This window comes from Deinococcus sp. NW-56 (assembly GCF_002953415.1).
Lineage (GTDB): Bacteria > Deinococcota > Deinococci > Deinococcales > Deinococcaceae > Deinococcus.
The window spans coordinates 1,175,720-1,232,119 of the sequence record NZ_CP026516.1; the positions used below are offsets into that span (position 1 = coordinate 1,175,720).

Consider the following 56,400-nt stretch of genomic DNA (forward strand, 5'->3'; position numbering starts at 1 on the left):
GAGTTGCGCCTCCACCTCGGACAGCAGGTAGCTCTGGAACTCGTTGGCCTTGAGGGTGTTCGTGAGGGTCTGCCAGGTGTCGAGCTGCCCGGCGACCTCTCCCGCCTGCCGCTCGATCTCGGCCTTGCGCTCCAGCCGCTCGCGGGCCACCCGCTCCTGCTCGGCGAGGCTCCCGGCCCGCTCGCGGGCGGTGGTGAGTGCGGCGTCCGTCGCGGTGAGGTCGCGCTCGGCCTGGCGCAGGTTCGCCGGGTCGAAGGGTTCCAGCCCGAGCTGCCGCTCCAGCTCCGCGAGCTGTGCCCGCAGGTGCCCGACCTGCGCGGTGTGGGTCCGCGCGGCCTCCTCCAGCGCGGTGATCTCGGCTTCGGGGAGGGCGGCGGCGCGGGCCTGGGCCGCGTCCAGCCGCAGTTCTGCCAGGGCCGAGGTCAGCGCCGCGCTTGCGTCCGCCGCTTCATGGGTGCGGCCCGCCGCCGCTGCCGCCGCCGAGCGCAGGGTTGCCGCCGCCGCCGCGTGGGTACTCTCGGCGCGGGCGAGCGTGGCCTGCGCCTCGGTCAGGCGTGCCCGTACCGTCTTGATCTCCGCCAGCAGCCGTTGCCGCTCGCGGGCGGGGTCAGCCCCGGCAGAGCGCACCCGCGCCGCCAGTCCCGCGACGAGCCGTGCGGCGGTGTCGGCGGGGTCGCCCGAGACGTTCGCCTCCAGCACGCGCAGGTCGGCCTCGCGCTGGGTGAGCTGGGCTTCCCAGTCGCGCAGCTCGGCGGCCTGCTCCTCGGTGGACTTTTTCAGACTGGCGAGTTCCAGCCCGATCTCCTTGTAGCGCAAGCGGCGGCCTTCCAGGTCGGCGGTCAGGGCCGCCACGCGGGTTTCCAGCGCGGCGAGGTTGTGCTCGGCGGGCGGTGGGAGGATCTGCACGATGCCCTCACATAGCGGACACGGCTCCCCGAAGTGCAGGTGCGAGCGGTAGGCGGCGAGGCCCGCCTCCACCCGCGCAGCCTCCAGTTCGGCCTGCGCCCGGTCGAGTTCGGCCTTGGCCTGCTGGCCCTCGCGTTTGGTCCGGGCCTGCTCCCCGGTCAATGCGTCGTGCTGGGTCAACTCGGCCCTCTGCCGCTCGCGGCTGGACTCCAGCGCGGTCTTCTGAGCCTCCAGTTGCACCCGCTCCTGCCGCAGCTTCTCCAACTTCTGCGCTCCCTCGCGGGCGGCCAGGAAAGCGTCCTCGTCCCAGGGCAGGGGAGAGGCGTGGGTGCTTTGCGGGGTGCCCCCGGCGCGGCGCAACCGGGCGGCGTCGGCCTCGGCCTCGCGCAGGGTGTCGGCCTTCGCCTCCAGGTCGGGGATGCGCTGCTCTGCCAGCGCCGCTGCCTCCAAACCCGCCTGCGCGGAGTCCACGGCTTGCCGGGCCGCTGCCTCCGCACTGGCGGCCCGGTGGCGTTCGGCTTCCTCACGTTCGGCGGCGATGCGGGCGCGTTCGGCGGCGTCCAGCAGCGGCAGCACTCCGGCCACCCGCCGCGCCCGCGCTGCGCGTTCCGCACCCTCCCGCACCTGCCGGGCGCGGCCCTCCAGCACGTCCAGCCGCCGGGTGGTGTCCTCGCGCTCGCGCCACACGCCCTCCAGCGCCCGCAGACGGTTGACCTGCCCCTGAAGGCGCTCGCGGGTGTCGGTCAGCCGCTCGGCCTCGGCGCTCACGGCCTCGCGTTCGGCCCGCAAGCCCTTGACCGTTTCCACCGTCACGCCCGCGTATTCGCCCTCTAGCAGCGCGTGCAGGCTGCCGAGCTGGTGCTTGAGGCCCTTGGCGCGGTCCCCGGCAAAGCCGTGCATCGCCTTGACATGCTCCAGGCCCATCAACTCGCCCAGCAGGGCTTGCCGCTCGCGCCCGGTGCCGTGCAGGAGCCGCGAGAACTCACCTTGTGGCAGCAGCACGCTGCGGGCAAAGGTCTTGAAATCCAGCCCCACTACCCGCGCGATGCGCTCGCCCACCGCCCGCGTCCCGCCGTCGCTGAGGCCCACCCAGCGGTCTCCCTCGCGGCGCTCCAGCCGCACCTCGTTCTCGGCCTGCCGCCGCCCCTTGGACCGGGCGACCCGGTAGGTCTCGTCCCCCACCTCAAAGGTGAGGCTGACTGACAGCCCCCGCTCCCCCTGCGAGATCAGCGCGTCGAGGCCCGTTGCCCCCAGCCGGGGCGTGGTGCCGTACAGGGCGAAGGTCATCGCGTCGAGCAGGCTGGACTTGCCGCTGCCCGTCGGCCCGACGAGCGCGAACAGTTCGAGGTCTGAGAAATCCAGCGTGGTGTGCTGCCGGAAGGCGGTGAAGCCCTGGAGTTCGAGGGCGAGGGGCCTCACGCCACCACCCCTTCTTCCTCGCCCCGCGCGGCCTCGTCCGCCTCGCGGAAGGCGTCGCGTAAGTCGCCCGGCAACTCGCCCCGCCGCTCTTGATGGAAACGCTCGTAGAGGTCCAGTAGGCTCAGGCCCTCGCGCCGCCGCTCGGGCAGGGCGAGGTCTTCCTGCACCGCGTCCAGCTCCACCGCCAGCGTATTGGGCAGCCGCCGCAGCACCCGGTCCTTGAGGCCCGGCAGCGCGGTGCCCGAGGGTGCCCGCACGACCACCTTGACGAGGCCGGGAAACCCCTCCAGGGCCGCGAGCCGCGCGTCCACGTTGTCCAGCGTGACCCGCACGGTCCGCAGTTCGCGCCCGCTGGCGAGCGGAATCGGGAGGACGCGGGCAGGGCGCCCCGGCTCCACCTCCACCAGATTGACCTGCTTCTTCTCGCCGCCCTCCCCGAAGTCAAGCTGGACCACCGAGCCGGGGTAGTGCGCGAGCGGCATCTCCGAGTTCTGCTGCGGCTTGTGGACGTGCCCCAGCGCCACGTACTGCGCCGTCGCCGGAAGTTGCAATGGCGAGAGCGTGTAGGCGTTGAGCAGGTCAAACTGCATGGTGCGCTCGGAGCCGCTGGGGACCGCGCCGTCCATCGTGGCGTGGGCCATCAGCATGTTGACGCCCCCCGGCCGGAAGCCCTCCGCGAGCCGCCGCAGGAAAAAGCCCATGCCCTCGCGGTACTTCTGCCGCCACGCGCCCACGTCGCCGCCCAGCACGTCGGCCGCCTTGACGAGCCGCCGCTCGGACAGGAAGGGCAGCGCCCCCACCGTCAGCGTCTCGCCGCCGCGCGTCTGCACGGTGCGGATCATGTCCAGCGGGTTGGCGGTGGGCTGCGCCACGAGCTGCACGCCCACCCACCCCAGCAGCCCGGCAAGGCTGTGCAGCCGGGCCGCGCTGTCATGGTTCCCGGCGATGGCGACCGCCGGGATATTCGCGTCGCGCAGCCGCAGGAAGAAGTCGAAGACCGCCGCCTCCGCCTCCGCCGAGGGGTTCACCGTATCGAAGAGGTCGCCCGACACCAGCACCACGTCGGCCCGTTCGCTGCGGGCCAGCTCCGCGATCTCGGTCAGTGCCCCATGAATCTCGGGCGTCCGGTCAAAGCCCCTCAGATTCCGCCCGGCATGGAAATCGGCGGTGTGAAGTACGCGCATGACGGAAAAAATAGCACGGGGACGGGTTCGGCGCCGTAGCATATGGGCATGAGCGACCCCGCCTTCCAGCGCATGAGTGTGGAGGAGTACCTCCGCACCGAGCCGGACAGTCCGGTCAAGCGGGAGTACGTGAACGGATTCGTGTACGTGCTCGATCAGGGGGACGGGGCGCGGGCACAGGCCGGGGCCAGCAAGGGGCACGTCACCATCACGGGCAACGTCCACCATGCCCTGTACGGCCCGTGCCGCCGCGCCCACCGCCGCCTCTACGCCTCGGACATGAAAGTCCGGATCGAGCCCGAGGGGTCTTTCTACTACCCCGACGTGATGGTCGCCTGCGGACCAGACAACGGCGAGCCCTACTTCGAGTCCTCCCCCTGCCTGCTGGTCGAGGTGCTGTCCCGCCGCACCGCCGCTACCGACCGGCATGCCAAATATGCGGCGTATACGTCCCCGCCTTCCCTCCGAACCTACCTGATCGTCGCGCAGGAGGAGCGGCGGGTCTACGCCTACCATCGGGAGGACAGCGAATGGGTCCTCACCGAGTACGCAGGCCAGGGGGTCATTCCGCTGCCGTGCCCGCAGACGGAATTGCCGCTGGACGAGATTTACGCGGGCGTGCAGGACGCCTGAGCCGTCGCTACCTCCCACAGCCCCGTCGCCGCCTGATCCACCTGCCGCATCAGCTCCACCGTCCCCGCCAGCGCCCCCAGCATCCGCTGATAGTGCTGCACGTCCCCGAAGCTCAGCGTTCGCCCGCGCCGATCCTTCAGCCATTTCTCAGCGGGCTGATAACCACCCACGCGGAAGCTCCAGACTTCCGGCGGCACGCCCGTGAACCACTGCTGCGGGTTGATCAGCACTTTGCCCGCCTCACTTCCATCCGCGCTCCTCCCCTCCGCACTGTCGCCCGCTGCGGGCGGCGAATACTTTGGATACCCCTTCATTACCTCGTTTCCGCCCGCCTTGGGAAAGCCGCCCAGCTTGGGCGCCGTTCTCAGCAGGTGCAAGCCCGCCAGTTCGGCTCCCAGCTCCGCCAGCGCCCGGAAGCGTTCCGCCGAGTCGGGCAGGGGAATGCGCGGAAAATCCGTGCGGAGGAAATCGGCGTAGCGCGTGCGGTAGTTCGGACTATGCAGCACCGCGTAGATGTAATGAAACACGTCCTCGGGCGTGTAGAGGTCAGGGTTGCCATTCGTCTCGCCGTCGGGGGCGAAAGTCAGGTCCGTGGCTTCCGTCAGCGCCGTGATGAACTTCTTGGAGATGTTGGGCGTCCGGCCTTTCGAGTCAATTGGGAAATCGTAGGCAGTCAGCATCGGGCCGTTTGCTTCATGCTGTGGTTTGTAAGCGTACAACTCAGGAGTTGCACCTGCATAACGACGGGGAAGCGCTCCCAGCCGAGAAAATCTGGGAGTGTCTACGTCACAGATTCTGGGGGAGCGCGTCCGCATTCTGGCAGATGAGTTCCTGGCCGTTCCAACCACGTCCTACCAACAGCGCAGCCTGGAGGCTGCGCTGTCGATGTTCCTGGACACTGCCACCAAAACGGCGTTGCACCGCGCTGAGTTGGTCAGCAAAAGTGCGCTGAGCCGCCTCCTGAACGAGTACCCCTGGGATACGGCACAGGGTTGGGCCATCTTGCAGCGCGCCCAGTGGGACGCGCTGCTTGTCGCGGCCCGACGAAAACACCGCCCACTCCTGCGGCTGAGTGTCGACCTGACCAGCATCGAAAAAAAGGGCAGCACGCTGCCCTTCGTTCGCGTCTACAACGAGGTTCACGGCATCCATCTGGTCGTGTTGTTCGCCGAATACGGAGCGGTGAAGTTTCCCGTGGGGTACCGGGTCTACCGGGGCAAGGGGACAGCGACCCCAGTGACTCTGGCACGAGAACTTCTGCGAACCGTCCCAGACGCGATCCGTCGTCGATTCCGGATTCGCGTGTTAGCAGACAGCGGATTCGAATCCGCTGTCTTCCTGGATGAAGTCAGGCAGCTGGGCTTCGAGTTTGTGGTGGGCGTTCGGTCAACCCGGCGGACGATGCACCCAGGCGAGGTCACGGTGGCTGACTGTCCGCATGGAGGCTACATCGAATTGAAGAACTGGCCGCATGACCCGCTGGTGCTGGGTCGCGTCGACCGTGGAGACCGGGTGTTTCACGCGGTTTCTTCGGAACTGATGGAAGGCGACGAGGTGGTCGCCGAGGGGGCAAAGCGGTGGAGTGAGGAATCGTTCTTCAAGGAGGGCAAGCACCAGTTTGGTCTGGCGCAGTTCGCATTGCGAACTGCTGTGGGCCTGGATCGCTGGGTCCTGCTGGTGTTCCTGGCCTGGACACTGGCCATCCTGCACCGAGAGACCGGGATGACCCTGGAGGCGTGTGCTGCTCTGGCACTGATGACGGTCATGCCAGACGTTCATTTGAACCGCCTGCTCCTGACGTTCAGCAGAAACTCGGAATTTCTCCGCCAGCACGGCTATTCACTGCGCTATGCGAGGTGCAACTCCTGAGTACAATGGAAAGACGGATTCACCGCCTTTGTTGTCGGAACGAATCGCGCCATCAGAGACAATGTACTGTGTTATAAAAACATAGCCGTAGCTGGGTTCTTCTGGTGCCTGCCTACGAGTAATCAGACCAATATTTTTGTTTAGAAAATGCGTCATAATCTCAGTACGTGGGTTACACATAAACCCCCGATTCTTTCCCGTAAATATTGTGAAGCGCACGTCAAATGGCCTGTACAAAATCGGCGTTACTAAGTTAGCAAGGGATCCTACAGCTTGCAAGTCAGCTTGGGCGCCCTTCACTGTCCAGTCGCGGGCGTCCTTACCTAAGTTAAAGTGTTGCCGTGCCTGCTCTTCCGGCATCCCTACGAACGCTTCTGCCCGTTGCAACGCCTGTTGCGCGTCCATATCAATAGTCAGGGCGTCTCGGGCAGTTAGGACGCCGGTGGATGTGTTAGACATAATTTTTAGTAAATTCCACCCTTTCTCGTATTCCCCCCTGATCTCTGCATCCTGGTCGGCCCACAGGTATGTCGGGCTGCTCGGCTCCAACGTCTGATAGCCACCGCTCAGCACGTCATTCTCTGACAACCAGCGGTATTTGCTTTCCCTATCGCCCCACAGGTCGGCGCGGTGAATCTGGCTGTTGCGGGGGCCGGGGGCGCCCTCCCTGCGGACAAAGAGGCCGATGGCGACCCCGGTACGGATATCAAAGACATTCTGGTCGGCGCTGCCGTCGGGTGCCTTTTCCTTCTTGTTGGCGTTGCCGTGCAGGTCCAGCACGTAAATATCGTCAAAGGTGCGGGTCAGGCTCTGGCGCATGCCCCGGAAGGTGGGGTTGTCCAGGTAGCCGTGCGGGGTGATAAAGGCGACGATGCCCGCGCCCGTCTGCTCGACGCGCCACTGCGCCCAGCGGATGAACTTGACGTAATCGTCTTGCAGCCACTTGGGATTGCGCTCGCCCAGCGGTTGCCCGTCGACCTCGTAGTAGTTGCCAGCGATGCGGCGGGCCTTGTCCACCTTGCCTTTGATACGGACAGTGCCCTTGAGCAGGTCGTCGATCCACACGTTCTTATTGGCGCTGTGGCCGCTGTAGGGCGGGTTGCCCAGCACGACCATGATGGGGTAGTCGGCCTTGATCTTTCCGGCGGCCTGCGCCTCGTCGCTGATGGCGCGGAACTGGCCGGGGAGGGTCTGGATTTCGTGCTGCGGGTCTTCCAGGGTGTTGGTGAGGTAGACGTTCAGGCGGCGGCCCAGGCGGACGCTCAGGGCGTCGCGTTCCTGCTGCTCGGTGGGGGTGCTGTCCGGCAGGTCCAGGCCGCCAAGTTCCATGCTGAGCTTCAGGTGGGCGACGGCGTAGGGAGCCATCATCAGCTCGAAGCCGTACAGGGCGTGGATCAGGTGGTCGCGCACGAAGGCGGGCCACTGCCCGGCGTTGTCGCTGGCCTGATACCGCTGCCGCAGCAGCCGGATGATCTGATAGGGAAAGGTGCCGGTGCCGGTGGCGGGGTCGGTGATCAGTAGGCGCGGGGCGCTGAACTGCTTCTGGCTTCCCTGGTCATCACTGGTGGTGACGGTGGTTTTCCCCGTGTCCCCCAAGCCGTCCTCCAGCCCGAAGTCACGCTTCAGCAGGGCGTCCACGCTGCGAACAATGTAGTCCACCACGGGCGTGGGGGTGTAGTACACGCCGCGCTGCTCGCGCAGACGGGGGTTGTACTGGGCCAGAAAGGTTTCGTAGAAGTGGACGATGGGGTCTTCCTCGCGCACCTGCGTGCCGAATTCAGCCAGAATCCGGTCGATGGCGGCGTGGGCCAGCAGTCCGGCGAGGTCATCTACCAGAGTGACGTAGGGTTCGTCGTCCAGTTCCGGCCCGGTCAGGGTATAGAACAGCTTTTGCAGCAGCGGGTTGGTCTTGGGGATATTGCGGGCGGCGTCCTGGCGGTTGAAGGGCGCAGCGCCCGGCGCTCGGGCGTGCTGGACCCGCGCGGCGAAGAGGCCGTAGGCGAGGGTCTGCGCGTACATGTCCGAGAAGTCCTCGTGCGTCAGGCCTGGCAGGATGGTCTTGCGGAACGAGTCGAGCAGGTCTTTCAGGGTGTCGCTGGCCTCGCCCGCCAGGAGCACGTCCAGCGTGACGCTGCGAATCAGGGCGGTCAGGCGGGCCATTCGCGCGGCGAGTTCCTTGGCCGTACCGATTTCCAGAGGTGTCTGGGCTGCGAAGCCGTCCAGCAGGGCGCTTAACCCGGCGGGACCGTCTTTACTGCGCGTGAGTTTCTGGCCGTCCCACGTGCCAAGGGTCGCGCTGGCGCCGCGTTTCTCGCCGCTGACGTACCAGCGGAACTCCAGGTAATCGGTCAGCAGCAGGTTGGGGAGGGCCGCGCGGTAACGCTGAAGTTGCCCGGTCCTCTCGGTGTCCCCCAGGCTGATTCCCACGTCCTTGGCCTCGGCATACCCCAGGGTGAGCGCAGTTCCCTGCTCAGTGTGCTGAATCAAGTAGTCAGGAGCGCCGTACTTGCCGCGCTTGGGCTCGTTCGTGGCCGTTGTGCCCGGCATCAGGGCTTCCAGCAGGGTGCTCAGGGCGGCGCGGTGCGTGTGCTCGGTGGCGTGCCCGGCCTTCAGGTCCTGCTCGATACGGTCGAGGTAAGCCCGGATAGCCGCCTGCGCCTGTGCGGGGGTGGGGGAGGGGCTGGTCATGTGCCCCTCAGTTTAGGGGCCGCAACTCGTCTGTGGGCTCAATTTGAGAACTGGGCAACCGCAGGGTTCCTGTCTCCCGGCCTACACCTCCACCCGCTCCGGGAAGCCGGGCGGCAGGTCCGTCGCCGCAACCCGCTCCCCGATCCGGTCCACGAACACCAGCAGATTCGCCTCGCCGGGCCGCAGCTTGCTGGGCGCCCGCACCGCGTCGAAGCGCCCGGACTCGAAGGCGGCCCGCCCCAGCCGCTGGGTGGGCGCGTCCTCGCCCTGCTCGTTCAGCAATTGCCAGTCGCCCGTCAGCTCCTGCAAGGAAGTACCCAACCGCTCCCGCACCTCCGCGTCCGTCAGGTCCAGCACCCGCTCCGCCCGCACGCGCAGGCCCAGGCACGTCGCGCCGCGCAGGTCGGCGGGGTCGGCGTGGCCGGGGACTGCCGGAACTCCATGCCCGCCACCTCCCACCCGTGGGACGTGTACAGCACCCGCAGGTCTTCGCCCCGGCTGTAGCGGCCGTCTTTGGTCAGGTTGCACAGGTTCTCCTGCACCTCGTCCGCCGTCACGCCCTTCACGCAGCGGAAGACCTGGCCTTCCCAGGAGGCGGTGGGCAGGGATTGAAGCGCTTCTCGTAAGTCGGTGTCCCGCAGCATGGCCTGACCCTACCGGTCGGCAGGACCGGGTGGATTGGGACCCCGTTCAGCCACTACGTCCTCGCTGCCCAAATCAGCTCAAGAAGATGAAGGCCCGGCCGCCCCCTATTCTGCCCCCAACAGAACCGGACGGGCCGCGCTATCCTCTCGTCCATGACCGCTCAGCCCCCCACCGAGCCGTTTCGCGTGACGGGCGGCGTCAACAAGGTGCGCTTCCGCTCCGACACCGGCTTTACCGTGATGACCGCCCGCCTGCGCAACTCCGAGGGCGAGGACCCCGACGCCACCGTGATCGGCGTGATGCCCCCGCTGGACGCCGGGGACACCTTCAGCGCCGAGGTGCTGATGGAGGAGCACCGCGAGTACGGCTACCAGTACCGGGTGCTGAACATGGTGCTCGAAGCCCAGCCCGCCGACCTCACCGAAGCGGGCGTCGCTGCCTACCTTGAAGCGCGGGTGGGTGGGGTGGGCAAGGTGCTTGCCGGGCGCATCGCCAAGACCTTCGGGCCGTCCACCTTCGACGTGCTGGAACAGGACCCCGAGAAGCTGCTCCAGGTGCCCGGCGTCACCCAGTCCACCCTGCACAAGATGGTCTCCAGTTGGAGCCAGCAGGGACTGGAACGCCGATTGCTCGCGGGACTCCAGGGCCTCGGCCTCTCCATCTCCCAGGCGCAGCGGGCGGTCAAGCACTTCGGGGAAGCGGCACTGGAACGCCTTCAGGCCGACCTCTTCGCCTTGACCGAGGTGGAGGGCATCGGCTTCGTGACCGCCGACAAGCTGTGGCAGGCCGCAGGAGGCGCGAACGACGACCCCCGCCGCCTGACCGCCGCCGCCGTGTACGCGCTTCAGCAGGCCGGGCAGCAGGGCGGGCACTCCTTCCTGCCCCGCGCAAGGGCGGAGCGCGGAGTCATGCACTACACCCGCGTATCGGCGGAGCAGGCCAAGCTTGCGGTGGAGACAGCCACCGAACTTGGCCGCCTGTGCGACGACCCCACCAAAGACGGGGAGAGCCGCATCTACCTCCCCCACGTCCTGCGGGCCGAGAAGAAGCTCGCTACCCTGATCCGCACCCTCCTCGCCACCCCGCCCGCCGGGGACGAGTGGACGGTGCCCAAGGGCGCGGCGAAGGGGCTGTCGGCGGAACAGGCGGGGGTGCTGAACCTGCTGGAGGAGAATCGCCTCGTCGTGCTGACCGGTGGCCCCGGCACCGGCAAGAGCACGACCACGCGGGCGGTCGCGGACCTCGCGGAAAAGCTGGGGCTGGAGGTCGGCCTGTGTGCCCCCACCGGCAAGGCGGCCCGCCGTCTGGGGGAGGTGACCGGGCGCCCCGCGTCCACCATTCACCGGTTGCTGGGGTACGGCCCGGCGGGGTTCCGGCACAACCACCTCGAACCCGCGCCCTATGACCTCCTGATCGTGGACGAGGTCAGCATGTGCGGCGACGCGCTGATGCTCTCGCTGCTCGCCGCCGTGCCGCCGGGGGCGCGGGTGCTGCTCGTGGGCGACACCGACCAGCTTCCGCCCGTGGACGCGGGGCTGCCCCTCCTCGCCATCGCGCAGACCGCCCCCACCGTCCGCCTGACCACCGTGTACCGTCAGGCCGCCGAGAACCCCATCATCCGGGCGGCTCACGGCCTGCTGCATGGGCAGGCGCCGGGGTGGGGTGACCCTCGCCTGGCCCTCACCGAAACCGAACCCGACGTGGGCGCCCGCCGGGTGGCCTTGATGGTGCGCGAACTTGGCGGGCCGGGGCAGGTGCAGGTGCTCACGCCCATGCGCAAGGGACCGCTGGGGGTCGAGCTGCTGAACACCCACCTCCAGAGCCTCTTCAATCCCGGTCAGGGCGGCATCCGCATCGGGGACGGCGAGGCCCGCCCCGGCGACGTGGTCGTGCAGACGAAGAACGACTACCAGAACGAGGTCTTTAACGGCACGCTGGGCACCGTCCTCAAGGCGGAGGGCAGTCGCCTCACCGTGGACTTCGACGGCAACATCGTGGACCTGGGCGGGGCCGAACTGTTCAACCTGCAACTCGGCTACGCCCTGACCGTCCACCGCGCTCAGGGCAGCGAGTGGCCCACCGTCCTCGGGGTGCTGCACGAGGCCCACATGCCGATGCTCTCGCGCAATCTGGTGTATACGGCGCTCACCCGTGCCCGCGACCGCTTCTACGCGGTGGGGTCGGCTTCGGCGTGGGAGAAGGCCGCCGGGCGCCAGCGCGAGGAACGCAACACGGCGCTGCTGGAGCGGGTGCGGGGGCGGTGAGGAAAGACGTGCCGTCGTCCCTCGCATCCCCGGTCCATTCGGCGGGTATTCACGCCCTGCACGGCTACATGGGCAGCGGTAAGACGACGCTGGCCCGGCGTCTGGAGCACGAGTTGCCCGCCCTGCGGTTCACCATCGACGAGTGGATTGTCGCCCTGTACGGCCCTGACCTGAATGCCGAGGAGTTCCCGGTCGCTTCCCGACGTGTCACCGCCGTGCTGGAGGGCCAGTGGAAACGTGCCGTCACCCTGGGCATTCACGTCATCCTCGACTACGGGTTCTGGACGCGCAGGGGCCGCGATGGCCTACGTGCGGAAGCTTCCGCGCTCGGCGTACCGTTGACGTTTTACGCGCTGGAGCTTCCCGAGGAGGAGGCGTGGCGACGTATCCGGCGGCGTAATCTGGAGCCGGGAGTGCTGCCGATTGCCGACGAGACCTTCACCCGGCTCAGGCCGCGATTCGAGCCTCTCGGACCGGACGAGACCGCGCTCCAAGTGTCTTTCGAGTAGGGAATTGACCCTTAACCCATGCTATCCTTCAATTCCGGAGGCCGAGCGCCCCGGTTTTTCTTTTTGGCCCCGCGTGGGGCGGGCGCTCGTGTTCAGGCATGAAATACATCTTCGTGACGGGCGGCGTGGTCAGCAGCCTCGGCAAGGGCGTGGCGAGTGCGTCCCTGGGCGCCCTCCTGCGGGCGCGGGGCTACAAGGTCACGGCGGTCAAGATCGACCCTTACATCAACATCGACGCGGGCACCATGCGGCCCTACGAACACGGCGAGGTCTTCGTGACCGCGTCCGGGGCCGAGACGGACCTCGACATCGGCAACTACGAGCGCTTCCTCGACCTCGACATTCCGCCCGGCAGCAACATCACGACCGGGCAGGTGTACCTCGAAGTGATCCGCCGCGAGCGGGCCGGGGACTACCTCTCGCAGACGGTGCAGGTCATCCCGCACGTCACCGACGAGATCAAACGCCGCATCCGCGCGGCGGGCGAGACGGCGGGCGCCGAGATCGTGCTGATCGAGGTGGGCGGCACGGTGGGCGACATCGAGTCGCTGCCCTTCCTGGAAGCGATCCGGCAGTTCCGCTTCGACGAGGGCGACGAGAACGTGCTGTACCTGCACCTCACGTTGGTGCCGTACCTGGGCACGTCCAACGAGTTCAAGACCAAGCCCACCCAGCACTCGGTGGCGACCCTGCGCTCGGTGGGCATCAGCCCCGACATCGTGATGGTGCGCTCCAAGGACAAGCTGCCGCCCGAGATCACCCGCAAGATCGCGCTGTTCACCTCGGTGCGGGAGAACCGGGTGTTTTCCTCCTACGACGTGGGCCATGTCTACGAGGTGCCGCTCGCGCTGGAGGAGCAGGGCCTGGGCAAGGCGGTCGAGGACCTGCTGGGGCTGGAGCGCACCCACCCCAATCTGGGCGTGTGGCAGAACGCGGTGCGGACGATCAAGCACCCGGCGAACGAGGTCACCATTGCCCTGGCGGGCAAGTACACCGAGATGCCCGACGCCTACCTCAGCCTGCTGGAGTCGCTCACCCACGCCGGAATCGCCAACGATGCCCGCGTGAACATCAAGTGGGTGAATGCCGAGGAGCTGACGGACGGGGACCTCGAATCGCAACTCGGGGACGCCGACGGCATCCTGGTGCCCGGCGGCTTCGGCATTCGCGGCATCGAGGGCAAGATTCGCGCCGCCGAGTACGCCCGCACGCGCGGGGTGCCGTACCTGGGCATCTGCCTGGGGATGCAGATCGCGGTGATCGAGTACGCCCGCCACAAGGCCGGACTGGAGGGGGCCAACTCTGCCGAATTCGATCCCTACGCGCCGCACAAGGTCGTGGACCTGATGCCCGAGCAACTGGAGGTCGCCGGGATGGGCGGCACCATGCGCCTGGGCGACTGGCCGATGGACCTCCGCGCCGGGACAAGGATCGCCGAGCTGTACGGCGTGCCGGGGGGAGGCACCGTCAAGGAGCGCCACCGCCACCGCTACGAGGTCAATCCTGCCTACGTAGAGCAGCTTCAGGCCGCCGGGCTGACGATCAGCGGCGTGACCCCCGGCGTTGCGGGGCGCGGGGCCGGGCTCGTGGAGAGCATCGAGATCGCGGACCATCCCTTCTTCGTGGCCCTGCAAGCCCACCCCGAGTTCAAGAGCCGTCCGATGCGGCCGAGCCCGCCCTTCGCGGGGTTCGTGGCGGCGGCGTTGGGAAGCGGCCAGCGGCCAGCCACCAGCAGCCAGTCCGAGAAAGCGGAAGCGTAAGGCGACAGGAGACCAGGGAGCCTCAGCGCGTGCTGGGGCTTTTCTCCTGCTGGCCGCTGGGAGCTGGAAGCGGGATGCCCAGCGTCTCCAGCACCGCGTCCACCTGTTCCGCCAGCCCCTCCAGCCCCCCCCCGTTGTCCAGCACGGCGGTGGCCCGCCGCCGTTTCTCCTCGGCGGGCATCTGGCGGGCGTCCCGCGCCATTACCTCCTCGCGCGTCAGGCCGGAGCGGGCGGTCACACGTGAGACGCGGACCTCCAGCGGCGCGTCCACGACGAGCACGGCGTCCATCTGCTTCTCCAAGCCCCCCTCGAACAGCAGGGGCACGTCCTGCACGATCCACTCCTCCCCACGGGCGGCGGCTTCCTGTTCCAGCGCCAGCATTCGTGCCCGCACACGCGGGTGGGTGATGCCGTTCAGCACCGCGAGCCGCGCCGGGTCCCCGAACACCCGCGCCGCGAGCGCCGCCCGGTCGAGTTTGCCGCCCTGCACCACGCCGGGAAACTCGGCTTCGATCTCGGCCAGGACCGCTGGGTCGCGGGTCACCTCGCGGGCGACCTCGTCGGCGTCGAGGACGGTCAGGCCGCGCTCCCGCAACAGGGCCGCGACCGTGCTCTTGCCCGCGCCGATGCTGCCGGTCAGGCCCAGTCGGCGCGGCTGGGCGGGGGAGAGGGAAGGCATGGGGGCAGTCTAGGGCCGCCGTCAGGTGCCCGTCACCCGGCGCTCCTACGCTGCCGGGGACGATGCCTCTGCCCTGCGCGGTTCCGATTTTGCCCTCTCACACGGACTTCACCCCGCTTCTGACGGGCCAGCCTATCTTGGGCGGATGCGGTCCCGCCTGGCCCCCGACTCCGGCTTGCGCCCCTCTGACGCCGGTGTTAGCCTCACCCCTGGAGGTTTCTGAGTGAAACGACGTACCCTCGGCCCGCTGCTCGCGGCGGCCACCCTGTCTGCGGCCCTGGCCCAGACCCAGGCGCCCCCGACGCAGACGCCGCCGCCGGCGCCTGCCTCGGCGCAGCCCGCGGCCCCGGCGACTCCCCAGGCGGCCCCGCTGCCCGCCGCGAACTACGTGGCACTGGGTAACTTCTACTACGGCCGGGGCAACTTCGATCAGGCCTACGTGGCTTTTCGCGCCGCCGCCGAGATCGATTCCCGGAGCAGCGACGCCCTGCTGGGCCTGGGCCGCTCGCAGGTCAAGCTGCGGCTCTACGCACCCGCCATCGAGACGCTGCGGCGCCTGATCACCCAGGACGCCCGCAACCTCAGCGGGCACCTCGCGCTCGCGCAGGCTTACCAGCAGCAGTTCATCGGGGCGGGGGACCGGGCCAGCGTGTCGGGCAACCTCGCTCAAGCCCTGGGGGTGCTGACCCAGGCCGAAGCGCTCGCGCAGGCGAGCCCGGAAGCCGAGCGCAACCTCAACCTCAGCAAGGTCTGGAACGAGCGCGGCAACGTGCTGCGCCTTCAGGGGGCGGCCACCCAGGCCATCGAGGCCTTCAAGCAGGCCAGCACCCTCAACCCCGAGAATGGGCTGATCCTGTTCAACCTCGGCGACATGTACTACGCCACCGGGAACCTCGTGGCGGCGCTCGACAGCCTGCAGCGGGCGGTGATCACCGACCCCGCCGACGCCTACAACCGCGCCTACTATGCCAAGCTGCTCGCCCTGAGCGGCAACGTCACGGCGGCCAAGCCGGAAGCGGCGCAGGCGGCCCGCCTCGCCCCGAACAATCCCTACGCGGTCGGGCAGTACGGCGTGGTGAGCTACCTCAGCCGCGACCCGGTGACCGCGCGGGCGCAGCTCGCGCAGGCAGTGCGGCTCGATCCGCTGCGCTACCCCGAGTTCTACTACTACCTCGGGCGCCTCGACCTCGACGCGGGCGATCTCAAGGCGGCCCGTGAGAACCTCACCCGCGCGGTGGCGCTGGGCAGCACGACCGCCGAGTGGATCTACTACCTGGGCCTGAGCTACGAGCGCGGCGCCGGGGCCATCGCCCCCGACCGCCTCAAGGCCCGCGAGAATTACGAGCGGGCGCTCAAGCTCAACCCGGGTTACGCCCTGGCCCGCGAAGGCCTGACGCGCGTCCGCTGACCTCACGCACTTTCACCCCCCTTCCGCGCCTGGGAGGGGGTTTTTGCGGGCGTCTGAACTTTCCCTTAAGCCCGGCCGGGGGCGGGGCGCGGCTAAGATGAGGACTGTTGCCGCCTCCCGCCCACCGTGGGTGGGTGATCCCGGCCCGAAAGGAGCATTTCCATGGCCTACCAACTGCCCCCCCTGCCCTACGCCTACGACGCCCTTGAACCCCATATCGACGCGCGGACGATGGAGATCCACCACACCCGGCACCACCAGGCCTACATCGACAACGCGAACAAGGCGCTCGAAGGCACCGGCATGGAGAACCTCAGCGTCGAGCGATTGATTCAGCAGCTCGACCAGGTCCCGGCTGACAAGAAGGGCGCCCTGCGCAACAACGCGGGCGGCCACGCCAACCACAGCCTCTTCTGGCAGGTCATGACCCCGCAGGGCCAGGGTCAACCGCAGGGCGAACTTGCGGCGGCCATCGAGCAGGCCTTCGGGTCCTTCGACGCCTTCAAGCAGAAGTTCGAGGACGCGGGCAAGACGCGCTTCGGCTCGGGCTGGGCGTGGCTGGTCGTGCAGAACGGGAACCTCGCCGTCGTCTCGACCGCCAACCAGGACAACCCGCTGATGGGCGAGGCGATTTCCGGCACGAGCGGCACCCCGATTCTGGGAGTGGACGTGTGGGAGCACGCCTACTACCTGAACTACCAGAACAAGCGCCCCGACTACCTCGCGGCCTTCTGGAACGTCGTCAACTGGGACGAGGTCGCCCGCCGCTACGCCGAGGCGAAGGGGCAGTAACCCCTCCCCCCCAGCAGCCCCAGGTCACGTGCCTGGGGTTGTTTGCTGCTCCAGCCCGGCCAACCACGCTTCGGCCTCTTCCGGCCCCAGCACCTGCGCCTCACGCTCCGGGCCGAACCACGCCAGCAGCGTGAGGAGGTCGCCCCCGTGGTGTTCCTCCAGATTCCCGAAGATGACCTTGTGGTCGCCGTCCGCGAGGTGCAGCAGTCCGGCGGGCGGGGCGCTGGGGCGGGTACCCACCGTGAGTGCTTCGCCCAGCCACACGGCGTCCACGTCGCTGCCGTCGGCGGGGTTGAGCAGACCGGGCAGGCAGCCGTAGTTCACCGGGGCGGCCCAGGGTTCCTGGCGGTACGGCACGACCTCGCCGCCGCGCCATACCCAGCGGTCCAGGGTGCCGCGCGTCCACTCCACCACGCCTTCACGCTCGCGGAGGGCGGTCATGGCTGGACCTCGTACAGCTCGACCTGCCGCAGCACCGTGCCCCCGAAGCTCAGCGCGGCGCGGTAGGCCCCCTGCGCGGGGGCGGCCAGCGTGAAACGGGCCTCCCGCTGCGCGGCGTCGAGGTACACGCTGTCGCGCCCCAGTTCGCGCGAGCCGTCGAACCACACGACCTCCAGATAGCCCGGCTCGAAGCGGCCCTCCACCCGCGCCCGCAGTTCCAGTTCCTGCCCCGCGCGGCGCAGGCTGGCTTCGGTGATGCGGGCGGGCAGCTCGACCTCGACCTGCGGGGGAATCAGCGGCACGAAGTTGTAGCGGCAGCCCGCCAGGGCGGGGGCCAGCAGCAGCAGGGTCAGCAGGAGGCGGGGGGACATGGGGGCATTGTAAGGAGGGGCCGTGAGGGCAGGCCCCGCCCTACACCCCGGTCGCCACGATGGCCCCCAGCAGCGCCACCGGGGCCGTCTCCGCCCGCAGGATGCGCGGGCCGAGGGTGACGGCGACGGCGCCCCGTGCGGTCAGGGCCGCGACCTCCGTGTCCGAGAGTCCGCCCTCCGGCCCGGTCAGCACCGTCACCGGGGCGTCCCAGGTCAGGTGGTCCGTCAGGCGCTCCCGGCTGCCGGGCTGGGCGACGAACAACTGGCCCTCCCAGCTCAGGTCGGTCAGGGAAACGGGGTCAAGCACCTCCGGCGTCACCGCCCGGCGCGACTGCTTGCTGGCTTCCTCCGCCACCCGCCGCAGGCGCGTGAGCTTCTGCCCGCCGATCTCACGGGCGTCGGCGTGACGGGTGACCAAGAGTTGCACGCGAGCCACGCCGAGTTCGGTGGCCGCCCGCACCACGTCCGCGAGCTTATCCCCCTTCAGTAGCGCGACGGCCAGCGTGACGGGCTGCGGGGTCTCGGCGGCGCCCGCCACCCGTTCCCCCAGCGCGAGGACGGCGCGGGTGTCGTCCAGTTCTTCCAGGGTCGCCCCCGCCTCGGCCCCCTGGCCGTCGAAGACGCGCACGGGGTCGCCGGGCCGCAGCCGCAGCACGTGCAGGTGCCGGGCTTCACGCGGCCCCAGGGTCATCTGGGGGGTCAGGGCAGGGACGCGGACACGGTGCTCAGCCATCTCCGGCCCTCACTGCGGCAGGCGGGCGGTCACCAGCGCCCACTCGCCGTCCACGGTCTCGCGCACGTCCCCGAAGCCTTCCCGCGCGAGCGCCTCCCGCACCAGCTCCAGCTTGCCCGTCAGGATGCCTGTCAGGATCAGGTCGCCCCCCGGCACAAGGTGGGCGGCGTACTCCCCGGCGAGCAGGTCGTGCAGCTCGGCGTAGAGGTTCGCCACGACCACGTCGTAGGCGTCCACCCCCTCCTCTGGGAAAGTCAGCGCGTCCAGCCCCAGCGTGCCTTCCTCGAAACGCACCTGCGAGGCGGGCACGCCGTTGATCTCGGCATTCTCCCGCGCGATGGGCACGGTGACGGGGTCGATATCCACCCCGAAGGCGAAGCGGGCGCCCAGCAGCGCCGCCGCGAGCGCGAGGACGCCGCTGCCGGTTCCCACGTCAAGCACCCGCGCCCCGGTGCCCCCCGGCCCGCGCGTGCCCAGCTCCAGCGCGGAGAGGGCCTCCACTGCCAGCCGGGTGGTCGCGTGGTGCCCGGTCCCAAAGGCCATGCCGGGTTCGATGACCAGCGGGAGTTGCCCGGCCTCGACCTCCTCCCGCTGCCACGGGGCCACGATGGTCACCCGTCCGGCCCGCACCGGGCGCAGGGTGCGGCGAAACTCGGCCTGCCAGTCCTGATCGGCTTCCTCGCGCCACTCGCCGTCCGAGACGGAGTCAGGCAGCGGCACCCGCTCGTCGAAATACACGCGGATCGCTCCGGCCCGTTCTTCCAGCCCGGTCGCGCCCGCCTCCCACAGGGAGTCGAGGTCGGTTTCGCGGGTCTGGAAGGTGCCGGGGAGGTGGTACACGAGCATGGGGGAGAGTGTAGCGGGCGGGTGGCCTGTGGCTCGTGGCTTGTGGAGGGCCGGGGCCGAAGCCAGCGCCTCTGCACAAGCGACACGCCCCGCGCCACGAGCCTCTACACTCTCCCCCATGAAACTCGCCATCGTCGGTGTCGGGAAGCTGGGGCTGGCCCTGCTGGAAGGGGTCTTGTCGCGCGGGGTGATGGCAGCGGGAGACATCGGGCTGCTGGACGCGAACGCGGGGCGGGCCTCCGACCTCGCCTCGCGCACGGGGGCCGCATTGATCGGCGCCTCGGACCTGCGCTTCGCCGAGCGGGTGCTCGTCAGCGTGCAGCCCCGCGTCTTTCCGGAAATCAGCGAGTGGCTCGCGCAGGAGAACGCCGGGTACATCAGCACGATGGCCGGGGTCAGCACCAACACGCTCTCCCGCCGCCTGGGCACCAAGCGGGTGGTGCGGGTGATGCCCAACCTCGCCGCGACCATCGGCCGGAGCCAGACGGCGATCACCGCTCCGCGCGAGGCGGAACTCAGCGGGGACCTCGACTTCGCCCGGTCGCTCTTCGGTGCGGTGGGTGACGTGTATGACCTGCCCGAGCACCTCTTCAACGCCTTTACCGGCATGAGTGCCTCCGGCCCCGCCTACGCCGCGCTGGTGGCCGAGGCGCTGGCCGACGGCGCGGTGCGGATGGGTCTGCCCCGTGCCCTGGCCCACGAACTCGCGGCCAAGGTGCTCGTCGCCAGTGGCGAACTCCTCCAGCAACGGGCGCACCCCGGCCTGCTCAAGGACGAGGTCGCCAGTCCCGGCGGCACCACCATCGCCGGGCTGGAGGTGCTGGAGGCGGCGGGCGTGCGCGGCGCGGTGATGCGGGCGGTCGTGGCAGCGACGCGCCGGGGCAGCGATCTGGGGAAAGATCAGGAGTAGGGGAGGTTCACTCCCAGATGCCGTGAGGTCTCTGTCCGCCGCCTCCCCTCTGGCCCTCTTTCGGCACCGACCCTTCGCGGTGCTGTGGGGGGCACAGACCTTCTCGGGTCTGGGAGACGGCATTTTCCGGGTGGCGCAGGTCGCCCTGCTGCTGAGGCTGACCGGATCGGCGGCGGCGCTCAGCGGGCTGCTGTTGGTAGCGGTGTTGCCGGGCATCGCCCTGGCACTGCTGGGAGGTGCGCTGGCGGACCGGGTCGACCGCCGCCGACTCCTGGTCGGGGCGAACACAGTCCGGGGGCTGCTGATGGCGGCCTTCGCGGGGCTGGCCCTCGCGGACGCCGTGCAGCTCTGGCACCTCTACGCGCTGGCGCTGCTCTACGGCGGGGTGAGTGCGCTGGCGAATCCGGCTTTTGATGCCCTGCTGCCCGCCCTGGTGCCGCGCGAGCGCTTACAGGGGGCACAGGCCCTCTTCCTGCTGGGGGACAACGTGGCCGCCATCGTCGGCCCGGCGCTGGGCGGGGTCCTGCTCGTCGTGGTAGGGGCTGGGGGTGCGGCGGCGGTCAATGCCCTGTCCTTCGGTGTCCTCGTCGCCGGGTTGCTGAGCTTGCGGGTGGGGGCCTCCCCGGTGCCGGAAGGCCCCCGGCCGTCCGTGTGGGGAGATATAGGCTTCGGCCTGCGCTACGCCCGCACTCAGCCCGCCCTGCTCTCCCTGCTGACCCTGTTCGCCGTCATCAACCTGAGTGGTGCGACGCTCGCGGTGGCGCTGCCGCTGTTCGTCACGGAGACGCTGGGGCAGCCCGCCGCCACCTACGGCCTCTACCTGACGGCGATGAATGTGGGGATTCTCGGGGGCGTGGCCCTGATGGGAGCCCTCCGGGTGCGGCGGCGCGGGCTGGCGATCCTGGGCAGTCTCTTCGCGGCGGGGCTGCTGGGCTACCTGCCCCTCGCCCTCTCGCGGGAGGTGGGGGTGGGCCTCGTCGCTGTGCTGCTCATTGACGGTTTGGCGATGGTGTCCAACGTGCTGTATCCGGCCTGGGTCGGCGCCCACATCCCCGACGGGTACCGGGGGCGGGTCTTCGGCCTGACCTCGCTGGTGAGCTATAGCCTTGTTCCCGTGGGCTTCGCCATGGCGGGGACGGTGGCGGGAGTGCTGGGACCACCGGGAGCCCTGCTGGGAGCCGGGCTGCTGCTGATAACGGTCGCGGTGCTGGGGCTACTGGTGCCCGCGTTGCGGCGGCTGGAGTAGTGGGACGGCTCGCTGCTGACCCCTCCTATACTGCCCCCCGTGCCCGGCCCCGAAGTCCTGCTCTACGGCATTCCACTCGCTTTCCTCGCCGGATTCATAGATGCGGTGGCGGGGGGCGGCGGCACCATTACGCTGCCCACGCTCTTTTTTATGGGCCTGACTCCCGCGCAGACGGTCGCCACCAACAAGCTGCTCGCCATCTTCGGGTCGGGGAGCGCGACCGTGCAGTACTGGCGCAAGGGCCATGTGGAACGCGGGCTGGTGCTGCGGCTGATTCCGCTGGCGCTGGTGGGGAGTGCGCTGGGAGCCTTTCTGGTGCGCTTCGTGGACCCCGACGCCTTTCGCACGCTCGTCGGTGTGGTGATCTTGGGCGTGGGGGCGCTGGTGCTGGCGAACAAGCGCTTCGGCCTGGAGGACCGCTACCCCGGCCTGACCACCCGCACGCTCGCGCTGACGCTGCCGGGGGCCTTTGTCATCGGCATCTACGACGGCTTCCTGGGGCCGGGGACGGGTACGTTCCTGATGTTCCTGTTCGCGCTGGCGGGCTTCAATCTGGTGCGCTCCAGCGGCAACGCCCGCACGATCAACTTCGCCACCAACCTCGGCGCCTTCCTGTTCTTCCTGATCGGCGGCCACATGGTGTGGTGGATCGGGTTGCCGATGGGCGTGGCGAACGCGCTGGGGGCCACCCTGGGTGCCCGGATGGCGATGCTGCGCGGGAGCGGCTTCGTGAAGGTGATCTACGGGGTGATCGTGGTGCTCGTCGCGGCGCGGCTGCTGTTCGGGTAACGGAACTGCCCAACCGTGCCCCCGCGCCCCCTCCCCCAGGCCCCCACACGGCAGAATCCGGGTATGACTTCACCGAATGGCGGGCGGACCGAACAGGCGATTCTGGCGGGCGGGTGCTTCTGGTGTACGGAAGCCGTCATGAAGGACGTGCGCGGCGTGACGAAGGTTGAAAGCGGCTATATCGGCGGCCACACCCCCAACCCCGACTACCGCAGCGTGTGCAGCGGCACGACCGGCCACGCCGAGGCGGTGCGGGTGACCTTCGACCCCGCGCAGGTGAGCTTTCGCGACCTGCTGACGCTGTTTTTCGCCACCCATGACCCCACCACCCTCAACCGCCAGGGAGCCGACGTGGGCACCCAGTACCGCTCGGCGGTCTTTCCGCTGACGCCGGAACAGACGCAGACCACACGCGAGGTCATGGCCGACCTGATCGCGCGGGGCATCTTCGACCGGCCCATCGTGACCACCCTCGAACCCGCGACCGAGTTCTACGTCGCCGAGGACTACCACCAGGACTACTACGCCAACAACTCCCGCCAGCCCTACTGCATGGCCGTGATCGCGCCGAAGGTCGCGAAGCTGCGCAAGGAGTACGGCGACCGCCTGCGGGCCTGAGGGGCTGGCCTAGGGGCGCTCCCAGACATAGGGCGTCGTCGTCGTCACGGGCAGCAGGCCGCTGCGTTCCAGAATGGGCCGCGAGGCGTCCGTGCTGTCGCTGTGCAGGTAGCGGATGCCCCGGCCGAGCGCCGACCCTGCGCGGGCGGCGGTCAGCGCCCGGTAGATGCCCTGACCGCGCCACTCGGGCAGCGTCCCGCCACCCCACAGCCCTGCGAACTCGGTGCCCGGCACGACTTCCAGACGGCCGACACAGACGACCTCGTCCGTGGTCTCCGCGATCCAGAGTTCGATTCGCCCACGGTGCCTCTCCAGCCGCCGCATCAGCTCCTCGGGTCGGAAGGGAAGACCAAAGACCCGGCTGTGCGTGTCAGCCGCCCGCGTGACGTCGGGGAGGGGACTGGGCTGGTCGTCGATGCGGCGCAACCGGACACCTCCCGGCAGGGTGACTGGCCCCTCGAGGTGCCGCGCTTCGCCGACCATGACGGTTTCCTGATCCTCGGGCTGGAAGCCGTACTTCCGCAGGCGCCCGGGGAGATCGGCGGGGAGGTCGTGCCCCCGCGTCTTCCACTCGACGGAGGTGATGGTGGGATCGGCGGCGTAATGCTCCAGCGTCTGCGCGATCAGGTCGTCCAGGGCCTGCCCGCTGAGGCCCTCCAGCGAGCGGTAGGAGACAAAGCCCCGTGCCCCAAACTTTCCGCGCCACAGCGGTCCGTCGCGGTCGTGGCTCGTGGCGCCCGACATCTCGGCCTGCTCCCTGAGCTGCGCGTCGTAGGCCGCGAGCAACCGGCGCTGTTCTTCCTCATGGGACCTGGACATCGGGTCAGCCGACCGGGGAAGGGGCGGGGTGCGGGCGGTCCTGGGCGGCCAGCAGTTCCTCCACGCCGCGCCGTAGCCGCACGGCGAGTGGGAACGTCAACCAGCGCTGAAGCTCTTCGCGGGGGGGCTGGGCAGTGAACCACAGGTCGAAGGTGTCCACGACCCTAGGCGCTCCGGCGGGGCCAGCCTCGCGGGTCACCGGGTCGCCCGCACCGACGTCGCCGCCTTCCAGCACGCGGGTGTAGAAGCCGGGGCGCCGGGCTGCCGCAAACTGCTTGACGAAGCTCGCGTCCTCCATCCGCGCCCCCAGCGTCGCGCAGGGAATCCGGGAGGCGGTGACCTCCAGCAGCACGCTCCCCACCCGGAAGCGCTCCCCGATCGCGATCCCGGCCGACTCCAGTCCCTCCAGCAGCAGATTCTCCCCGAAGGTGCCCGGTTCCAGCGTCCTGCCCAGGGCCTCCTCCCAGTGGGCGTAATCCTCGCGGGTGTAGACGTAGACGGCCTGATCGGGGCCGCCGTGGTGCTTGCGGTTCAGGACGTGGTCGCCGTCCAGCCCCGCCGCCGTGACCCCGACCCGGCTGGGCACCGCGTGTTTGTGAATGCCGCTGACGATCTGGCGGGGACCGACCTGCACGGCGGTGGGCTGGCCCACGTGAACGCTGAGAAGCTTCATATGGGGGCAGGCTAGCGCCCCGGCGGGGGTATGGTGCGCGTTCTCCCGGTGCCCCGTGCGCCGGGCGGGGTAGGCTGCGGCCCTATGCGCCCCCGCCTGCCCCGGCCCCTGCTCGGCGGCCTGATCGCCCTCCTGACGCTGCTGGCCGCTCCCGGTGCAGAGGCCGCCGCCCAGCCCATCCAGGCCCCCGGCCCGCTGGGGCTGAACCTCCCGCCGCCGGACCGCGCCGCCCTCGATGGCCTGGGCCTGAACGCCTGCCCCGAGCCGACCGCCCGCCTCGACCGCCTACTGTATGAGCGCACCGGGGGCCAGGGCGCGGCCCTGAGCTGCGGCAACCGGGTGGAGGGGCTGCTGCATCTGCCCCAGGCCGACCCTGCCTACAGCGCCCAGCCGCGCACCCCGCAGGGCGGCTATGACGCGCTGGTGGCCGAGCTGGGGCGGACCCGGCGCGAACTGGTGATCGCCAACATGATCTGGGACGAGGGGGCGGACGCGCCGGGGGCCTCGGTGGCGCTCGCCATCGCTGCGCTGCGCCGGGACCTCGCCGCGCACCCGGAGCGGTACCCGGCGGGGCTGACAGTGCGGCTGCTGTTCGGCAACACGGTGCGGGCGAGTGCGCCCCTCGACCCCCGCGCCAACATCTACGCGGCGGCCGAGCACCTGCTGGCGGCGGGCGTGCCCCTGACTGGAGACACGGTCCCCGGCTGGCGGCTGGAACTCGCCAGCTACGCCTACACCTACCCGCACAGCCACATGAAGGTGATCGTGCAAGACGGCGAGCGGGTGCTCGCGGGCGGCTTCAACATCAGCATCAACCACCTGCCGGGGGACGCGCCGGGAGGCCGGGGGCTCGACCTCGCGGACCTGGGGATGTGGGTGCGCGGCCCGGTGGCGCGGCACGCCCTCGCCGCCGTGCGCGACACCTGGGAACTCGGCCGCCTCCTCACCTGCACCCGGCGCCCGCGCCCCGGTGAGCTGCGCCGGGACTGCACGCTGGCGGCGGGGCCGACGCCCTGGCCCCTGATCTGGCCTGTTCCGGCCGCCCCGGCGGGCACGGCCCACGTCTATCCCCTCTACCGCCGCAACGGCCACACGGGCGCGGACGAGGCCCTGGCCGAACTGGTGGGCGCGGCCCGCACCCGGCTCGACCTCATCCAGTCGCAGGTCGGGGGCACCCTGGGCTGCGTGGGCGAACTGTCCGTGGTGGCGGGGTGTGCCCCGGAACGCCAGCTTCCGGTCTGGCGGGCGGTGGTGTCCGCCATCCGCGACCACGGCGTCACGGTGCGGCTGCTGATCGACGAGGACGCCGCGCTGCAGGCCGAGACCCTGGGCCTGCTGCGTGCCCTGCGCCTCGAACTGCGCGGGCTGGGGCTGGACGACCACCTCCAGGCCCGCTGGTACGGCACCGAGGGCGGCGCCCACACCAAGATGGTGCTGGTAGATGACGAGATGCTGGTGGTGGGCAGCCACAACCTCCATTTCTCGTCGTTCGGTCGCACTGGCCTCGTCGAGTACTCGCTGGCGACCAGCGACGCGGCGGCCATCGCGGAGGCGCAGGGCCTCTTCGACTTCGAATGGGCACGCGGGACGGCGGTCAAAACGCCGTGGTGGTTGCCCGCCTTGCCGGGCGGGGTGTAGGGAAAGCTTTCATACGGGTTCCGTCCCATCCGTCCCCGAATCGGCGCTCTCCCGGTTCGAGAACTCCCTTCCCGGCCACCGTTGTGTTCCCACTCACTCTGCCTCACAGCTTTGCCAGTCCGCTCGGGGTGAACAGTCTGCCTGACTGTTCAACTGGAATGCGTATCAGCGTTCAGCCAACGCCAAAGGCCGGGTTCGGATGCCCGGCCTCTGCGGTGCGTGTGCCCGCTCAGCGCATCGTGCGTGGCAGCTCCTGCGTGGGCAGGATCTTCTTCGGCTCGCGGAACTCGATGTTCTCCCACTCGCCTTCCTCGACGACTGTAAGGGCCGGATTGAGCGCCCGGAAGTGCGCGACCACCTCCTGCACGAGGTCGTCGGGGGTGCTCGCCGCGCTGGTAATTCCCAGGGACCGGAGGCCTGTCAGGTCCAGCCCCGCGAGGTCCGCCGCCGTCTCCAGCCGCTCGGCCCGGCCGCACAGGTCGCGGGCGAGTTCCAGCAGGCGCATGCCGTTGCTGGAGTGCGGGCTGGTCAGCACGAGGAAGGCGTCCACCCCCGGCGCGATGGCCTTGACCGCGTCCTGACGGTTCTTGGTGGCGTAGCAGAGGTCCTCGCTGGGGGGCACCACCAGAGCGGGAAAGCGACCCTTGAGGATGTCGACCGTCCGCCGCGTGTCGTCCACGCTGAGGGTGGTCTGGGTCAGCACCACCACCCGCTCGGGGTTGGGGACTTCGACCGTGTGGGGGTCGTTCAGCCCCTCGCCCGTCTTGCCCAGCACGCCCACCACGATGGTTTGCTCGGGGGCCTCGCCACGCGTGCCGATGACCTCCTGGTGCCGGGCGCTGTCGCCGATCAAGAGGATGGTGTAGCCCTCCCGCGCATACTTCTTGGCCTCGGTGTGGACCTTGGTGACCAGCGGGCAGGTCGCGTCGATGGTGGCCAGTCCCAGCGCCCGCGCCCGCTCGCGCACCGCCGGGCTGACCCCGTGGGCGCTGAAGACCACCGTCTCGCTGCCCTGCGGCAGGGCCGAGATGTCGTCCAGGCTTTCCACGAACTGCACGCCGCCCCGCCGCTCCAGACGCTCCACGACGGTGTGGTTGTGAACGATGGAGTGGTAGACGGTCAGCGGCCCCGTCTCCTGCCGGGCGGCCTTTTCCACCGCCCCGATCGCCATGACGACCCCCGCGCAAAAGCCGCGCGGCTTGGCGAGGTGAATGCGTTCAATCATTGGGGTGGCCTCCCATCGGGATCAGTGTAGGCGGGCGCGGGCGCATAGAGGGTGCGGGAAGTCCCGGTGGGGAGTCCCTCAGTCCACCACCTCGAACCCCAGCCGGTCGGCCTGCTCCACGAAGAAGTTGATGTTCTCCGTCAGCGTCTGCGGCCCCAGGCTCTTGCGGTGATGCTCGCCCGTCGCGGCAATGATCAGCGTTTCCGCGAGGCAGGCAGGCACCGCGCCCTCGCCGAACTGAAGGTCGATGTTGCTCGTCATGCCGCCGGGGGGCCGCACCACGCCGCCGGGAATCAGGCGCACGCCGGGCACGTCCAGCACGCTCTCGTGCGCGTCGGCGGGGCGGCCCTCGTCGAAGATCCAGGCCCCAGGCTTGACGTGCTCGGGGAAGATCACCGGGTTGGGGTCGGAAGTCGCGCTGAAGATCAGGTCGGCCTCGCGCAGCGTGTCGTAGCTGGTGGTGGTGACGATCTCGGTGTCCCTCGCCGCCCGGCGCAGGGTGTTCGCGCTGCGCTCCAACCGCTCCATGTCGCGCCCGATCATGATGACCTTACCGACCTGCGGGGCGATGGTCCGCGCGATGCCGAAGGCGACCACGCCGTTGGCCCCCACGATGCCCGCCGTGGCCCGTTTCAGGTCGCGCCCCGTCTCCGCGAAGTGGCGCAGGATGCCCGGAATCGCTGCCTTAATGGTGCCGCTGGTGTACGCGCCGCCGTTGGTGATCGTGAGGTCGGGGACCGCCGCCTGCACGTCCACGCCCTTGTTGCCCACCACGCTCCAGAAGGCCCCCAGCCCGAAGACCTCGGCGCCCAATTCCTGCGCAAGCCGCGCTCCCTCAATGGCCCGCCGGGTGGCGAGGTCGGGCTGGTCGCGGAACACGTCGGGGAGGAGGGGGCTGCTCAGCAGGTAGCAGCGGATCTCCTTGCCCTCATTGGTCTTGATGCCGTGCAGCTCGCCCACCTTCATGGGCCGCAGGTTCTCGGCCATTCGCCGCACGCTGGCCTCGCTGATCACGCCCCGGTCCACCAGCGGCTTCATCCAGGCGAAGCGGCGCGACTGCCAGAAGTTCTCCAGCGTCATGGGGTGAATCATGAAGGCGGTCACGACCTGATCGGCCCGCTTGCCTGCCACCGGCACGTCCGCGAAGGCCTTCGGCTCGGTGCCGTCGAGGATGCGCCCCAGGTTCTCCTTGAAACGCCACGCCGCCGCCACCAGCAGCCCCAGCGCCCCCAGCTTGGCCGGAATCCCCAGCGGCGACACGGCCACCAGCACGGCGAAGGCCAGCAGCCCCAGCAATGTGGCCCCGCTCGCGTAGCCCCAGTAGCCCAGCACGGCGGCATAGACGACCACGGGCAGGACCGTCAGCCACAGGCTCAGGCCCGCCACCGACAGCCCCGCCAGCACCCCCAGCAGCACGAGGTTGCCCCGGCCACGCGGCGGGGTGTCGCCATACAGGAACCGGGGTGGGTTGAGGTGCCCCAGGTACGCCGCCAGCCCCGCCAGCACGCATACCTCCGGCGACCCCAGGGCCGAGGCCATCAGCACCGCCAGGAAGCCCTTGGCCGCGTCCAGTCCCGCGCTCGCCGCCGCCGGGCCGGGGCCGACGCGCCGCAGCACGTTTTCCACGCCGAGGTTGTAGGCGCTGTTCACGCGGGGGTCCACGCCCAGCCGCCGCAGCAGCCAGTGGCCCAGCGGCAGGCTCCCCACCAGAAATGCGAGCACGAGGAGCAGGGCCGACAAAAACGCCATGCGGGGCATTCTAGCCGGGTTGGTGAGAGGGGCAGTCGATGCCTCAGCCGCGCGGAGCGGGTCGGGCCGGGTACCCGCCCTTCTCGCTGCTGTGACCCGGCCGGACCTTCAGTTCGGGCCGAACGTGGTGCGCGGCGTGATTCGCAGCGACCGCCGCCTGCGCGAACGCCACCGACAGCAGCTTGAAGTCCCCGCCCGACCGGGCGAGATCGCCGACCACGTACACGCCGGGCAGCACCGTCTCGCCGCCGGGACCGCCCGGCACATACTCGCCCTGCCACTCCAGCGGCCAGCCCGCGAGCGGGGAGAGGTCGGGGAGGTAGCCGTTCAGGATGAGCACCGTGTCGGCCTCCACCTCCCGCGCTTCGCCCCCCAGGGTCAGGACCGCGCCCGTGGGGGTCAGGCGGTCCAGCACGGCTGGAGCCAGAACCTCCAGCGTGCCCGCCGCCCGCTCCGCCTCCAGCGCCGCCAGCGTCCCCGGATCGCCCCGGAACCCCGCCCGGCGGTGGGTCAGGGTGACCCGTGCCCCCGCCCCCGCGAGTTCGGTCGCCGCACGGGTCGCCTGTGGCACGCCGCCGACCACCAGCACCTGCCGTCCGGTGAGGCTGGCCGGGTCCGGCAGGTCGGCCCGCACATCGGGATGTGTCTCGGCCCCCGGCACCCGCACCTCGCGCGGGAGGAGCGCCCCCAGCCCCGCCGCCAGGATGACCGCGCCCGCCGGGTGGGTACCCTGGTCCGTGCCGACCAGCCAGCCGCCCGCTGGGTCCGGCGTCAGCGTCCGCGCCACCTCGCCCAGATGCACGTCCACCCCCAGCGGCGCGAGCTGAGCCTCCAGCGCCCGCACGAGGTCCCCGGCCCGCGTCTGGGGGCTGCCGGGCGCGTCGTACACCACCTTGTCGGGGTAGAGGGCCGACAGTTGCCCGCCCAGCTCGCCCCGTGCCTCCAGCAGCCGCACGCTCAATCCGCGCCAGCCCGCGTAAAAGGCGGCGTACAGTCCCGCCGGACCTCCGCCCACCACCAGCACGTCCGTCCGTGTCTCCCGCTCACCGTTCACCCTGCGGAGTATGGCAGAGGGCGGCCCCACCGAAAGCTCCGGCGCTTGCCATCCGGCCGCAGGCAAAAGAAGAGGCCGGGCACCCCTCCTCGGCCCGGCCCCTTCCGCCTCACCTTTAAAAGAAGCGGCTCACGTCCCGCACCACCACGAACACCATCAGCAGCATGACCAGCGCGAAGCCCGCGAAGTTGATCGCCTGTTCCTGCGAGAAACTCAGCGGGCGGCCCCGCAGCGACCCCACCAGCACCAGCAGGATGCGCCCGCCGTCCAGCCCCGGAATGGGAATCAGGTTGAAAAAGGCCAGCGACAGGTTGAGCAGCGTGGCGATCTGCACCAGCGCCCAGAAGCCCACGTTGGCCGCCTGGCTGACGATCTCGGCGGTGCCGATGGGACCGCTGACATTCTCGTCACGCGAGAGGTCCAGCGTGAAGAAGCGGGCGAACAGGCCCCCGAAGGCCCGCAGAATCTGCGGCACCGCCTCGGTGGTGGTCGTGACGGCGGTGGCGAAGGCGACGGGCACGGACGCGTCCTCCACGTCGGGGCCGTAGCCGATGCCCAGCAGCTGCCGCTCGCCGTTCACGCGGGCCTGCCAGTCGAAGGCGAAGTCGCGCGTCTCCCCATCCCGGCGCACGGTCAGCGTCTTGGGGCCGCTCGTCGCCAGAAAGTCGCGCAGGCCCTCCCAGCCGGGGCGGGTCTGGCCGCCTGCCGTGCGCGTCTCTGGAATGGCCTGCCCGTTCAGCGCCACGATCACGTCCCCGGCCCGCAGGCCCAGTGCCTCCGCCCGCGAGTCCGGCTGCACCGACTCGATGCGGGCGCGGTCGAGCGCGGGCACCCCCTGCGAGGCGAAGGTGGCGGTCATCAGCCCCAGCGCGAGCACCAGGTTCATCAGCGGTCCGGCGAGCAGCACCGCGATCTTGCCCCAGGCAGGCAGTGCCGCGAAGCCCCGCGTGGCCTGCCGGAAGCCACCCTGTCCGTCCTCCTCGGGGGCCATGCCATCGATTTCCACGTACCCGCCGATGGGCAGGAGGCTGAGCCGCCACTCGGTCCCGCGCCAGGGCCGTTGAAAGAGGACCGGCCCCATCCCCACGCTGAAGGACTTCACCGCCACCCCCTGCCACCGCGCCAGCGCGTAGTGCGCCAGCTCGTGCAGAAAGGTCGCCACCCCGATAATCAGCAGCGTCCACAGCAGGCCCATCGGCGTGAGCGCCGCCGCGATGCTCTGGAACACGTTCACGCCCGCACCCCCGCTGCCAGCTCCTGCGCCCGCGCTGTGGCCCAGCGGGTCGTCTCCTCCAGCGCGTCCCAGGTCAGTTCGCCCGGCGGCGTCTCGCCCAGCACCCTCTCAATCAGCCGGGGAATGTCCATGAAGCCGATCTGCCCGGCCAGGAAGGCGGGCACGGCCACCTCGTCGGCGGCGTTCAGGGCGGCGGGAAGCAGCCCCCCGGCTTCCCCCGCCCGGTACGCCAGCCCCAGGCAGGGAAAGCGGGCGTGGTCCGGCTCGCGGAACTCCCACTGTCCGGTCAGCGGCCAGCCCTGGTGCCCCGCCACCTCCGGCCCGCGCCGGGCGCCCTGCACGTCGCCGGGGCGGGTCATCCCGGTGGGGGCCGCGTCAATCGCGTAGGCGATGGCGAGGCGCATGTCGGTCGGCCCGAACTGCCCCTTGAGGCTGCCGTCCCGGAAGCGTACCGCCGCGTGCAGCACGCTCTGCGGATGGACGACCACACCCACCTGCGAGAGCGGCAGCCCGTACAGGGCCGCGCACTCCATGACCTCCAGCCCCTTGTTCATCAGGGTGGCCGAGTCGATGGTGATCTTCTGGCCCATGCTCCATGAGGGGTGCTTGAGCGCCTGCTGGGGTGTCACCGCGCTCAGGTCGGCGGGACCGTCCCGGAAGGGACCGCCCGACGCCGTGAGAATCAGCTCGGCCACGTCGTCCAGATGCTCCCCGGTCAGGCACTGGAAGACGCCCGTGTGCTCCGAGTCGATGGGCACCAGCCGCCCGCCCCCGCGCCGCGCCGCGTCCCAGATCAGATCCGCCGCCGTGACCATCGCTTCCTTCGTCGCCAGCGCGACCGCCCGCCCCGCCTCCAGCGCCGCGCGGGTGGGGGAGAGGCCGGGCAGCCCGCTCATGGCGTTGACGACCACGTCGGCGGGAAGGGTCGCCACCTCTGCCGGGTCCGCGATCACGCGCACATCTCCGAACCGGGCGCGAGCCTGCGCATAGACCTCCTCCGCCACGCTGACGACCTCCGGGCGGAACTCGCGCACCTGCGCCTCCAGCCCCTCCAGATTGCGCCCCGCCGCCAGCGCCCCTACCCGCCAGCCGCGCTCCCGCGCCACGTCCAGCGTCTGCGTGCCGATGCTTCCCGTACTGCCCAGAACCGTGAGCTTCACGGGAGACAGCATGGCGCACGGCGGGGCGGGTGATAGTGGGAAGTGGTCCCTGGGGAGCCGAGAAAAGGAAGCGGGAGCCTGTGTCCCGGCCCCCACTCCCCACTTCCCACGGATCACTTACCGTGGAAACAGGCTGATATTCAGAAACAGATACGTCGCCGGAACCGCGAACAGCAGCGAGTCGAGGCGGTCGAGAAAGCCGCCGTGCCCCGGCAGGCTGCTCCCCGAATCCTTGGTCTTCAGCGCCCGCTTGATCAGGCTCTCCGACAGGTCCCCGAGCTGCGAGGCGCTCGCCACCAGAATGGAGAGCAGCAGGGCGTCCAGCGGCGAGCCGATCTGGGTGAGCTGGGTCATCGCCAGCACGATCACGAAGCTGAAAGCGAGGCCGCCGATGGCTCCCTCCACCGTCTTGCCGGGGCTGACCTCGGGGGCCAGCTTGCGCCGCCCGAAGAAGTGTCCGCCAAAGTAGCCGCCGATATCCGCCGCGAAGGTCGCCAACAATGGCAGTGCGAAGTACAGCAGGCCTGTCTCGCCGTCCGGCGTGTAGCGCAGCAGCAGGAAATAGCCCAGCAGCCAGGGGATGTATAGCAGCCCGAACAGGGAGTAGACCACCCGCTCCAGCGGACGCTCGCCGGGGCGCATCACCTCCATGACGAGGAGGTAGCCCAGCGCCACCGTCAGCACGACCTCGCGCCAGGAGCCGCCCTCCCACGGCGGCGCCGGAATCATCGGCAGGCTCGCCACGATGATCGCTGCCCCGAAGACCCCCAGGGAGACCCGGCGCACGTCGATGTCGTTGCGGTCGAGCATCCGGATGTACTCAAAGAGACCCATCACCGCCACGAAGACCAGGGCGGGCAGCATCGCCCACCAGCCGATCACCACGATCAGGCTGACCACCGCGAACCCCACCACCGAGGTGAGGACGCGGGTGCTCAACGATTCCACGGCTGCCCCCGGCAGGCTCGCCGCTCATGGCGTGGGGCGCGGAGCCACCTGGCGGTCCACACGCCCCACGCCACCGGCCCGGAGCCGCTCACCCGAGGATTTCCTGCTCCTTCTTGTGGAAGGTGCTGTCCACCCGCGCGATGAACTCGTCGGTGATCTTCTGGACCTCGGCCTCGCCGCGCTTGATGTCGTCGTCGCCCACGCCCTCGATCTTCTTGACCTCGTCCATCGCGTGCTTGCGGACATTGCGCACGGCCACGCGGGCTTCCTCCGCGTAGTTCCGGGCATTCTTGACGAGGTCCTTGCGCCGCTCCTCGGTCAGCATGGGCAGGCTGATGAAGATGGTGTCGCCCTTGTTGTTGGGGTTCAGGCCCAGGTCGCTGTCGCGGATCGCCTTCTCGATGGGGTTCAGGGCACCCCGGTCCCACGGCGTGATGACCAGCGTGCGGGCGTCGGGCGTGGTGATGCTCGCCACCTGGTCGATGGGCATGGTGGAGCCGTAATAGTCCACCAGCACCTTCTTGAGAATGCCGGGGTTGGCGCGGCCCGTGCGCAGCACCGAGAGGTTGTTTTCCAGCGCCTCAATGGCCTTGCCCATACGTTCGCGGGCGTCGGCCTGAATGGATTTCATGTCTGCCATGAGGAAGTCTCCTTTGCGGGGGATTCTAACGGGACCAGGGCGCCAGCGGCACCGTCCGTGAAAAAGAGGTGACCGCGCCGCACCCGCTCAGGTGGGGGTGCTCTGGATCAGCGTTCCGACCCGCTCGCCCCGGAAGAGCCGCGCGAGGTTGCCCTCCTCGAAGAGGTCGAACACCACGATGGGCAGCCCCCGGTCCATGCACAGGGTGATCGCGGTGGCGTCCATGACCTCCAGCCGCTGCTCGACCACGTCCATGTGGGTCAGGGTGTCGAAGCGGCGGGCGTCCGCATGCTTGCGGGGGTCCTTGTCGTATACGCCGTCGACCTGGTTCTTCGCCATCAGGACCACCTCGGCGCCGATTTCCAGCGCCCGCAGGGTGGAGGTGGTGTCGGTCGTGAAGAAGGGCGCCCCGTTGCCGCCCCCGAAGATCACCACCCGGCCCTTTTCGAGGTGGCGCATCGCCCGGCGGCGGATGTACGGCTCGGCCACGGCCTGCATCTGGATGGCGGACATCACGCGGGTGGGCTGCCCGGCCCGCTCCATCGCGTCTTGCAGGGCCATCGCGTTCATCACGGTGCCCAGCATCCCGATGTAGTCGGCGGTGGCGGCGTCCATGCCTGCCCCGTTGCGGGCGCCGCGCCACAGGTTGCCGCCCCCGATCACGATGGCGAGTTCCACGTCCGTTCCGGCACGGGCCTCCACGATCAAGCGGGCGAGCGCCGCCGCCTCCTCGGGGTTGATGCCGAAGCCGGACTCGCCCGCCAGAAATTCACCGGACAGCTTGAGCAGAACGCGTTTGAACATAGAGCACCTCGGAAAAATTGCTGGTAGGTCGAAGGCGAGTGAAACGGGAAGGAGTCGGGCGGGGGGAGCGAAGAGGGAGCCTCATGTCGCTGCCTTCCCGACCGCTCCGACCGTGAGGTGGAGTCGGAGCCGCCACCCGCAACGGGGAAGAGCGCATGAAAAACGCCCAGGCGGGCCGGGGAGGGCCGCTGGGCGTGGGGAGGCAAAAGCAGCAGAAGCGGCCCGTGAACAGGTGCAAACAGGTGCAGAAGAAGGGCGGCTCTGTGTGGCCGCCCCCTGTCACCTTTACGCGCCGATCTCGAAGCGCACGAAGCGCTTGATCTGGGCACCGTCCAGGTACTTCGAGACCGTGAGGCTCTGGTCCTTGACGAACTTCTGCTCGGGCAGCACCTTTTCCTCGTAGAACTTGCCGATCTGTCCGGAGACGATCTTGTCCACGATCTGCTGGGGCTTGCCCTCGTTGAGCGCCTTGTTGGTGAGGATCTCGCGCTCCTTCTCGATGTCTTCCTGGTTCACCTCGTCACGGGTGAGGTACTGGGGACGCTCGGCGGCCACGTGCAGCGCCACGTCCTTGGCCTTCTGGGTGTCGCCACCCGCGAGGTCGACGAGCACGCCGATCTTGCCGTTGGAGTGGACGTACCCAGCGACCGTGTCGCCCTCGACGTAGGCCACGCGGTTCAGGACGAGGTTCTCCCCGATCTTGCCCGCCGCCGCCGCGACGGTGTTCGCCACGGTGTCGCCGCTCTCCAGCGTGAAGTTCTTGAACTCCTCCACGTCGTTGGTCCCGGCCTTCAGCGCGGCCTGCGCGAGTTGCTCGACGAGCGCCTGGAAGTCCGAGTTGCGGGCCACGAAGTCCGTCTCCGAGTTCACCTCGACGATGGCGGCGCGGTTGCCGTCCACGACGAACTTCACGAGGCCTTCCTTGGCTTCACGGTCGGCCTTCTTGGCGGCCTTCACGATGCCGCGCTCGCGCAGCAGGGCGACGGCCTTGTCCTCGTCGTTGCCCGCGTCGGCCAGGGCCTTTTTCACGTCCATCATGCCCGCGCCGGTCAGTTCGCGCAGCTTCTTGATCGATTCCATCATGGTGTGGACCTCCTGGGAGTGGATTGGCTGTTCTGAGAAGGGGGCGGACCGAGCCTTGCCCTGAACGCCCCCGGTGCTGCGGTGAGCCTCCGGCTCAGCCCGCGCGGCCCTGGGTCGAGGTGAGCTGGCTGGTGTCGCCCTCTTCGCCCTGCTCGGCCGCGTCGATGTCGGCGTTGCCCTCTTCCACGCGCCCGCCGGACACGTCCTCGCCGCCGCCACGGGCCTCCACGATCAGGTCACCGACGCGGTGGGTGATGAGCTGAATCGAGCGGATGGCGTCGTCGTTGCCGGGCACGATGTAGTCGATGACATCGGGGTCACTGTCGGTGTCGGCCAGCGCGATCACGGGGATCCCGAGCTTGTTGGCCTCCTGCACGGCGATGACTTCCTTGGTGGGGTCCACCACGAAGATCGCGTCGGGCAGGCGGGTCATCTTGCGGATGCCGCCCACAAAGCGCAGCAGGCGCTCGCGCTCGGAACCGAGCTGGATACGCTCGGCCTTGGGGCGGTCGTTGATGCGCCCGGACTCGAACAGGTCGTCGAGTTCGTTCAGGCGGTCGATGCGGGTGCGCATCGTCTTGAAGTTGGTCAGCATGCCGCCGAGCCAGCGGCTGGTGACAAAGGGCATTCCGGTGCGGCGGGCTTCGAGTTCCACGATCTCCTGCGCCTGCTTCTTGGTGCCGACGAAGAGGATCACGCCGCCGCGCTCGGAGAGGTCCTTGATGTAGTCAAAGGAGCGGTCGATCTGCTTGAGGGTCTTTTGCAGGTCGATGATGAAGATGCCGTTGCGCTCGGCGAAGATGAAGCGCTTGAACTTGGGGTTCCAGCGCTTGGTCTCGTGCCCGAAGTGCACGCCCGCTTCGAGCAGTTGCTTCATGGAGATGTACGACATGTGGACTCCTGAACGTTGGTGGGAAAAGTTTGCCGTCCTCGTGCCAGCCTTCCGTCTCTGAGACGTTCTTGCGGCCAGGCGCATCCACGACGTTCCAGCGTGGGTGGGCAGGGGTCACGGGGGCACCCAAACGAAGAGTGTAGCAGACAATTAAGCGTGCAGCTCAGCGGCGGCAAGCGAGGCGACCGTCAGAGTCCGCCGCACCTGCCCCTCCTCTCCGTCCTCCAGATGCCACGCAGCGGAGAGTCCGGCATAGGCAAGAATCCACTGCAAAAGGCGCCTGCGGTCCAGCTCTGCCGCCTCGGCCACGATGAACGACTGGCGGGCGAGGCGGCCTGGGGTGGCAGCGAACTCCAGGCCAGGATTGCAGAAAATGTTCGCATAGTCGAAGCCCCGCTCCCCGATCAGCCCCTTGGGGTCGATCGCCAGCCAGCCCCGCTCCCGGCTGTGCAGGACATTGCCGTGGTGAATGTCGCCGTGAAGAGGGCGCACGTCCTGCGGGTGGGCGAGGAGGGCGCGAGCCGTCGCCAGAGACAGCGTGAACAGGCCGCCATATCGGGGTGCCGCCTCTTCCAACGAGCGAAACCAGCGGGTCAGGGGTGTCAGCTCGGGCCACGGCTGCGGTCGGGTCGTGTGGAGTTGCCGGACGACCCCGCACAGCACCCGGCTCGCCTCGTCGTCCCTCCCGGCCCGTACCATCTCGGTCAGGGAGCGGTCGCCTTCGACCCGTTCCAGCAGGATGCTCTCTTCGTGGTGGCGCAGCACGCGGGCTGCCCCCTCGCCGCTGAACCAGACCATCAGGCGGTGGCCGACCCGTTCCTCGTCCACCCGCGCGACCTTGAGCATGGCGGGCTGTCCCTCAAACCGTACGGGGAGCAGGTCACTGCTGTGGGTAGGGATGGGATCGCCGTCGGGCACGAGGTTCCAGCGGCGCAGAAAGGCGGCGAAGGGCACGGCCCCATTCTGGGCCTTCACCTTTGGGATGATCTGAGCAGGTGGTGGCGGGTGCTACCCTCCCCCGGACATGGATTGGTTCTACGCCATCATTTACGGGATCGTCGAGGGCATCACCGAGTTCCTCCCCATCAGCTCGACCGGGCACCTCATCCTCACCGGGAACCTGATGGGGGTGCCGTGGCCCAAGGAAGTGAAGGACGCCTTCGAGGTCGTCATTCAGGGCGGCGCGATCCTGAGCGTACTGGTGTACTACTGGCGGGATTTTCTGAAGGTGCGGCATATCGGTCAGGACCGTGAGCAGCAGACCCTCTGGACCGGCGTGCTGGTCGCCACGATTCCGGCGGTGGTGCTGGGCCTGCTGCTGGGGGACATGATTCAGGAGAACCTGTTCAACCCGGCCGTGGTGGCGTGGGCCTTGATCGTGGGCGGCGTGTTGATGTGGCTGATCGAGAGCCGCCGGGTGCAGCCCGACGTGCATGCCATCGAGGAGATCGGGGTCCGCAAGTCCCTGCTGATCGGCGTGCTGCAATGTCTCGCGCTGCTGTGGCCGGGCTTCTCGCGCTCCGCAAGTTCCATCCTGGGCGGCATGGTGCTGGGCCTCGACCGACCCACGGCGACCAAGTTCAGCTTTTACCTCGGCGTGCCTACCCTGGGCGGCGCGGCCCTGCTGAACCTGATTCAGGACCGCGAGGTGATCTTCGGGGAAATCGGCCTGCTGAACGTGCTGCTGGGCGCGGCGACCTCTTTTGCGGTGGCCTACCTCGCCATCGGCTGGCTGCTGAAATTTGTGTCCACCAACAATTTCAAGGGCTTCGCGGTGTACAGAGTGATCGTGGGCGTGGTCATCCTGCTGCTGGTGGGGGCCGGGCGGCTGTAGCACAATCAATTTGTGTTCTCCCACCCGCCGACCGTCTACCGCCCCTTTATGGAGGGGGTGTACCGCGTGTCGGCGGGTTTGTTTCGGCTGGGCGCCCAGTCGGTGCCCTGGCGAGAGGATGGGCAGGTGGAGGGCCATACCTTCGCGCTCGACCGTGATTACGCCCGCTTCGTCGCCAGCAAGGTCGCCGCGCACCGCCGTGCCCTGCACGAGTACGCGGGTGAGGCGGGCCTGACGCCGGAGCTGCGGGAAGCCACGCTGGCGTTCGTCGCCCGCACCCTCGCCGCCGAGAGCGGGGGCGTGATGACCTGGGACGGGCGGCGCTTCACCAACCGGGCGCTGGGCTGGGGCGCCGACCTCGGCCTGCGGTGGGGGAGCGTGGAGGGGCTGACCCGCTTTGGGGCTCCCCTGGCTTCCCTCGTCGCCGGGGTGACGCCCCTGACGGCGCTGGATTTCCTGGGCCTGAATGCTCCCGAGGATCTCGCCGTGATCGCCCGCGACCCGCAGGAGGGGCGCGACTGGCTGGCCGCCGCGCACGTCCTCTCGCCGCAGCACTGGGACCCGCGCGACAAGCTGGGGCGGGACTTCGTGGCCGTCCATACCCCAGTCGCCGGAAGCGGGCCGATGAACGCGACTGCGCCCCGGCTGGTGGAGGCCGTGATCACCCGTGGCCCCTTCGTGCGCTTCGCCTGGGGCGTCGCCATGAGTGACCGCCTCGACCACCACCCCGTCGCGCTGCCCGACGAGGACCGGGCGGGGGAGACACGCTTCGACCCTAATCGCGCCTTCCTGCGGGTCGAACGGCAGACACTGACGGGCTTTCCGCCCGCGCACGGGGCGCTGTTCACCATCCGGCCTTACGTGTACCCGCTGCGGGGGGCAGTCGCCACCCCGGAGCAGGCCCGGCCGCTTGCCGCCGCGCTGCGCTCCATGACGCCGGAGCAGGTCGCGTACAAGGGGCTGACCCCGCTCCTCCCGGACCTGCTGGGGTGGCTGGACGAACAGGGAACGCTCAAGGAACCGGGTGGACAGGCTGCCCTACACTCCGGGACGTGAGCCTGCGCCGTCTCCTGCCTCTGGGTGCCCTGCTGGCCGCCGCCGTGCTAGGCGGCTGCGACGTGCCTGCCTCCGGCCCGCAGACGGGCGGGGAGCCGGTGGCCGCCCAGACCCGCGCCCCGGCCCGGCCCGCCCGTGACCCGGTCAGCGGCCTGCCCTGGATCGAGGTCGCCGCTCTGCCCCCCGAGGGACGGCGCACCCTCAGCCTGATCGCCTCGGACGGCCCCTTCCCCTACCGCAAGGACGGCAGCGTGTTCGGCAACCGTGAGCGCCTGCTGCCTCAGCAGCCCCAGGGCACCTACCGCGAATACACCGTGCCCACTCCCGGCGAGGACGACCGGGGAGCGCGGCGAATCGTCTGCGCCGAGCGCGAGCCGCCGACCGCCGAGTGCTACTACACCGCCGACCACTACTCGTCCTTCCGGCGGATCGCCCCATGATCAACGTCTTTCAGGCACCGCCGCAGGGCATCCAGACCGCTCCCCACGACCCGCGCATCCTGGCTGCCGGGCATCAGGTGGCGCTGCGCGAGGTCAATTTCACCGAGGTACGCGACAAGGACAGCTTGATGCTGGCCTTCCTGCGCGGTCTGGCCCTCACCGAGAACTTCGGGCGCAACTGGGACGCGCTCTACGACGTGCTGACCGACCCGGAGGCGCGGCCGGAGCGCTTCGCCATCCTGCTCACCGACTATTCCGCTTTCCGTGCCCGCCAGCGTCAACTCGGCCCGCAACTGGAGAGCGTGCTGCTCGACGCCCAGGCCGAAGCCACCCGGCAGGGGCGCTCGCTGTGGCTACTCGCGGAGGAAGCCGGGCACGACCCACGGGCCTGGTGACCCCGGCGGCGGTGCGCCCCCGCCGCCCCCTGCTATCCTCCCCCGCGATGAATGGCCGCCCCACCCGCATCCTCGGTATCGACACCTCCTGCGACGACACGGGGGTGGGCGTGGTGGAACTCGCGCCAGATGGCGGGGTGCGGGTGCTCGCCAACCGGGTCTGGTCGCAGACGATTCACGCCAGCTACGGCGGCGTGATGCCCGAACTCGCCAGCCGCGAGCATGTCGAGCGTATCGACGCGGTGACCGGGGACGCGCTGGCCGAGGCCGGACTGGCGGTAGGGGACGTGGACGTGGTGGCGGCGACCTCCGGCCCCGGTCTGGTGGGAGCGCTCCTCGTCGGGCTGATGTACGGCAAGGGGCTGGCGCAGGCGCTGGGCGTGCCCTTCTACGCCGCGCACCACCTGGAGGGCCATATCTTCGCGGCGGCGTCGGAAGCCGAGTTGCGCCCCCCGTACCTCGCGCTGGTAGTGTCAGGTGGACACACCCATCTCTTCGACGTGCCGCGTGAGGGCGAATACGTGCTGGTCGGGGCCACCCGCGACGACGCGGCGGGCGAGGCCTTCGACAAGATCGCCCGGCTCGCGGGGCTGGGCTACCCCGGCGGTCCCGCCATCAGCGAGGCGGCCCGGCGCGGCGACCCGGAGGCGGTGCCCTTCAAGGAACCGCTCAAGGGGCAAAAGGGCTTCGACTTCTCCTTCAGCGGCCTGAAGACGGCGGCGCTGCTCGCCCACCGCGCCGGAGCCAAACCCGAAGACCTCGCGGCGGGCTTCGAGCGGGCGGCGGTGAGCTTCCTGCTGAAGACGACGTTGCGGGCGGCCAAGGCCCACGGCCGGGACACGGTGGTGGTGTCGGGCGGGGTCGCCGCCAACCGCGCCCTGCGCGAGGCGTTCGCGGCCAGTCCCGTCCGGGCCGTCTTTCCCGGCCAGGGCCTGAACACCGACAACGGCGCGATGATCGCGCTCGCAGGCGCGGCGGCGTTGCGGGCGGGGCGCCCCCCCAGCCCCCTGTCCGAGGGGGCGGTCGCCTACGCGCCGCTGGCGAACGCCTGAGTCTAGACCGCTCAACTTTCTTACACTCAACTTACTGAACTCTGGCGATGGGCGTACGGCCCACGCGCTATACTCGCGTGTCATGTTCCGTGTCCTGAACAAAGTGTTTGATAACAACCAGCGCGACGTGGCGCGAATCGTGAAGACGATCGTGCAGCCCGTCAACGCGCTGGAAGAAGAAACCCAGAAAATCGAGAACCTCGCAGAAGCCTTTATGGCGCTGCGAAAGCGCGTGCAGGAGGGCGGCGAGACCCTCGACGACGTGATCGTTCCGGCCTTTGCCCTGATTCGGGAGGCGGGCCGCCGCTCCATCGGCAAGCGGCACTACGACGTGCAGCTTATCGGCGGGGCCGCGCTGCACCAGGGCCGCATCGCGGAGATGCGCACCGGTGAGGGCAAGACGCTGGTGGCGACGCTGGCCCTCGCCTTGAACGCGCTGGAGGGCAAGGGCTGTCACCTCGTCACCGTGAACGACTACCTCGCCCGCGTGGGCATGGAGGAGATGGGGCTGCTGTACCGCACGCTGGGCCTGACGGTGGGCCTCGCGAGCCGCGACCTCCAGCCCGCGCAGAAGCAGGCCGCCTACGCCTGCGACATCACCTACGTCACCAACTCGGAGCTGGGCTTCGACTACCTGCGCGACAACATGGCGCAAAGCCGCGAGCAGCTCTCGCTGCGGGCCGATACACCCCTGAATTTTGCGATCGTGGACGAGGTGGACTCCATCCTGATCGACGAGGCCCGCACCCCACTGATCATCTCGGGCGCGGCCGAAAAAGCCACCGACCAGTACTATCTCTTTGCCAAACTGATTCGCCGCCTCCAGAAGGGCGAACCCGCCGAACCCGGCAAGCGGGCCGAGCCGACCGGCGACTACACCATTGAGGAAAAGGGCAAGCAGGTTCACCTCACCGAACAGGGCATCACCAAGATCGAGCGGCTGCTCTCGCTGGGCGACCTCTACAGCCCCGAGAACATGGACAAGGCGCACATGATCGTGCAGGCGATCCGCGCCAAGGAGCTGTACCACCGCGAGAAGGACTACATCGTCAACGAGGAAGGCGAGGTCGTCATCATCGACGAGTTCACCGGCCGCTCCATGCCGGGCCGCCGCTACGGCGAGGGGCTGCACCAGGCGATCGAGGCCAAAGAAGGCGTCAAGATTGAGAACGAGAACCAGACGCTCGCCACGATCACCTACCAGAACTTCTTCCGCCTGTATGGCAAGTTCGCCGGGATGACCGGTACCGCCAAGACCGAGGAAAAGGAGTTCCTCGACATCTACGGCTCGGACGTGCTGGTGATCCCCACCAACCGCCCCATCCTGCGCAAGGACGCCGACGACCTCGTCTACCGCACCCGTATGGGCAAGTACGCCGCCGTCGTGAACGAGGTGCAGGAGATGCACGCCACGGGCCGCCCGATCCTGATCGGCACCGCCAGCATCGACACCAGCGAGCAGCTCAGTGCGCTGCTCTCGCAGGCCGGAATTCAGCACGCCGTCCTGAACGCCAAGTTCGAGGCGCAGGAGGCCAGCATCATCGCGCAGGCGGGCCGCAGCGGGACCGTCACCATCGCCACCAACATGGCGGGGCGCGGCACCGACATCATGCTGGGGGGCAACGCCGAATTCATCCTGGGCGAGGCCATCGAGCAGAACTTCGGCATCAGCCGCTTTGCCCCCGAGGCCGAGGCCTTTATCAAGGCGATCAGCCGGGGGGACCCGGAAGCCGAGCGCCTCGGCATGGCGATTCCCGGTATGGTGCCCGACTTTATCCGGCAGGCGCAGCAGCTCCAGAGCGACACCGTGGCCGACCGCCAGCGGGTGCAGGAACTGGGCGGGCTGCACATCATCGGCACCGAGCGCCACGAGTCCCGCCGCATCGACAACCAGCTCCGGGGCCGCGCCGGGCGTCAGGGCGACCCCGGCTCCAGCCGCTTTTACGTCTCCTTCGAGGACGACCTGATGCGCCTCTTTGCCAACGACCGCGTGGTCGCCATGATGGACCGCCTGGGAATGGACGACTCCCAGCCCATCGAGGCCAAGATGGTCACCGGGGCCATCGAAAAGGCGCAGGCCCGCGTGGAGGACCGCAACTTCGGCATCCGCAAGCAACTGCTAGAGTTCGACAACGTGATGAGCGTACAGCGCGACACCATCTATGCCCAGCGCCGCGAGGTCCTGCTGGGCAGCGACGAGGATGTCGAGGAGTCGACCGAGGGCATGATCGCGGACTTCGCGGAAATGCAGCTCGCCTACTACGCGCCCCTCGATCAGGCCCCTGAGAGCTGGGACCTCGACACCCTGCGGACCAACATGGTCGACGCGGTGCCGCAACTGGAGACCTACGACTTTGAGGCGATGCGCGGCATGAACCCCGACGCCGCCCACGCACACCTGTTGGAAGCGGTGGCCGACGCCTTCGACGCCCGCAAGGACGAGCTGAGCCCCACCATGCTCAACAGCCTCTCGCGCTACGTGCTGCTGCAACTTGTCGACCAGCACTGGAAGGAGCACCTCCATGCGATGGACGTGCTGCGCCAGGGCATCGGCCTGCGCGGGTACGGCCAGCGGGACCCCTTCACCGAGTACAAATTCGAGGCCACGAACATGTTCAACGACATGATCGACACCCTCAAGGGCGAGGTCACGAAGTACATCTTCCGAATGCAGTTCGGGGCTCAGGGCGCGGCGTAAACGAGAGTCTGAGCAGAGCGAAGCGGGCGGCTTCCGGTTGGGAGGCCGCCCTTGTCGTTGTTCAGCTCCAGCCGAGCGCTAGGGCGAGCAGGTCGGCAGTCGCGTAGAGCATGAGCAAGCACGCGACCGTCATGACGAGGGCCAGGAACCGCGCCCTGGCCCGCCAGAGTGCCCAGACGTGAACGGCGAAATAGAGCGTGATCATCCCCGACATGAGGACCGAGCCTGGAAGCTGTGCCTGCGGGCTGGAGCGGGCAAAGACGAAGGCGGCGAGAAGGGCAATCAGCCAGAGCCAGGGCCGGGAGAGGGACACCGCGTCAACCTCCCGCGCCGCGCCGCAGCAGCTCCGCCTGCCAGGCGTACCAGATGGCGGACAGAAAGAAGCAGGTCGCCAGACCGAAAAGCCCCCAAAGAATGATGGCCAGAGCTGGGTGCTTCCTCTGCCGCCGGATGTTCCGGCCCGCTCCCCAGGTCATCAACCCCAGGCCCAGAATTTGCCCTGACGGACCCCAAACATCCCAGGCAAAGCCCGGTGAGGTACTCAGAACGCTTGACGCCAGATAGAGCAGCGACCCTGCGACCGTGGGCCAAGCCTCGGCCCACTGGTCTCCCTGGGTGCGCTTGGGCGAAGACATACCCTGTCATACCCCATTCCATGACGCTCCTGTCACGATTCCGCCTCGCCCGGAGTACACTACCCCTGTCCGTTTCCGCGTCAGCGTTCACCCAGGTTCTAGGCGAACCCCGGTCGCCCGACCCGCTGCCCTGACCCACAGAGCAGCACACTCACGGGCGAGAGCAGGGGCGTAAGGAGAAGAGCGTCATGGCAGAAGTCGTTCTGGAGAACATCAACAAGCGCTACGGCACCAAGCATCACGCGGTGAAAGACTTCAACCTCCACATCGAGGACCGCGAGTTCATGGTGTTCGTGGGGCCGTCGGGCTGCGGCAAGTCCACCACGCTGCGGATGATCGCGGGGCTCGAAGACATCAGCAGCGGCGTGCTGAGCATCGGCGGGCGCGTGGTCAACGACGTGCCCCCCAAGGACCGCGACATCGCGATGGTGTTTCAGAACTACGCGCTGTACCCGCACATGAACGTCTACGAGAACATGGCCTTTGGCCTCAAGCTCCGCAAGACGCCGCGCGACGAGATCGACCGCCGGGTGCGCGACGCGGCCCGCATCCTGCAGATCGAGCACCTGCTGGGGCGCAAGCCCAAGGAACTCTCGGGCGGGCAGCGTCAGCGCGTGGCGATGGGCCGCGCCATCGTGCGCGAGCCGTCCGTGTTCCTGATGGACGAGCCGCTGTCCAACCTCGACGCCAAGCTGCGCGTGGAGATGCGTTCGCAGATCAGCCAGCTTCACCGCCGCCTGGGAGCCACCATCGTCTACGTGACCCACGATCAGGTCGAGGCGATGACGCTCGGCAACCGCATCGTGGTGATGCGCGACGGCGTGATCATGCAGGTCGACACGCCGATGAACCTCTACGACTTCCCGCAGAACAAGTTCGTGGCCGGGTTTATCGGCAGCCCCTCCATGAACTTCCTGACCGCGCGGGTCGAGGGAGGCGACTTCGTGATCGGCGGGAGCCGCGTGGCCGCGATGGGCCGCCTCGCCCAGAGCCTGCGGGCCTACGAAGGCCGCGAGGTTCACCTGGGCATTCGCCCCGAGCATGTCGGCGTGATGGGCCACAGCGACCTTCCGCACGGCCAGAACGTGCTGCGCGGGCAGGTCGTGGTCGTGGAGCCGCTGGGCGCCCAGACCGACCTCGTGATCGACGTGCAGGGCCAGCATCTCACCGCCAAGGTGGAGGGCCAGGCACCCCTCGAAGTGGGCGACGACATCGACCTGCTGATCGACCAGACCCGCCTGCACGCCTTCGACCACGAGACTGAACTTGCCATTGACCGGGGCACCCCGACGGGCAAGCGCGGTCAGGCCGACACCCAGGGCCTGGGCTACGAGTACCCGGCGACCGGGCAGGGGCAGATGGGCACGCCTGCGCCTGCCGCCATGGCCTCGCAGGGCACCCAGATCAGCTCGGCTGCACCCACCGTCACGGTGATTTCCACGAAGGACTGATTGCACAGGAGGCCGAGGCACCTCACACCTTCCAGATGGGAGGTGGGTGGGGTGTTTCGGCTTTCAATCACCTGGCTTACGCCGCATTCTCTTCATAGAGAAACGCTAGAGTAGGCCGCAGCATCCCCAGTGTTTCCCGGAGGTCCATCCATGAAACGAGCCCTGCTGACCCTGACCGCCCTCGCCCTGCTTGCCGCCAGCGCCGAAGCCCGCACCTGGGCCGACATCAAGAAGTCCGGCACCATCAAGGTCGCCACCGAGGGGGCTTTCCCGCCCTTCAACGTCCTGAAGGGCAAGCAGCTCACGGGCTTCGAGGTCGAACTCGCCGAGGCCCTCGCCAAGCAGCTCGGGCTGAAGGTCGAGTGGACCACCCAGCCCTTCGACAACCTCTTGATCGGGCTGAACCAGGACCGCTACGACTTCGTGATCGCCAGCCACGGCATCAACCCCGAGCGGGCCAAGGCCGTGGACTTCGCCAACCCCCACTACTGCACGGGCGGGGCCATCGTCGCCAAGCCGGGCGGCCCGATGACAGCAGCCGCCCTGAAGGGCAAGCGGGTCGGCGTGCAGGTGGGCACCACCTACCTCGAAAATGTCCGCAAGGTGCCCGGTGTGGGCGAGGTCAAGACCTACCCTACCGACACCGCCGCGCAGGCCGCGCTGATGGCGGGCCGGGTGGACGCCTGGGTGGGCGACAAGTTCACCGGCATCGACCTCGTCAAGGCGCAGAAGGGCAAGGTCAAGCAGGGCGACCTGCTGTTCAACGAGCGCGTGGCGATGGCCGTCAAAAAGGGCAACAGCAGTCTCCTGAAGGAACTGAATGCCGCACTCGCCAAGGCGCAGCAGAACGGCACCTACGCCAAGCTGAGCCAGAAGTACTTCGGGCAGGACGTGCGCTGCCGGTAAGTCTGGCGGCGGTGCGCGGGGGAGGGGGCCGCTCGGCTCGCCTCCCCTTGACGTGCGGGCCGCTTGGGCAGCCTGTGGCTGTGGCATCATCGCGGAATGCAACAGGTGCTTCATTCCTTGGCGCCCGCGTGGGCTGATCTGCGCCGGAGCGCCGCGTGACCGCTCCCACCCGCAAGCCCCTGGGGGGGCTGGCCCTGCTGGGCTGGGTGGTCGGGGCGGCGGCGGCCTTCCTGCTGCTCTTTTACGTCATCACCCTGATCCTGCGCCAGATGCCCGACCCCATCGGCCCCCGCGCGGACCTCTTCGTGGAGGGGGCGAGGGTCACCCTGCAACTCACGGTGGTGAGTGGGCTGATCGGCCTGCTCGTCGGCATCCTGGCCGGAATCATGCGCACGAGCGCCCTGTGGATCGTGCGGGCGCCCGCCAGCCTCTTTATCTGGCTGATTCGCGGCACGCCGCTGCTGGTGCAGATCCTCTTCGTCTACAACGCGCTGCCGCTGATTCTCCAGGGCATCGGCATCGATCTGGAGCTCAACGAGTTCTGGTCGGCGGTGATCGCGCTGTCGCTCAATGTCGGGGCCTACAACGCGGAGGTGGTCCGCGCCGGGATTCTGGCGATTCCGCGTGGGCAGACCGAAGCCGCCCGCTCGCTGGGTCTCAGCGGCGGGCAGACGATGCAGACGGTGGTGCTGCCCCAGGCGATGCGAGTGGTGGTGCCGCCCCTCGTCAACAACCTCGTGGCGCTGCTCAAGGACTCGTCGCTGGCGTCATCCATCGCGCTGCTGGAGCTGACCCTGGCGGGAAACCGCGTCTCCAGCGAAACCTTTCAGCCCATCCCGGTGCTGACCACCGTGGCCTGCGTATACCTCGCCCTGACGACCGTGATGACGCTGTTCACCGACCAACTGGAGAAGCGGGTGAAAATCGCGACGCGGTAGGGCCTCCCCAGTCGTCAGCAGAAAGCCCCCAGCCTGTGCGCTGGGGGCTTTCTGCTGGGCGACTCCCTTACGCCACCGCCACCCCCGGCGGCTCGTTCCGGCTCCCGGCCTTCTGCCAGAAGTACACCCCGGCGATCAGGGCCAGCGCCGCGAGGTTCCAGACCAGCGCGGTGGGGATGATCAGGATGAAGGAGGCGGCCAGCAGCGCCAGCGTCTGCACGGGGTTCGTGCGGCGGTGCAGGTAGCGCAGAGTGGCGGCGCTGAAGGCCACCAGCCCCAGGAACGCGAAGAGGATCATCGGCACCGCCTCAGTCCAGGGCAGCCCGCCGAGGCGGTTATTCGCGATCAGCAGCAGTGACGGGTTGAAGAACATCATGTAGGCCAGCAGCGCCGTCCGCAACTCGTACTGAAAGGCCTGTACGCCCGTCGCCACCGGATTCCCCCCCGAGATCGCGGCGGCGGCGAAGGCGGCCAGCGCGACCGGGGGCGTCGAGTCCGCCATGATCCCGAAGTAGAAGACGAACATGTGGACCGGGAGCATCTGCGCCGGGTTGCTCGTGTCCAGCCCCGCGATGCGGGCGATGATGGGCACGATCAGCGCACTCATCAGGATGTAGTTGGCGGTGGTGGGCAGGCCCATGCCCAGGATCAGCGCGATCAGTTGCGCCATCAGCAGCACCACCAGCATGGTCCCGACCGTCACGACCGAGGCCGTCTCCACGCCGGGCAGCAGGCCCCCGAGCGCCGTGAACAGCCCCCGGAACGCCCCGCTCACCGTCTCCACGATGTCGGCCAGTCCGAAGCCCAGCCCGGTGATGGTCACGATGCCGACGATGATTCCGGCGGCGGCCGTGGCGATGGCGATGCCGATCATGGAGCGGGCGCCGCTCTCCGCCGCCTCGACCAGCCGCTTGCCGCCGTCCAGCAGGCCGTGGCCGACCCCGCGTCCGTCCTGCCGCCCCCGCCAGGCCTCCTGCACCAGCAGCATGCCGATCATCAGGAAGATGGTATTCAGCGCGACCCGTTCGGGGGTGGCTTCTGGATTGATGGTCAGCGTGCCGATCAGGTAGACGAGCGGAATCAGGTAGTACCAGCCTGCCCGCATGGTGCGGCGCACCGAGGGCAGTTCCTCCTTCGGAAGGCCGCGCAGCCCCAGCTTGAGCGCCTCGATGTGCGTGACCACCAGCAGCGCCCCGTAGCACAGGAAGGCGGGAATTGCCGCCGCGAGGATCAGCGTGCGGTACTCGATGTTGAGGTTGCTCGCCATGATGAAGGCCGCCGCGCCCATCACCGGAGGCATCAGTTGGCCGTTGCTGGAACTGGCGACCTCAATGGCCCCGGCTTTCTCGGCCGAGTACCCCACCCGCTTCATCGTGCCGATGGTGATGTTGCCGCCCGTGACCACGTTGCTGACCGACGAGCCGCTGATGATGCCGTTCAGCGCACTGCTCAGCACGCTGGCCTTGGCCGGGCCGCCCCGGAAGCCGCCCAGCAGCCCCTGGGCCACGTTCATGAACCACTCGCCCGCGCCGAGCTTGTCGAAGATCGCCCCGAACAGCACGAACAGAAAGACGATCTGCGCCGACACCCCGATGGCGGTGCCGAAGATGCCCTCGGTGTTGGCGAACAGTTGCCCCACCACCTGCGGCCACGTCTGCCCCGCGTGGAGCTGAAGCTGCGGCCCCAGGTCGCCCCGGATCAGGCCGCGTGGCCCGGTCAGCGCGTAGAGCATGAATACGCTCGCCACGATGGGCATGGCGATCCCGACCGTGCGCCACGCCGCGAGCAGCAAGAGCACGATCAAGGCACTCCCCACCCACACGTCGGTCGGGTTAAGCGCCCCGCCCTGCACGTTGGCGATGGTGGGGTACTGGGTGATCAGGTAGACGGTTGTCGCCACCGCCCCCGCTCCCAGCATCCAGTCGTACCAGGGCACCCCCCGCTGCGCGTGCCCCGGCGTCTTGCGCGGGGTGAAGACCAGGTAGGCCAGCGCGAAGGCGAAGGCGAGGTGCGTGGCCCGCAGCAGCAGGGTGTCCACCGTGCCGACCTGCGCGGCGTACATCTGAAAGCCGCACCACGCCAGCGCGATCAGGGTCACCAGCAGCTTGGAAAAGCCGAACAGTTGCCGCCCGCCCGTCTCGTTCGCCTCCACGATCTCCAGGGCGCGGCGTTCGCCCTCCGTCAATTCCAGCGCCGGATCGGTCGAGATCGGCCTCGTGGGGTCACTCATAGGCTCCTCATTTCATCAGGAAAGGGAAGGGCCAGCCGCATTGAATCGGGCGGCTGGCCCCAGGGGAAAGGGTTAGCGGACGTTGACGCCCTTCTCGCGGAAGAAGCGCACGGCGCCGGGGTGCAGCGGCGCGGGCAGCCCCTTGACCGCCTTGGCGTAGGAGAAGTTCTGCGCGAGGGTGGGGTGCAGCGCCTTGAGCGCCTCCTCGTTGCCGAAGGCAGCCCGCATCGCCTTGTAGACGGCATCGGCCGACACGTCGGAGGTCGTCACCAGGGTCGCCTGCACCGCCACGCTGGGGACGGTCGCGCCCACGCCCTTGTAGGAGCGGGCGGGCACGTTGTAGCGCACGTAGAAGGGGTACTTCTTGATCAGCGCGGCAGCCTGGTTACCCGACACCGGTACCATCTTGATGTCCACCGTCTGCGCGATCTGGCTGATGGCGCTGGCACCCACGCCGACCGTGTAGAAGAGCGCGTCGGCCCGCTTGTCCTGCATCAGCGTGATGCCCTGCGCGGGCGAGACCCGCAGCGCCTGCCCGAGATCGTCGAAGTTCAGCCCGTAGGCCTCCAGCACCTGCCGCGCCGTCTGCTCGGTGCCCGAGCCGAGGTCCCCGATCACGACCCGCTTGCCCTTCAGGTCAGCGATGGAGTTGATGCGGGCGTCCTTGCGGGCGACCACGTGCAGCACCTCGGGGTAAAGGACGGCCATCGTGCGGATCTTGCTGTTCGCCTTGCCCTGGAAGGCTTGCAGGCCGGTCCCCCGGTAGGCGTAGTAGGCGACGTCGTTCTGGGTAACGGCCGCGTCGAGTTCCCCGGTGCCCAGCGCCGTCATGTTGAAGACGCTGCCGCCCGTCGAGCGGGCGTTGGCGCGGACGCCCGTGTTCGCGTCGGTGATCAGCTTCGCCATGCCGGTGGCGACCGGGAAGTACACCCCGGTGGTGGCCCCGGACCCGATGGTCAGGAAGGTGGTGCCCTGCGCGGCGGCGAGGGCCGCGGTGCCCAGGACGGCGGCGGTCAGCAGTCGGTTGCGGTGCTTCATGGGGTCTCCTCGTGGGGGGCTGCGCCGCTGGGAGCAGCCCCCGCTGTGAAAGGGGGTGTGCGGGCAGCTTAGCACCGGGTAAGGGTGCCCGGCGGCTTCCCGGCCCACCGCCCCCGCTACACTGCCCGCATGACCCAGCCCGCTTCTTCCCCTGAGCCCATCATCGTCGCGCAAGACGTGCACAAGCATTTCGGCGCCTTCCACGCCCTGCGCGGGGTCAGCGTGACCGTGCAGCCCGGCGAAGTGGTCGTGGTGATCGGGCCTTCGGGCAGCGGCAAGAGCACCTTTATCCGCACCTTGAATGCGCTCGACCCCCACGATCAGGGGAGCATCGTCGTGGACGGCATTCCCCTGCAAGGTGCCCGCAATCTCGACGCGGTGCGGCGCGAGGTCGGGATGGTGTTTCAGTCCTTTAACCTCTTTCCGCACCTCACCGTGCTCGACAACGTGACCCTCGCCCCCACCCGCGTGCGGCGCACGAGCAAGGCCGAGGCTCAGCAGCGTGCCCTGGACCTCCTGCGCCGGGTCGGGATCGAGGAGCAAGCGGGCAAGTTCCCCGCGCAGCTCTCCGGCGGGCAGCAGCAGCGCGTCGCCATCGCCCGCGCCCTGGCGATGGACCCCCGCGTGATGCTCTTTGACGAGCCGACCTCGGCGCTCGACCCCGAGATGATCAAGGAGGTGCTCGACGTGATGAAGGAACTCGCCCGCTCGGGCATGACCATGCTGGTCGTCACGCACGAGATGGGCTTTGCCCGCGAGGTGGCCGACCGCATCCTCTTTTTCGACGCCGGGCAGATCGTGGAGGACACCACGCCGGAAGCCTTTTACACCAACCCCCAGCACGAGCGGGCGCGGGTGTTTCTGAGCAAGATTCTGGGGCACTGAGGGGCGGCCAGCCGTCAGCTGTCAGCTTTCAGCCCTTTTCGCTGATGGCTGACCGCTGAACGCCGACAGCCCTTAAGCATCCCGCCGCAGCCGCCCGCACGCCCACCACGCCGCCCCGTACAGGGCCGCACTCAGCACGAAGACCGCCGCGTAGCCTGCCGCATCCGCGAGCAGCCCACCGGCGACCGGAGCGAAGAGGGCGGCGCCCACCAGCGTGTTGAGGGTGCCGATGTAGCGGCTGCGCGACTCGGGCGGCGAGATGTTCAGCAGGTGGTTGGTGTGGCCGAGGTTGAAGCCTTGCAGCGCCACGCTGGAGAGCACGAAGACCAGCAGGTAGGCGAGGCTGGGCAGCCCCAGCGCCCCCACCGCAAGGGCCGTGAGCGGCGCGAGGCCCGCGCTGACGCTGGCATAGCGGATGATGCGCCGTGAGCCCTTGCGTTCGGCCACCCGGCGCCACAGCAGGTTGGAAAGGGGCGCGGCCCCGGTCAGCGCCATCACGAAGGTCCCCAGGGTGGCCGCCGGGTAGTGCAGGTCGCGCAACGCGTACACGGCGTAAAACGGCTCGGCCATGCTCGCCGCCGCCAGCAGCAGCCGCACCTGCAAGAAAGCCCGGAAGTGCCCGTCCCCCAGCGTCTGCGGAATCGCCCGCAGCTCGTCGCGCAGGTTGCCGGGCGGAAGCGGCTCGTCGGGCGGCTCCTCCACCCGCCCGAACACGCCGTAGCCCACCGTGAAGGCGATGGTCCCCAGCAGGAACAGCAGCGCGTAGTTGTAGGGAAAGGCGAGGTCCGATCCCAGGATGCCGCGCACCGCCAGCCCTGCTCCGAACGCGAGCAGCCCACCCCACAGGTTGCGGGTGGCGAAAAAGTTTGGGCGGCGCTCGGGCGGAACCGTCTTGCTGACGACCTCCAGAAAGGGCAGGCCCGCCACCCCCGACGCCAGCGCGTTGACCATCATCGCCAACACGAAGAGGGTCAGGCACAGGGCCGGGCGGTCGGCCAGCGTCGCCGCGACCACCACCATCGCCAGATACGTCAGCAGCCGCACCAGCGCGGCCGAGCGGTACACGGGCAGCTTGTAGGCCAGGGGCCGCACCCGTGCGGCGACGAGCAGTTGCGGCAGCATCCACCCGCCCCCCGCGATGGCGGGCAGCAGGCCGATCACGAAATTGGGCGCCCCCAGCCGCGCCGCGAAGCCCGCGACCACCACCGACACGCTCAGAAAGCCGTCGCCCACCGACACCAGCCAGCCGTTGAGGATGCCGAGCCGTTCGTTGGGAGTCCAGGGAGCGCGGGAAGGGGGCGGGGCGGCAGTCACCGGGGCATTATGGGGGAGCGTGCCTGGATCGGCGCTCAGCCAGATGGCTGAAGCCGAAGCCTCTGTGCAGGCAGTGGAGGCTCAGACTCCCGGCAGCCGCAGCACACCCTCCAGGGCGGCGTAAGCGTCGGGCCGGGCCAGGAAGACCAGCTCGTCGTCGGCGGTCAGGCGCATCTGGGGACGCGGCACCCGCACGGCGCCGCCGCGCACCACGCCCACGACCTCCACGCCGGGGGGCAGCGAGAGCACCGAGAGCCGGGCGCCCGCCCAGCTGCGCGGCACCGGGCGGCGGTAGAGTTCCTGCTCGGACTCCAGGGGGGCCAGGCCCGTCTCGGCTTCCTCGGGCGGGGCGGCGTGCAGGGGCAGCAGGGGAGCCGGGGCAGCGGGAGCGCGGCGAATCGTGACGGCTCCCGCGCCCGGCAGCAGCACGGGCAGGGGCGCGGGACTCTGGGCGCGGGAGCGCAGCTGCGCGGGCAACAGGCCCGTTTCGCCGCTCAGGGCGTGGGCCAGCCCGGCGGTCACGAGGGCGGCGGGCAGCAGCGCGTCCCCGCCCCAGGCGACCACCAGCAGCGCGGCGGCGAGGGGCGCGTTCAGCGTGACGGTCACGAAGGCCACGATGCCCACGAGCGCGGCCAGGGTAGGGTCAGCCCCCAGCACGGAGCCCAGCCCCACGCCCAGCAGCCCGCCCACCCCCACCGACGGGAGGACCCCGCCGCCAAAGGCCAGCCGTGCCCCCAGCGCCAGCAGCAGCCAGCGCCACGCGCCCTCGCCCAGCGCTTCCTCGCCCAGAAAGCCCGAGAGGCCCACCTGTGCCCAGCCGGTGCCGTCGCCCAGGACGGCGGGGGAGGCCCAGAATGCGAGCGCCGCTGTGAGCAGCCCGAAGGCCGCGCCCAGCGCCACCCGCCGGTGGCCCCGCGTCCAGGCGTCGGGTACGCTGCGGCAGACCAGCAGCGCCGTCCACCCCAGCAGCGTGACGGCCAGCGCCACCCCGACGAGCGGCCCCACCCCCGCGAGCGTGGGCACGCCCACCTCCGGCACGCTCAGCAGCGGCAGGAAGCCGAAGGCCAGCCCGTACACCGCATACGCCGCGACCGAGGCCAGCACGCAGGGCATCAGCACCTCGAACTCGAACTCGAAACGGCGGTAGAGTACCTCGGCCACGAGGACCGCCGCCGCCAGGGGCGCGTGCAGCACGGCGCCCAGGCCTGCCGCCGCTCCCGCCAGGGTCAGGCTGCGCGTCTCCACCGCGTCCAGCCGGGTGGCCCGCCCGAGCAGCCACGCTCCCAGTCCCCCCAGCACCGTGTAGGGCGCGTCCCGGCCCACCAGCAGCCCGGCCCCGTGGCCCAGCAGCGTGGCCGCCAGCGTCCGCAGGTGCGTGGACAGGGTCGGCGCGTCGCCCCGCGTGTGGGCACCCCGCACGAGTTGGTTCAGCGGGTCACCGTCCTCGCGCGGAATCAGCCAGACGTAGGCGGCCCCCATCAGCGGAAGCGCGAGCAGGCCCCACGGCAGCGCCTCGCCGAAGGCCATCAGCAGCCCGCCCTCGCCGGGGGTGCCGGGGGGCGAGAAGCCGGTGAGCCACGCGCCCGCCTCCAGCACCCGCTCCAGCAGCAGTCGCAGCCCCACGCACAGTGCTCCCACCAGCCCGCCCAGCAGCACGCTCAGCACCACCAGTCGCCCGGTTTCCAGGCGGGTCAGGACGGCGCGGGGCAGGGGAGAACGCATCGCGCTGCATGGTAGTGCAGCGGCGCAGGCTTAGGCGTTTGGGCCTAGCCTCGCGCCTACTTCAGCGCCAGCGTGAAGGCCGCCGCGTCCCGCCCCGGCAGGCTGAGGTGCAGCCAGCCCCCGCTCACGCTGACCTTGGCGTCCTGCCCGGCGTACAGGCTGCGGGTCACGGCCTGGGTGCCGCCCCCCAACCCCAGGGTACTCAGCCGGATGGAGTACGTCCGGCGCTCGCGGCCCCCGTGCCAGGCGGCCAGCACGCGCTCCTGTCCGCTCTGGCGCACGAGGAGCAGCAGGTCGTCCTCCAGACGGGCGGGGACGGGCAGCAGCGTCTGGCTGCCCACGCTCAGCGCCCGGCTGGCCTTGCGGGCCGCAATCGCGCCCTGGGCGGCCCCGAACACCTCGCGCTCGGCGGGAGTCCACTCGTTCTCGAAGCGCATGGAGCGGCGGTTGTCGGGGTCGCCCCCCCCGCGCATGGCGATCTCGGTGCCCTGGTAGATCACCGGGACTCCCTTGAGGGTCATCAGCGCCCGCAGGCCGTAGCGGGTGCGGGCCTGCCCCTCGTCCTCGAAGAGCGAGCCCTGCGCGAAGCGAGGCACGTCGTGGTTGTCGAGGAACAGCGCGACCTCGCCGGGGCGCACGAGTTCGTCCTGCCGGGCCAGCACGTTCGCCACGTTCGTCAGGCTGGCGCTGCCCATCACGCTCTGACGCATCGCCCCTTGCAGGCTGAAGAGAAAGAGGCTGTCGAAGCCCGCCTTCTGCCAGTCGGCCACCGTGCCCGTGTCCGCGTCATACCACTCGCCCAGCGTCCACGTCCCGGCGGCGCGGTCACGGTTCAGCAACTCGCGCAGGAAGCCGCCCTCCACATGCTTGATCGCGTCGTAGCGGAACGCATCCACGCCTTGTTTCCGCCAGAAGTCGGCGTTCTCCAGCAGGAGCTGCCGCACTTCCGGGTTGCTCTGGCGCAGGTCGGGCAGGCCGGAGAGGGGGCAGTCCACGTCGCGGTTCTGGCTGGCCGCGCACTGAGCCTCCCCGTTAAACCACGCAGGCTTCTGGCGCACGGTCGGCGCTTCGTACCCGTAGTGGTTGATGACCTGATCGAGCACGACGCGCATCCCCGCTGCCTTCGCCGCCGCCGTGAACTTGCCGAAATCGGCCAGGGTGCCAAAGTGGGGGTCCA

52 protein-coding genes (2 of these 52 only partly in view) are annotated in these 56,400 nt (G+C 69.3%); 22 read left to right on the plus strand and 30 right to left on the minus strand.

Annotated elements, in window-relative coordinates:
- Both C3K08_RS05935 and C3K08_RS05940 read right to left on the minus strand, forming a co-directional pair.
- Positions 1 to 2,325 carry the 5' portion of an AAA family ATPase gene (locus C3K08_RS05935; protein WP_104990469.1) on the minus strand. The gene continues 408 nt to the left of window position 1, outside the view, so 2,325 of the gene's 2,733 nt are visible here — the first part of the coding sequence; its start codon is at positions 2,323 to 2,325; its stop codon lies beyond the left edge, outside the window.
- Positions 2,322 to 3,509, minus strand: a complete 1,188-nt coding sequence (locus C3K08_RS05940; protein WP_199777003.1) for an exonuclease SbcCD subunit D — start codon at positions 3,507 to 3,509, stop codon at positions 2,322 to 2,324. The genes C3K08_RS05935 and C3K08_RS05940 overlap by 4 nt, the downstream gene beginning before the upstream one ends.
- A 48-nt stretch (positions 3,510 to 3,557) precedes the next feature.
- Between C3K08_RS05940 and C3K08_RS05945 the strand changes: the two genes are divergently transcribed.
- Positions 3,558 to 4,142 carry a Uma2 family endonuclease gene (locus C3K08_RS05945; RefSeq protein ID WP_104990471.1) on the plus strand — a complete coding sequence of 195 codons (585 nt, stop codon included), beginning with the start codon at positions 3,558 to 3,560 and terminating at the stop codon, positions 4,140 to 4,142.
- Here the strand turns inward: C3K08_RS05945 and C3K08_RS05950 are convergent.
- Complete coding sequence (locus C3K08_RS05950) at positions 4,118 to 4,822, minus strand: type ISP restriction/modification enzyme (RefSeq protein ID WP_104990472.1); 705 nt, start codon at positions 4,820 to 4,822, stop codon at positions 4,118 to 4,120. The two genes, C3K08_RS05945 and C3K08_RS05950, sit on opposite strands and share 25 nt — an antisense overlap.
- A 97-nt stretch (positions 4,823 to 4,919) precedes the next feature.
- Between C3K08_RS05950 and C3K08_RS05955 the strand changes: the two genes are divergently transcribed.
- Entirely contained in the window at positions 4,920 to 6,011 is a 1,092-nt protein-coding gene (locus C3K08_RS05955; RefSeq protein WP_102128614.1) for a transposase, read from the plus strand.
- Here C3K08_RS05955 and C3K08_RS05960 read toward each other — a convergent pair.
- From C3K08_RS05960 to C3K08_RS17860, 3 genes are all read right to left on the minus strand, one after another.
- Positions 5,982 to 8,699, minus strand: a complete 2,718-nt coding sequence (locus tag C3K08_RS05960; RefSeq protein WP_104990473.1) for a type ISP restriction/modification enzyme — start codon at positions 8,697 to 8,699, stop codon at positions 5,982 to 5,984. The two genes, C3K08_RS05955 and C3K08_RS05960, sit on opposite strands and share 30 nt — an antisense overlap.
- A gap of 81 nt (positions 8,700 to 8,780) precedes the next feature.
- On the minus strand, positions 8,781 to 9,056 hold the full coding sequence (locus C3K08_RS17855) for an RES domain-containing protein (RefSeq protein WP_234009192.1): 276 nt from the start codon (positions 9,054 to 9,056) through the stop codon (positions 8,781 to 8,783).
- Entirely contained in the window at positions 9,044 to 9,343 is a 300-nt protein-coding gene (locus C3K08_RS17860) for a hypothetical protein (RefSeq protein WP_158679859.1), read from the minus strand. Before C3K08_RS17860 ends, C3K08_RS17855 begins: the two co-directional genes overlap by 13 nt.
- A 153-nt stretch (positions 9,344 to 9,496) precedes the next feature.
- On the opposite strand from C3K08_RS17860, the gene C3K08_RS05970 reads away from it, so the two are divergent.
- The 3 genes from C3K08_RS05970 (at position 9,497) to C3K08_RS05980 (ending at position 13,877) form a co-directional block, all read left to right on the plus strand.
- On the plus strand, positions 9,497 to 11,608 hold the full coding sequence (locus C3K08_RS05970) for an ATP-dependent RecD-like DNA helicase (protein ID WP_104990475.1): 2,112 nt from the start codon (positions 9,497 to 9,499) through the stop codon (positions 11,606 to 11,608).
- 68 nt (positions 11,609 to 11,676) lie between these two features.
- A complete protein-coding gene (locus tag C3K08_RS05975; protein WP_158679860.1) occupies positions 11,677 to 12,117 on the plus strand; it encodes an AAA family ATPase in 441 nt (146 codons plus the stop codon).
- Positions 12,118 to 12,215: 98 nt separating this feature from the next.
- Positions 12,216 to 13,877, plus strand: a complete 1,662-nt coding sequence (locus tag C3K08_RS05980) for a CTP synthase (protein ID WP_104990477.1) — start codon at positions 12,216 to 12,218, stop codon at positions 13,875 to 13,877.
- 22 nt (positions 13,878 to 13,899) lie between these two features.
- Here C3K08_RS05980 and coaE read toward each other — a convergent pair whose 3' ends face one another.
- Entirely contained in the window at positions 13,900 to 14,556 is a 657-nt protein-coding gene (gene coaE, locus C3K08_RS05985) for a dephospho-CoA kinase (protein ID WP_104990478.1), read from the minus strand.
- A gap of 223 nt (positions 14,557 to 14,779) precedes the next feature.
- Between coaE and C3K08_RS05990 the strand changes: the two genes are divergently transcribed.
- Together C3K08_RS05990 and sodA are read left to right on the plus strand one after the other, a co-directional pair.
- Positions 14,780 to 15,964 (plus strand): tetratricopeptide repeat protein, encoded by a 1,185-nt coding sequence (locus C3K08_RS05990; protein ID WP_104990479.1) that lies wholly within the window; start codon positions 14,780 to 14,782, stop codon positions 15,962 to 15,964.
- A gap of 162 nt (positions 15,965 to 16,126) precedes the next feature.
- Complete coding sequence (sodA, locus tag C3K08_RS05995; protein WP_104990480.1) at positions 16,127 to 16,756, plus strand: superoxide dismutase [Mn]; 630 nt, start codon at positions 16,127 to 16,129, stop codon at positions 16,754 to 16,756.
- A 24-nt stretch (positions 16,757 to 16,780) separates the two neighbouring features.
- On the opposite strand, the gene C3K08_RS06000 is transcribed toward sodA, so the two are convergent.
- The 4 genes from C3K08_RS06000 to C3K08_RS06015 are packed head-to-tail and all read right to left on the minus strand — an operon-like array spanning position 16,781 to position 19,147.
- Positions 16,781 to 17,197, minus strand: a complete 417-nt coding sequence (locus C3K08_RS06000) for an inorganic pyrophosphatase (RefSeq protein WP_104990481.1) — start codon at positions 17,195 to 17,197, stop codon at positions 16,781 to 16,783.
- The gene (locus C3K08_RS06005) at positions 17,194 to 17,568 is read right to left on the minus strand and encodes a hypothetical protein (protein WP_104990482.1); all 375 of its coding nucleotides are present in this window, start codon (positions 17,566 to 17,568) and stop codon (positions 17,194 to 17,196) included. The genes C3K08_RS06000 and C3K08_RS06005 overlap by 4 nt, the downstream gene beginning before the upstream one ends.
- 40 nt (positions 17,569 to 17,608) lie before the next feature.
- Positions 17,609 to 18,301 (minus strand): 16S rRNA (uracil(1498)-N(3))-methyltransferase, encoded by a 693-nt coding sequence (locus tag C3K08_RS06010; RefSeq protein WP_104990483.1) that lies wholly within the window; start codon positions 18,299 to 18,301, stop codon positions 17,609 to 17,611.
- A gap of 9 nt (positions 18,302 to 18,310) precedes the next feature.
- Complete coding sequence (locus C3K08_RS06015) at positions 18,311 to 19,147, minus strand: 50S ribosomal protein L11 methyltransferase (protein WP_104990484.1); 837 nt, start codon at positions 19,145 to 19,147, stop codon at positions 18,311 to 18,313.
- Positions 19,148 to 19,265: 118 nt separating this feature from the next.
- Here C3K08_RS06015 and proC point away from each other — a divergent pair, with 118 nt between their 5' ends.
- From proC to msrA, 4 genes are all read left to right on the plus strand, one after another.
- A complete protein-coding gene (gene proC, locus C3K08_RS06020) occupies positions 19,266 to 20,057 on the plus strand; it encodes a pyrroline-5-carboxylate reductase (RefSeq protein ID WP_104990485.1) in 792 nt (263 codons plus the stop codon).
- Positions 20,058 to 20,079: 22 nt separating this feature from the next.
- On the plus strand, positions 20,080 to 21,303 hold the full coding sequence (locus C3K08_RS06025) for an MFS transporter (protein ID WP_158679861.1): 1,224 nt from the start codon (positions 20,080 to 20,082) through the stop codon (positions 21,301 to 21,303).
- Positions 21,304 to 21,342: 39 nt separating this feature from the next.
- Positions 21,343 to 22,092, plus strand: a complete 750-nt coding sequence (locus tag C3K08_RS06030) for a TSUP family transporter (protein ID WP_104990487.1) — start codon at positions 21,343 to 21,345, stop codon at positions 22,090 to 22,092.
- A 63-nt stretch (positions 22,093 to 22,155) separates the two neighbouring features.
- Positions 22,156 to 22,710, plus strand: coding sequence for a peptide-methionine (S)-S-oxide reductase MsrA (gene msrA, locus C3K08_RS06035; protein ID WP_104990488.1), 555 nt, complete (start codon positions 22,156 to 22,158; stop codon positions 22,708 to 22,710).
- Positions 22,711 to 22,719: 9 nt separating this feature from the next.
- Here the strand turns inward: msrA and C3K08_RS06040 are convergent, their stop codons facing one another.
- Positions 22,720 to 23,529, minus strand: a complete 810-nt coding sequence (locus tag C3K08_RS06040; protein WP_104990489.1) for a GNAT family N-acetyltransferase — start codon at positions 23,527 to 23,529, stop codon at positions 22,720 to 22,722.
- A 4-nt stretch (positions 23,530 to 23,533) separates the two neighbouring features.
- A complete protein-coding gene (locus C3K08_RS06045; protein ID WP_104990490.1) occupies positions 23,534 to 24,202 on the minus strand; it encodes an MOSC domain-containing protein in 669 nt (222 codons plus the stop codon).
- Between the two features lie 84 nt (positions 24,203 to 24,286).
- On the opposite strand from C3K08_RS06045, the gene C3K08_RS06050 reads away from it, so the two are divergent.
- Entirely contained in the window at positions 24,287 to 25,840 is a 1,554-nt protein-coding gene (locus tag C3K08_RS06050) for a phospholipase D-like domain-containing protein (RefSeq protein ID WP_104990491.1), read from the plus strand.
- A gap of 229 nt (positions 25,841 to 26,069) precedes the next feature.
- On the opposite strand, the gene ispH is transcribed toward C3K08_RS06050, so the two are convergent.
- The 11 genes from ispH to C3K08_RS06105 form a co-directional block, all read right to left on the minus strand.
- Positions 26,070 to 27,065, minus strand: coding sequence for a 4-hydroxy-3-methylbut-2-enyl diphosphate reductase (ispH, locus tag C3K08_RS06055; RefSeq protein WP_104990492.1), 996 nt, complete (start codon positions 27,063 to 27,065; stop codon positions 26,070 to 26,072).
- A gap of 78 nt (positions 27,066 to 27,143) precedes the next feature.
- Positions 27,144 to 28,814 carry a glycerol-3-phosphate acyltransferase gene (locus tag C3K08_RS06060; RefSeq protein WP_104990493.1) on the minus strand — a complete coding sequence of 557 codons (1,671 nt, stop codon included), beginning with the start codon at positions 28,812 to 28,814 and terminating at the stop codon, positions 27,144 to 27,146.
- Positions 28,815 to 28,857: 43 nt separating this feature from the next.
- A complete protein-coding gene (locus C3K08_RS06065; protein WP_104990494.1) occupies positions 28,858 to 29,868 on the minus strand; it encodes an NAD(P)/FAD-dependent oxidoreductase in 1,011 nt (336 codons plus the stop codon).
- Positions 29,869 to 29,983: 115 nt separating this feature from the next.
- A complete protein-coding gene (locus C3K08_RS06070; protein ID WP_104990495.1) occupies positions 29,984 to 31,102 on the minus strand; it encodes an RIP metalloprotease in 1,119 nt (372 codons plus the stop codon).
- Complete coding sequence (dxr, locus tag C3K08_RS06075) at positions 31,099 to 32,262, minus strand: 1-deoxy-D-xylulose-5-phosphate reductoisomerase (RefSeq protein WP_199777004.1); 1,164 nt, start codon at positions 32,260 to 32,262, stop codon at positions 31,099 to 31,101. The genes C3K08_RS06070 and dxr overlap by 4 nt, the downstream gene beginning before the upstream one ends.
- Positions 32,263 to 32,379: 117 nt before the next feature.
- Positions 32,380 to 33,210, minus strand: coding sequence for a phosphatidate cytidylyltransferase (locus tag C3K08_RS06080; RefSeq protein WP_199777005.1), 831 nt, complete (start codon positions 33,208 to 33,210; stop codon positions 32,380 to 32,382).
- A gap of 88 nt (positions 33,211 to 33,298) precedes the next feature.
- Positions 33,299 to 33,850, minus strand: coding sequence for a ribosome recycling factor (frr, locus tag C3K08_RS06085; RefSeq protein WP_104990497.1), 552 nt, complete (start codon positions 33,848 to 33,850; stop codon positions 33,299 to 33,301).
- A gap of 87 nt (positions 33,851 to 33,937) precedes the next feature.
- On the minus strand, positions 33,938 to 34,654 hold the full coding sequence (gene pyrH, locus C3K08_RS06090; protein ID WP_104990498.1) for a UMP kinase: 717 nt from the start codon (positions 34,652 to 34,654) through the stop codon (positions 33,938 to 33,940).
- A 285-nt stretch (positions 34,655 to 34,939) separates the two neighbouring features.
- Positions 34,940 to 35,737, minus strand: coding sequence for a translation elongation factor Ts (tsf, locus tag C3K08_RS06095; protein WP_104990499.1), 798 nt, complete (start codon positions 35,735 to 35,737; stop codon positions 34,940 to 34,942).
- Positions 35,738 to 35,831: 94 nt separating this feature from the next.
- Positions 35,832 to 36,629, minus strand: a complete 798-nt coding sequence (gene rpsB / locus C3K08_RS06100; RefSeq protein ID WP_104990500.1) for a 30S ribosomal protein S2 — start codon at positions 36,627 to 36,629, stop codon at positions 35,832 to 35,834.
- 150 nt (positions 36,630 to 36,779) lie between these two features.
- Entirely contained in the window at positions 36,780 to 37,583 is an 804-nt protein-coding gene (locus tag C3K08_RS06105; protein ID WP_104991945.1) for an aminoglycoside phosphotransferase family protein, read from the minus strand.
- Between the two features lie 70 nt (positions 37,584 to 37,653).
- Here C3K08_RS06105 and C3K08_RS06110 point away from each other — a divergent pair, with 70 nt between their 5' ends.
- The 6 genes from C3K08_RS06110 to secA all read left to right on the plus strand — a co-directional run bounded on the left by C3K08_RS06110 (position 37,654) and on the right by secA (position 44,104).
- Positions 37,654 to 38,463 carry an undecaprenyl-diphosphate phosphatase gene (locus C3K08_RS06110; protein ID WP_104990501.1) on the plus strand — a complete coding sequence of 270 codons (810 nt, stop codon included), beginning with the start codon at positions 37,654 to 37,656 and terminating at the stop codon, positions 38,461 to 38,463.
- Between the two features lie 12 nt (positions 38,464 to 38,475).
- A complete protein-coding gene (locus tag C3K08_RS06115; RefSeq protein WP_234009193.1) occupies positions 38,476 to 39,519 on the plus strand; it encodes a heme-dependent oxidative N-demethylase subunit alpha family protein in 1,044 nt (347 codons plus the stop codon).
- A complete protein-coding gene (locus C3K08_RS06120; RefSeq protein WP_234009194.1) occupies positions 39,516 to 39,959 on the plus strand; it encodes a ribonuclease domain-containing protein in 444 nt (147 codons plus the stop codon). Before C3K08_RS06115 ends, C3K08_RS06120 begins: the two co-directional genes overlap by 4 nt.
- Complete coding sequence (locus C3K08_RS06125; RefSeq protein WP_104990502.1) at positions 39,956 to 40,354, plus strand: barstar family protein; 399 nt, start codon at positions 39,956 to 39,958, stop codon at positions 40,352 to 40,354. Before C3K08_RS06120 ends, C3K08_RS06125 begins: the two co-directional genes overlap by 4 nt.
- A gap of 47 nt (positions 40,355 to 40,401) precedes the next feature.
- Positions 40,402 to 41,406, plus strand: a complete 1,005-nt coding sequence (tsaD, locus tag C3K08_RS06130; RefSeq protein ID WP_104990503.1) for a tRNA (adenosine(37)-N6)-threonylcarbamoyltransferase complex transferase subunit TsaD — start codon at positions 40,402 to 40,404, stop codon at positions 41,404 to 41,406.
- An 82-nt stretch (positions 41,407 to 41,488) separates the two neighbouring features.
- Complete coding sequence (secA, locus tag C3K08_RS06135; RefSeq protein ID WP_104990504.1) at positions 41,489 to 44,104, plus strand: preprotein translocase subunit SecA; 2,616 nt, start codon at positions 41,489 to 41,491, stop codon at positions 44,102 to 44,104.
- Positions 44,105 to 44,165: 61 nt separating this feature from the next.
- Here the strand turns inward: secA and C3K08_RS06140 are convergent, their stop codons facing one another.
- Positions 44,166 to 44,417 carry a hypothetical protein gene (locus tag C3K08_RS06140; protein WP_104990505.1) on the minus strand — a complete coding sequence of 84 codons (252 nt, stop codon included), beginning with the start codon at positions 44,415 to 44,417 and terminating at the stop codon, positions 44,166 to 44,168.
- A gap of 510 nt (positions 44,418 to 44,927) precedes the next feature.
- Between C3K08_RS06140 and C3K08_RS06145 the strand changes: the two genes are divergently transcribed.
- From C3K08_RS06145 to C3K08_RS06155, 3 genes are all read left to right on the plus strand, one after another.
- The gene (locus C3K08_RS06145) at positions 44,928 to 46,190 is read left to right on the plus strand and encodes an ABC transporter ATP-binding protein (RefSeq protein WP_104990506.1); all 1,263 of its coding nucleotides are present in this window, start codon (positions 44,928 to 44,930) and stop codon (positions 46,188 to 46,190) included.
- 150 nt (positions 46,191 to 46,340) lie between these two features.
- Positions 46,341 to 47,096: an ABC transporter substrate-binding protein gene (locus tag C3K08_RS06150; protein WP_104990507.1), complete on the plus strand. Its 756-nt coding sequence runs from the start codon at positions 46,341 to 46,343 to the stop codon at positions 47,094 to 47,096.
- A 155-nt stretch (positions 47,097 to 47,251) separates the two neighbouring features.
- On the plus strand, positions 47,252 to 48,034 hold the full coding sequence (locus tag C3K08_RS06155) for an amino acid ABC transporter permease (protein WP_104990508.1): 783 nt from the start codon (positions 47,252 to 47,254) through the stop codon (positions 48,032 to 48,034).
- Positions 48,035 to 48,101: 67 nt separating this feature from the next.
- Here the strand turns inward: C3K08_RS06155 and C3K08_RS06160 are convergent, their stop codons facing one another.
- Positions 48,102 to 50,264, minus strand: a complete 2,163-nt coding sequence (locus C3K08_RS06160) for a TRAP transporter permease (protein WP_104990509.1) — start codon at positions 50,262 to 50,264, stop codon at positions 48,102 to 48,104.
- A gap of 72 nt (positions 50,265 to 50,336) precedes the next feature.
- A complete protein-coding gene (locus tag C3K08_RS06165) occupies positions 50,337 to 51,302 on the minus strand; it encodes a TAXI family TRAP transporter solute-binding subunit (RefSeq protein WP_104990510.1) in 966 nt (321 codons plus the stop codon).
- Positions 51,303 to 51,431: 129 nt separating this feature from the next.
- On the opposite strand from C3K08_RS06165, the gene C3K08_RS06170 reads away from it, so the two are divergent.
- Positions 51,432 to 52,187 (plus strand): amino acid ABC transporter ATP-binding protein, encoded by a 756-nt coding sequence (locus tag C3K08_RS06170; RefSeq protein WP_104990511.1) that lies wholly within the window; start codon positions 51,432 to 51,434, stop codon positions 52,185 to 52,187.
- Positions 52,188 to 52,259: 72 nt separating this feature from the next.
- Here the strand turns inward: C3K08_RS06170 and C3K08_RS06175 are convergent, their stop codons facing one another.
- From C3K08_RS06175 to C3K08_RS06185, 3 genes are all read right to left on the minus strand, one after another.
- The gene (locus C3K08_RS06175) at positions 52,260 to 53,501 is read right to left on the minus strand and encodes an MFS transporter (RefSeq protein WP_234009195.1); all 1,242 of its coding nucleotides are present in this window, start codon (positions 53,499 to 53,501) and stop codon (positions 52,260 to 52,262) included.
- A gap of 81 nt (positions 53,502 to 53,582) precedes the next feature.
- Positions 53,583 to 55,223 carry a chloride channel protein gene (locus tag C3K08_RS06180; protein WP_104990512.1) on the minus strand — a complete coding sequence of 547 codons (1,641 nt, stop codon included), beginning with the start codon at positions 55,221 to 55,223 and terminating at the stop codon, positions 53,583 to 53,585.
- Positions 55,224 to 55,279: 56 nt separating this feature from the next.
- Positions 55,280 to 56,400 carry the 3' portion of an alpha-amylase family glycosyl hydrolase gene (locus C3K08_RS06185; RefSeq protein ID WP_104990513.1) on the minus strand. 331 nt of this gene lie beyond the right edge of the window, so only the last 1,121 of its 1,452 coding nucleotides appear in the window; its start codon lies off the right edge, out of view — the gene reads right to left on this strand; it ends in the stop codon at positions 55,280 to 55,282.

Coding starts and splice junctions, on each gene's coding strand:
- C3K08_RS05940 (WP_199777003.1), bottom strand. CDS start 3,509: ATGCGCGTACTTCACACCGCCGATTTCCATGCCGGGCGGAATCTGAGG.
- C3K08_RS05945 (WP_104990471.1), top strand. CDS start 3,558: ATGAGCGACCCCGCCTTCCAGCGCATGAGTGTGGAGGAGTACCTCCGC.
- C3K08_RS05950 (WP_104990472.1), bottom strand. CDS start 4,822: ATGCTGACTGCCTACGATTTCCCAATTGACTCGAAAGGCCGGACGCCC.
- C3K08_RS05960 (WP_104990473.1), bottom strand. CDS start 8,699: ATGACCAGCCCCTCCCCCACCCCCGCACAGGCGCAGGCGGCTATCCGG.
- C3K08_RS17860 (WP_158679859.1), bottom strand. CDS start 9,343: ATGCTGCGGGACACCGACTTACGAGAAGCGCTTCAATCCCTGCCCACC.
- C3K08_RS05970 (WP_104990475.1), top strand. CDS start 9,497: ATGACCGCTCAGCCCCCCACCGAGCCGTTTCGCGTGACGGGCGGCGTC.
- C3K08_RS05975 (WP_158679860.1), top strand. CDS start 11,677: ATGGGCAGCGGTAAGACGACGCTGGCCCGGCGTCTGGAGCACGAGTTG.
- C3K08_RS05980 (WP_104990477.1), top strand. CDS start 12,216: ATGAAATACATCTTCGTGACGGGCGGCGTGGTCAGCAGCCTCGGCAAG.
- coaE (WP_104990478.1), bottom strand. CDS start 14,556: ATGCCTTCCCTCTCCCCCGCCCAGCCGCGCCGACTGGGCCTGACCGGC.
- sodA (WP_104990480.1), top strand. CDS start 16,127: ATGGCCTACCAACTGCCCCCCCTGCCCTACGCCTACGACGCCCTTGAA.
- C3K08_RS06000 (WP_104990481.1), bottom strand. CDS start 17,197: ATGACCGCCCTCCGCGAGCGTGAAGGCGTGGTGGAGTGGACGCGCGGC.
- C3K08_RS06005 (WP_104990482.1), bottom strand. CDS start 17,568: ATGTCCCCCCGCCTCCTGCTGACCCTGCTGCTGCTGGCCCCCGCCCTG.
- C3K08_RS06010 (WP_104990483.1), bottom strand. CDS start 18,301: ATGGCTGAGCACCGTGTCCGCGTCCCTGCCCTGACCCCCCAGATGACC.
- C3K08_RS06015 (WP_104990484.1), bottom strand. CDS start 19,147: ATGCTCGTGTACCACCTCCCCGGCACCTTCCAGACCCGCGAAACCGAC.
- proC (WP_104990485.1), top strand. CDS start 19,266: ATGAAACTCGCCATCGTCGGTGTCGGGAAGCTGGGGCTGGCCCTGCTG.
- msrA (WP_104990488.1), top strand. CDS start 22,156: ATGACTTCACCGAATGGCGGGCGGACCGAACAGGCGATTCTGGCGGGC.
- C3K08_RS06040 (WP_104990489.1), bottom strand. CDS start 23,529: ATGTCCAGGTCCCATGAGGAAGAACAGCGCCGGTTGCTCGCGGCCTAC.
- C3K08_RS06045 (WP_104990490.1), bottom strand. CDS start 24,202: ATGAAGCTTCTCAGCGTTCACGTGGGCCAGCCCACCGCCGTGCAGGTC.
- C3K08_RS06050 (WP_104990491.1), top strand. CDS start 24,287: ATGCGCCCCCGCCTGCCCCGGCCCCTGCTCGGCGGCCTGATCGCCCTC.
- ispH (WP_104990492.1), bottom strand. CDS start 27,065: ATGATTGAACGCATTCACCTCGCCAAGCCGCGCGGCTTTTGCGCGGGG.
- C3K08_RS06060 (WP_104990493.1), bottom strand. CDS start 28,814: ATGGCGTTTTTGTCGGCCCTGCTCCTCGTGCTCGCATTTCTGGTGGGG.
- frr (WP_104990497.1), bottom strand. CDS start 33,850: ATGGCAGACATGAAATCCATTCAGGCCGACGCCCGCGAACGTATGGGC.
- pyrH (WP_104990498.1), bottom strand. CDS start 34,654: ATGTTCAAACGCGTTCTGCTCAAGCTGTCCGGTGAATTTCTGGCGGGC.
- tsf (WP_104990499.1), bottom strand. CDS start 35,737: ATGATGGAATCGATCAAGAAGCTGCGCGAACTGACCGGCGCGGGCATG.
- rpsB (WP_104990500.1), bottom strand. CDS start 36,629: ATGTCGTACATCTCCATGAAGCAACTGCTCGAAGCGGGCGTGCACTTC.
- C3K08_RS06110 (WP_104990501.1), top strand. CDS start 37,654: ATGGATTGGTTCTACGCCATCATTTACGGGATCGTCGAGGGCATCACC.
- C3K08_RS06125 (WP_104990502.1), top strand. CDS start 39,956: ATGATCAACGTCTTTCAGGCACCGCCGCAGGGCATCCAGACCGCTCCC.
- tsaD (WP_104990503.1), top strand. CDS start 40,402: ATGAATGGCCGCCCCACCCGCATCCTCGGTATCGACACCTCCTGCGAC.
- secA (WP_104990504.1), top strand. CDS start 41,489: ATGTTCCGTGTCCTGAACAAAGTGTTTGATAACAACCAGCGCGACGTG.
- C3K08_RS06145 (WP_104990506.1), top strand. CDS start 44,928: ATGGCAGAAGTCGTTCTGGAGAACATCAACAAGCGCTACGGCACCAAG.
- C3K08_RS06150 (WP_104990507.1), top strand. CDS start 46,341: ATGAAACGAGCCCTGCTGACCCTGACCGCCCTCGCCCTGCTTGCCGCC.
- C3K08_RS06160 (WP_104990509.1), bottom strand. CDS start 50,264: ATGAGTGACCCCACGAGGCCGATCTCGACCGATCCGGCGCTGGAATTG.
- C3K08_RS06165 (WP_104990510.1), bottom strand. CDS start 51,302: ATGAAGCACCGCAACCGACTGCTGACCGCCGCCGTCCTGGGCACCGCG.
- C3K08_RS06170 (WP_104990511.1), top strand. CDS start 51,432: ATGACCCAGCCCGCTTCTTCCCCTGAGCCCATCATCGTCGCGCAAGAC.
- C3K08_RS06180 (WP_104990512.1), bottom strand. CDS start 55,223: ATGCGTTCTCCCCTGCCCCGCGCCGTCCTGACCCGCCTGGAAACCGGG.